This window comes from Acidovorax sp. FG48, from assembly GCF_057809085.1.
The window spans coordinates 1-55,887 of record NZ_JBMDJH010000001.1 but is presented as its reverse complement, the minus strand read 5'-3'; the positions used below and the strand labels follow the sequence as shown (position 1 = coordinate 55,887).

The 55,887-nt window shown below is 66.2% G+C and carries 52 protein-coding genes (1 of these 52 only partly in view); 37 read left to right on the top strand and 15 right to left on the bottom strand.

The genetic code is table 11. The features are described 5' to 3' along the window. The 3 genes from ACODSU_RS00260 to pyk form a co-directional block, all read left to right on the top strand. Window positions 1-464 carry the 3' end of an aminopeptidase P N-terminal domain-containing protein gene (locus ACODSU_RS00260; RefSeq protein ID WP_488839196.1) on the top strand. It extends 934 nt beyond the left edge of the window, so the window shows 464 of its 1,398 coding nt (coding positions 935-1,398); its start codon lies beyond the left edge, outside the window; it ends in the stop codon at window positions 462-464. A 14-nt stretch (window positions 465-478) separates the two neighbouring features. Further along, entirely contained in the window at window positions 479-1,264 is a 786-nt protein-coding gene (locus ACODSU_RS00255; protein WP_488839194.1) for a CPBP family glutamic-type intramembrane protease, read from the top strand. 107 nt (window positions 1,265-1,371) lie between these two features. Next, window positions 1,372-2,808 (top strand): pyruvate kinase, encoded by a 1,437-nt coding sequence (gene pyk / locus ACODSU_RS00250; RefSeq protein ID WP_110960957.1) that lies wholly within the window; start codon window positions 1,372-1,374, stop codon window positions 2,806-2,808. A gap of 64 nt (window positions 2,809-2,872) precedes the next feature. On the opposite strand, the gene ACODSU_RS00245 is transcribed toward pyk, so the two are convergent. Next, a complete protein-coding gene (locus ACODSU_RS00245) occupies window positions 2,873-3,436 on the bottom strand; it encodes a phosphatase PAP2 family protein (RefSeq protein ID WP_209816918.1) in 564 nt (187 codons plus the stop codon). Next, complete coding sequence (locus ACODSU_RS00240) at window positions 3,429-4,181, bottom strand: phosphatase PAP2 family protein (RefSeq protein WP_488839192.1); 753 nt, start codon at window positions 4,179-4,181, stop codon at window positions 3,429-3,431. The genes ACODSU_RS00245 and ACODSU_RS00240 overlap by 8 nt, the downstream gene beginning before the upstream one ends. Before the next feature lie 92 nt (window positions 4,182-4,273). Between ACODSU_RS00240 and ACODSU_RS00235 the strand changes: the two genes are divergently transcribed. From ACODSU_RS00235 to ACODSU_RS00200, 8 genes are all read left to right on the top strand, one after another. Next, window positions 4,274-4,978 carry a response regulator transcription factor gene (locus tag ACODSU_RS00235; RefSeq protein ID WP_476018046.1) on the top strand — a complete coding sequence of 235 codons (705 nt, stop codon included), beginning with the start codon at window positions 4,274-4,276 and terminating at the stop codon, window positions 4,976-4,978. Then, window positions 4,975-6,366: a histidine kinase dimerization/phospho-acceptor domain-containing protein gene (locus tag ACODSU_RS00230; RefSeq protein ID WP_488839189.1), complete on the top strand. Its 1,392-nt coding sequence runs from the start codon at window positions 4,975-4,977 to the stop codon at window positions 6,364-6,366. The genes ACODSU_RS00235 and ACODSU_RS00230 overlap by 4 nt, the downstream gene beginning before the upstream one ends. A 91-nt stretch (window positions 6,367-6,457) precedes the next feature. Continuing rightward, a complete protein-coding gene (gene fba / locus ACODSU_RS00225) occupies window positions 6,458-7,522 on the top strand; it encodes a class II fructose-bisphosphate aldolase (RefSeq protein ID WP_015016154.1) in 1,065 nt (354 codons plus the stop codon). A gap of 317 nt (window positions 7,523-7,839) precedes the next feature. Further along, window positions 7,840-8,574, top strand: coding sequence for a hypothetical protein (locus tag ACODSU_RS00220; protein WP_488839187.1), 735 nt, complete (start codon window positions 7,840-7,842; stop codon window positions 8,572-8,574). Between the two features lie 62 nt (window positions 8,575-8,636). Continuing rightward, entirely contained in the window at window positions 8,637-10,241 is a 1,605-nt protein-coding gene (locus ACODSU_RS00215; protein WP_295937069.1) for a Re/Si-specific NAD(P)(+) transhydrogenase subunit alpha, read from the top strand. Between the two features lie 35 nt (window positions 10,242-10,276). After that, the gene (gene pntB / locus ACODSU_RS00210; protein WP_488839185.1) at window positions 10,277-11,689 is read left to right on the top strand and encodes a Re/Si-specific NAD(P)(+) transhydrogenase subunit beta; all 1,413 of its coding nucleotides are present in this window, start codon (window positions 10,277-10,279) and stop codon (window positions 11,687-11,689) included. Window positions 11,690-11,782: 93 nt separating this feature from the next. Further along, the gene (locus ACODSU_RS00205) at window positions 11,783-13,462 is read left to right on the top strand and encodes a long-chain-fatty-acid--CoA ligase (RefSeq protein ID WP_488839183.1); all 1,680 of its coding nucleotides are present in this window, start codon (window positions 11,783-11,785) and stop codon (window positions 13,460-13,462) included. Between the two features lie 118 nt (window positions 13,463-13,580). Then, the gene (locus ACODSU_RS00200; RefSeq protein WP_488839181.1) at window positions 13,581-14,333 is read left to right on the top strand and encodes a 5'-methylthioadenosine/adenosylhomocysteine nucleosidase; all 753 of its coding nucleotides are present in this window, start codon (window positions 13,581-13,583) and stop codon (window positions 14,331-14,333) included. 203 nt (window positions 14,334-14,536) lie between these two features. Here the strand turns inward: ACODSU_RS00200 and corA are convergent, their stop codons facing one another. The 5 genes from corA to ACODSU_RS00175 form a co-directional block, all read right to left on the bottom strand. Next, window positions 14,537-15,523: a magnesium/cobalt transporter CorA gene (gene corA / locus ACODSU_RS00195; protein WP_015016148.1), complete on the bottom strand. Its 987-nt coding sequence runs from the start codon at window positions 15,521-15,523 to the stop codon at window positions 14,537-14,539. Between the two features lie 221 nt (window positions 15,524-15,744). After that, the gene (locus ACODSU_RS00190; protein WP_488804212.1) at window positions 15,745-16,539 is read right to left on the bottom strand and encodes a uracil-DNA glycosylase family protein; all 795 of its coding nucleotides are present in this window, start codon (window positions 16,537-16,539) and stop codon (window positions 15,745-15,747) included. A gap of 53 nt (window positions 16,540-16,592) precedes the next feature. Next, complete coding sequence (rimI, locus tag ACODSU_RS00185; protein ID WP_015016146.1) at window positions 16,593-17,093, bottom strand: ribosomal protein S18-alanine N-acetyltransferase; 501 nt, start codon at window positions 17,091-17,093, stop codon at window positions 16,593-16,595. A 21-nt stretch (window positions 17,094-17,114) separates the two neighbouring features. Beyond that, window positions 17,115-17,828 carry a tRNA (adenosine(37)-N6)-threonylcarbamoyltransferase complex dimerization subunit type 1 TsaB gene (gene tsaB / locus ACODSU_RS00180; protein WP_488839179.1) on the bottom strand — a complete coding sequence of 238 codons (714 nt, stop codon included), beginning with the start codon at window positions 17,826-17,828 and terminating at the stop codon, window positions 17,115-17,117. Window positions 17,829-17,874: 46 nt separating this feature from the next. Further along, window positions 17,875-18,855 carry a DMT family transporter gene (locus ACODSU_RS00175; protein WP_488839177.1) on the bottom strand — a complete coding sequence of 327 codons (981 nt, stop codon included), beginning with the start codon at window positions 18,853-18,855 and terminating at the stop codon, window positions 17,875-17,877. Window positions 18,856-18,945: 90 nt separating this feature from the next. Here ACODSU_RS00175 and dacB point away from each other — a divergent pair, with 90 nt between their 5' ends. The 5 genes from dacB to ACODSU_RS00150 all read left to right on the top strand — a co-directional run bounded on the left by dacB (window position 18,946) and on the right by ACODSU_RS00150 (window position 24,173). Then, the gene (gene dacB / locus ACODSU_RS00170) at window positions 18,946-20,421 is read left to right on the top strand and encodes a D-alanyl-D-alanine carboxypeptidase/D-alanyl-D-alanine endopeptidase (RefSeq protein ID WP_488839175.1); all 1,476 of its coding nucleotides are present in this window, start codon (window positions 18,946-18,948) and stop codon (window positions 20,419-20,421) included. Between the two features lie 31 nt (window positions 20,422-20,452). Then, window positions 20,453-20,722, top strand: coding sequence for a SemiSWEET transporter (locus ACODSU_RS00165; RefSeq protein WP_015016142.1), 270 nt, complete (start codon window positions 20,453-20,455; stop codon window positions 20,720-20,722). A 133-nt stretch (window positions 20,723-20,855) separates the two neighbouring features. Next, the gene (locus tag ACODSU_RS00160) at window positions 20,856-22,154 is read left to right on the top strand and encodes a lipase family protein (protein WP_015016141.1); all 1,299 of its coding nucleotides are present in this window, start codon (window positions 20,856-20,858) and stop codon (window positions 22,152-22,154) included. A 164-nt stretch (window positions 22,155-22,318) separates the two neighbouring features. Further along, a complete protein-coding gene (locus ACODSU_RS00155; protein ID WP_110960887.1) occupies window positions 22,319-23,461 on the top strand; it encodes an SGNH/GDSL hydrolase family protein in 1,143 nt (380 codons plus the stop codon). A 25-nt stretch (window positions 23,462-23,486) separates the two neighbouring features. Beyond that, on the top strand, window positions 23,487-24,173 hold the full coding sequence (locus ACODSU_RS00150) for an OmpW/AlkL family protein (RefSeq protein WP_488839173.1): 687 nt from the start codon (window positions 23,487-23,489) through the stop codon (window positions 24,171-24,173). 90 nt (window positions 24,174-24,263) lie between these two features. Here ACODSU_RS00150 and ACODSU_RS00145 read toward each other — a convergent pair whose 3' ends face one another. From ACODSU_RS00145 to purE, 4 genes are all read right to left on the bottom strand, one after another. Next, window positions 24,264-25,217, bottom strand: coding sequence for an SGNH/GDSL hydrolase family protein (locus ACODSU_RS00145; protein ID WP_060986234.1), 954 nt, complete (start codon window positions 25,215-25,217; stop codon window positions 24,264-24,266). Between the two features lie 75 nt (window positions 25,218-25,292). After that, a complete protein-coding gene (locus ACODSU_RS00140) occupies window positions 25,293-26,309 on the bottom strand; it encodes an L-threonylcarbamoyladenylate synthase (RefSeq protein ID WP_488839170.1) in 1,017 nt (338 codons plus the stop codon). Between the two features lie 14 nt (window positions 26,310-26,323). Further along, window positions 26,324-27,496 carry a 5-(carboxyamino)imidazole ribonucleotide synthase gene (locus ACODSU_RS00135; RefSeq protein WP_488839168.1) on the bottom strand — a complete coding sequence of 391 codons (1,173 nt, stop codon included), beginning with the start codon at window positions 27,494-27,496 and terminating at the stop codon, window positions 26,324-26,326. Beyond that, a complete protein-coding gene (gene purE / locus ACODSU_RS00130; protein WP_488839166.1) occupies window positions 27,493-27,987 on the bottom strand; it encodes a 5-(carboxyamino)imidazole ribonucleotide mutase in 495 nt (164 codons plus the stop codon). Before purE ends, ACODSU_RS00135 begins: the two co-directional genes overlap by 4 nt. Before the next feature lie 151 nt (window positions 27,988-28,138). Here purE and trxA point away from each other — a divergent pair, with 151 nt between their 5' ends. Next, complete coding sequence (gene trxA / locus ACODSU_RS00125) at window positions 28,139-29,047, top strand: thioredoxin (protein WP_488839164.1); 909 nt, start codon at window positions 28,139-28,141, stop codon at window positions 29,045-29,047. Between the two features lie 117 nt (window positions 29,048-29,164). Continuing rightward, window positions 29,165-29,932 (top strand): YbaY family lipoprotein, encoded by a 768-nt coding sequence (locus ACODSU_RS00120; RefSeq protein WP_488839162.1) that lies wholly within the window; start codon window positions 29,165-29,167, stop codon window positions 29,930-29,932. Between the two features lie 46 nt (window positions 29,933-29,978). Here ACODSU_RS00120 and ACODSU_RS00115 read toward each other — a convergent pair whose 3' ends face one another. Beyond that, window positions 29,979-30,902 carry a phosphoribosylaminoimidazolesuccinocarboxamide synthase gene (locus ACODSU_RS00115; RefSeq protein ID WP_488839160.1) on the bottom strand — a complete coding sequence of 308 codons (924 nt, stop codon included), beginning with the start codon at window positions 30,900-30,902 and terminating at the stop codon, window positions 29,979-29,981. Between the two features lie 223 nt (window positions 30,903-31,125). Here ACODSU_RS00115 and ACODSU_RS00110 point away from each other — a divergent pair, with 223 nt between their 5' ends. From ACODSU_RS00110 to hprK, 4 genes are all read left to right on the top strand, one after another. Further along, on the top strand, window positions 31,126-32,355 hold the full coding sequence (locus tag ACODSU_RS00110; RefSeq protein ID WP_488839158.1) for an MFS transporter: 1,230 nt from the start codon (window positions 31,126-31,128) through the stop codon (window positions 32,353-32,355). A gap of 242 nt (window positions 32,356-32,597) precedes the next feature. Further along, complete coding sequence (gene hpf, locus ACODSU_RS00105) at window positions 32,598-32,933, top strand: ribosome hibernation-promoting factor, HPF/YfiA family (protein ID WP_015016131.1); 336 nt, start codon at window positions 32,598-32,600, stop codon at window positions 32,931-32,933. Between the two features lie 114 nt (window positions 32,934-33,047). Then, window positions 33,048-33,515: a PTS sugar transporter subunit IIA gene (locus ACODSU_RS00100; protein WP_015016130.1), complete on the top strand. Its 468-nt coding sequence runs from the start codon at window positions 33,048-33,050 to the stop codon at window positions 33,513-33,515. A 49-nt stretch (window positions 33,516-33,564) separates the two neighbouring features. Next, the gene (gene hprK, locus ACODSU_RS00095; protein WP_015016129.1) at window positions 33,565-34,521 is read left to right on the top strand and encodes an HPr(Ser) kinase/phosphatase; all 957 of its coding nucleotides are present in this window, start codon (window positions 33,565-33,567) and stop codon (window positions 34,519-34,521) included. Window positions 34,522-34,581: 60 nt separating this feature from the next. Here the strand turns inward: hprK and fur are convergent, their stop codons facing one another. Next, window positions 34,582-35,001 carry a ferric iron uptake transcriptional regulator gene (gene fur, locus ACODSU_RS00090; RefSeq protein ID WP_488839156.1) on the bottom strand — a complete coding sequence of 140 codons (420 nt, stop codon included), beginning with the start codon at window positions 34,999-35,001 and terminating at the stop codon, window positions 34,582-34,584. Between the two features lie 89 nt (window positions 35,002-35,090). Between fur and ACODSU_RS00085 the strand changes: the two genes are divergently transcribed. The 6 genes from ACODSU_RS00085 (at window position 35,091) to ACODSU_RS00060 (ending at window position 41,102) form a co-directional block, all read left to right on the top strand. Next, entirely contained in the window at window positions 35,091-35,654 is a 564-nt protein-coding gene (locus tag ACODSU_RS00085) for an outer membrane protein assembly factor BamE (protein ID WP_295937113.1), read from the top strand. Between the two features lie 63 nt (window positions 35,655-35,717). Further along, the gene (dapB, locus tag ACODSU_RS00080; RefSeq protein ID WP_488839154.1) at window positions 35,718-36,557 is read left to right on the top strand and encodes a 4-hydroxy-tetrahydrodipicolinate reductase; all 840 of its coding nucleotides are present in this window, start codon (window positions 35,718-35,720) and stop codon (window positions 36,555-36,557) included. A gap of 12 nt (window positions 36,558-36,569) precedes the next feature. Next, window positions 36,570-37,358 (top strand): MotA/TolQ/ExbB proton channel family protein, encoded by a 789-nt coding sequence (locus ACODSU_RS00075; protein ID WP_209816939.1) that lies wholly within the window; start codon window positions 36,570-36,572, stop codon window positions 37,356-37,358. Next, a complete protein-coding gene (locus ACODSU_RS00070; RefSeq protein WP_488839151.1) occupies window positions 37,355-37,807 on the top strand; it encodes an ExbD/TolR family protein in 453 nt (150 codons plus the stop codon). Before ACODSU_RS00075 ends, ACODSU_RS00070 begins: the two co-directional genes overlap by 4 nt. A 99-nt stretch (window positions 37,808-37,906) precedes the next feature. Continuing rightward, window positions 37,907-40,600, top strand: coding sequence for a leucine--tRNA ligase (gene leuS, locus ACODSU_RS00065; protein ID WP_488839149.1), 2,694 nt, complete (start codon window positions 37,907-37,909; stop codon window positions 40,598-40,600). A 4-nt stretch (window positions 40,601-40,604) separates the two neighbouring features. After that, window positions 40,605-41,102: an LPS-assembly lipoprotein LptE gene (locus ACODSU_RS00060; protein WP_015016122.1), complete on the top strand. Its 498-nt coding sequence runs from the start codon at window positions 40,605-40,607 to the stop codon at window positions 41,100-41,102. 135 nt (window positions 41,103-41,237) lie between these two features. Here the strand turns inward: ACODSU_RS00060 and rocF are convergent, their stop codons facing one another. Beyond that, window positions 41,238-42,215 carry an arginase gene (gene rocF / locus ACODSU_RS00055; protein ID WP_488839147.1) on the bottom strand — a complete coding sequence of 326 codons (978 nt, stop codon included), beginning with the start codon at window positions 42,213-42,215 and terminating at the stop codon, window positions 41,238-41,240. Between the two features lie 188 nt (window positions 42,216-42,403). On the opposite strand from rocF, the gene holA reads away from it, so the two are divergent. Together holA and ACODSU_RS00045 are read left to right on the top strand one after the other, a co-directional pair. Next, window positions 42,404-43,459: a DNA polymerase III subunit delta gene (gene holA, locus ACODSU_RS00050; RefSeq protein WP_488839145.1), complete on the top strand. Its 1,056-nt coding sequence runs from the start codon at window positions 42,404-42,406 to the stop codon at window positions 43,457-43,459. Continuing rightward, complete coding sequence (locus ACODSU_RS00045; RefSeq protein WP_488839143.1) at window positions 43,432-44,805, top strand: NAD(P)/FAD-dependent oxidoreductase; 1,374 nt, start codon at window positions 43,432-43,434, stop codon at window positions 44,803-44,805. The genes holA and ACODSU_RS00045 overlap by 28 nt, the downstream gene beginning before the upstream one ends. Before the next feature lie 407 nt (window positions 44,806-45,212). On the opposite strand, the gene ACODSU_RS00040 is transcribed toward ACODSU_RS00045, so the two are convergent. Continuing rightward, complete coding sequence (locus ACODSU_RS00040; protein ID WP_488839141.1) at window positions 45,213-45,551, bottom strand: hypothetical protein; 339 nt, start codon at window positions 45,549-45,551, stop codon at window positions 45,213-45,215. 46 nt (window positions 45,552-45,597) lie between these two features. On the opposite strand from ACODSU_RS00040, the gene ACODSU_RS00035 reads away from it, so the two are divergent. The 7 genes from ACODSU_RS00035 (at window position 45,598) to gshB (ending at window position 55,775) form a co-directional block, all read left to right on the top strand. Continuing rightward, entirely contained in the window at window positions 45,598-46,878 is a 1,281-nt protein-coding gene (locus ACODSU_RS00035; protein WP_488839139.1) for a glutamate-5-semialdehyde dehydrogenase, read from the top strand. A 60-nt stretch (window positions 46,879-46,938) separates the two neighbouring features. Continuing rightward, window positions 46,939-48,402: a Trk system potassium transporter TrkA gene (gene trkA / locus ACODSU_RS00030; protein ID WP_488839138.1), complete on the top strand. Its 1,464-nt coding sequence runs from the start codon at window positions 46,939-46,941 to the stop codon at window positions 48,400-48,402. A gap of 27 nt (window positions 48,403-48,429) precedes the next feature. Further along, window positions 48,430-49,896, top strand: coding sequence for a TrkH family potassium uptake protein (locus ACODSU_RS00025; protein ID WP_295937147.1), 1,467 nt, complete (start codon window positions 48,430-48,432; stop codon window positions 49,894-49,896). 96 nt (window positions 49,897-49,992) lie between these two features. Beyond that, on the top strand, window positions 49,993-51,288 hold the full coding sequence (gene gshA, locus ACODSU_RS00020) for a glutamate--cysteine ligase (RefSeq protein ID WP_015016114.1): 1,296 nt from the start codon (window positions 49,993-49,995) through the stop codon (window positions 51,286-51,288). A gap of 257 nt (window positions 51,289-51,545) precedes the next feature. Continuing rightward, window positions 51,546-53,414 (top strand): potassium transporter Kup, encoded by a 1,869-nt coding sequence (locus ACODSU_RS00015; RefSeq protein ID WP_291441942.1) that lies wholly within the window; start codon window positions 51,546-51,548, stop codon window positions 53,412-53,414. Window positions 53,415-53,579: 165 nt separating this feature from the next. Next, window positions 53,580-54,767 carry a benzoate/H(+) symporter BenE family transporter gene (locus tag ACODSU_RS00010; protein ID WP_488839135.1) on the top strand — a complete coding sequence of 396 codons (1,188 nt, stop codon included), beginning with the start codon at window positions 53,580-53,582 and terminating at the stop codon, window positions 54,765-54,767. A 51-nt stretch (window positions 54,768-54,818) separates the two neighbouring features. Next, window positions 54,819-55,775, top strand: coding sequence for a glutathione synthase (gshB, locus tag ACODSU_RS00005; protein WP_488839133.1), 957 nt, complete (start codon window positions 54,819-54,821; stop codon window positions 55,773-55,775). Window positions 55,776-55,887: the final 112 nt, after the last annotated feature.

Genomic DNA, 55,887 nt, shown 5'->3' with positions numbered 1-55,887 from the left:
CACGTTTCAACGACCCGCACGACGCCACGGTGGCCGTGCTGGCCCAGGGCATGCTGGACCTGGGCTTGCTCGACAAGAACAAGCTGGGCACCGCACAGGACGTGATCGACCAACGTGCCTACTTCCAGTTCTACATGCACCGCACCAGCCACTGGCTGGGCATGGACGTGCACGACTGCGGCAGCTATGTGGAGCCCGGCGAGGTGGGCCAGACCAGCGAACGCAAAGACCCGCTGTCGGGCGAAACCATCACCAACCGCCCCAGCCGCATCCTGCGGCCCGGCATGGTGCTGACCATCGAGCCCGGCATCTACGTGCGCCCCGCCGAAGGGGTGCCCGAGCAGTTCCACCACATCGGCATCCGTATCGAAGACGATGCCATCGTCACCGAGACGGGTTGTGAGCTGATCACGCGCGGCGTGCCGGTGAAGGCCGACGAGATCGAAGCGCTGATGCGCGCCTGAGCGTGGGCAAAACCATGGCCGTGGACACCGCTGCCGGAGCCGATGCGGCGCATGCTCCGGCTCAGCCCGGCAAGTGGCGGCTGGGCGGCGCGCTGTGGCTGCTGGGCATGCCCGGCGTGGTGGCGGTGGTCTGGACGCTGCTTCCCACCTTGAAGGCCAACGAAGCCCTGCTGCCGCTGGCGCCAGAGGTTGTGCTGTTGCTCAGCGGGTTGCAGACGGCGGCGCTCCTGGCGCTGGCCGTGGCGCTGGGGGTGTGGCTGGCACCCCGCGTGGGTTTGCAGGCGCCTGCAGTTTCTGCCTGGCTGGCCGGCCGACCCGCAGGGCCTGCGCTGCGGGCCCAACTGCTGCCCGGCATCGTGGGCGGTGCGGCGGGCGCGGCGTGGCTGTGGGTGCTGTCCCGGCTGGCTCCCACGGCGCTCCAGCCCTCCGATCCTGCCAGTGCCATGCCGCTGGTGGTCAAGCTGCTGTACGGCGGCATTACCGAAGAGCTGATGGTGCGCTGGGGTGTGATGACCCTGCTGCTGTGGCTGGGCTGGCGCCTGTTGCAGCGTGGTCAGGGCAGACCTGGCAAGGGGCTGGTGGCTGCGGTGGTGCTATTGAGCGCTGTGTTGTTTGCCGTGGGGCACCTGCCTGCCGCGCAGGCGCTGGCCGGGGTGTTGACCGTGCCCGTGGTGGCGTTCGTCCTGGTGGGCAACACGGTTTTTGGCTTAGTCGCGGGCTGGCTCTTTGCCCGCCACGGCCTGGAAGCCGCGATCATTGCGCATGTGCTGGCGCATTGGTGGTCATCCCCGCTGCTCTGACGCGCTGAGCCCTGTTGCTGCGGAACGGGTAACTCGCATGTAACCGCTTCGTGTGAGAATTGAAACTCGATTACATCCCCAACGACCGAGAGAAAAGAGACATGTCCATGCCTACCCGCCGCGCCACCAAGATTGTTGCCACCCTGGGTCCTGCGTCGAGCGACCCGGCGCTGCTGGAGGCGATGATCCGAGCGGGGGTGAACGTGGTGCGGCTGAACTTCAGCCACGGCAAGGCGCAGGACCACATCGACCGCGCCGCCACCGTGCGCGCTGCCGCCCAGCGCGCAGGCCGCGAGGTGGCCATCATGGCCGACCTGCAGGGCCCCAAGATCCGCGTGGGCAAGTTTGCCGAGGGCAAGGTGCAGCTGGAGCCGGGGGCCAAGTTCGTGCTGGATGCCTCGCGCACCGAGCTGGGCGACATCGATGGCGTGGGGCTGGACTACAAGGAGCTGCCGCGCGACGTGAAGGCGGGCGACCTGTTGCTGCTCAACGATGGCCTGATCGTGCTCACCGTGGATGCGGTGCGCGGCGAAGAAGTGCACACCACCGTCAAGGTGGGTGGCGAGCTGTCCAACAACAAGGGCATCAACAAGAAGGGCGGCGGCCTCACGGCGCCAGCCCTTACGGCCAAGGACATGGAAGACATCCGCACGGCGATGAGCTTCCAGGCCGACTATGTGGCCGTGAGCTTCCCCAAGAACGCGACCGACATGGAAATGGCCCGCCAGCTGTGCAACGTGGCAGCCTCCGAGTTCCGCCACAAGCCCGGCCTGATCGCCAAGATCGAACGCGCCGAGGCCATCCCGCACCTGGAGGCCATCCTGCGCGTCTCTGACGGCATCATGGTGGCGCGTGGCGACCTGGCAGTGGAAGTGGGCAACGCAGCCGTGCCTGCCCTGCAAAAGAAGATGATCCGCATGGCGCGAGACCTGGACAAGGTCGTCATCACCGCCACGCAGATGATGGAAAGCATGATCACCAACCCCGTGCCCACGCGCGCCGAGGTGAGTGACGTGGCCAATGCCGTGCTGGACGGCACCGACGCCGTGATGCTGAGTGCCGAAACTGCCGCTGGCCGCTACCCGCTCGAAACCGTGGAAGAGATGGCCACCATCTGCGCTGCGGCCGAGGCGGCGGAAGACCACCAGCTGGATGCTGACTTCACCGGCCAGACCTTTGGCCGCATCGACCAGTCCATCGCCATGGGCGCGCTGTTCACCGCCCACCACCTGGGCGCCAAGGCCATCGTGGCCATGACCGACAGTGGCGCTACGGCGCTGTGGATGAGCCGGCACAGCATCCGCATCCCTATCTACGCGCTCACCCCCAAGGTGGCCACACAACGCAAGATGGCCATGTACCGCAACGTGCGTCCCTTGCTCATGGACACCAGCGCCGACCGTGACACTGCGCTGGACCAGGCCGAGCGCCACCTCAAGAGCCGCAACATCGTGCAAAAGGGCGATGTGTACGCCATCACCTGTGGCGAGCCCATGGGCGCACCCGGCGGCACGAATATGCTGAAGATCTGCGTGGCCAGCTGACTGGCAGAGGGGTCGCTCCCTCACCTCTGCGCTACGCCCTCAAGGCGATAGCGCCGGACGGCGGTCAGTGTGCGTTGCCCTGTGGCGACTTGTGCAGCAGGGCTGCCTGCCAGCGGGGTGCCCGCGCGGCCAGGGCATGAATGGCCGCTGCGGCCAGCCCCCCGGTGAGCAGGCCCGCCAGCACATCGGACGGAAAGTGCACGCCCAGGCAGACGCGGCTCCACACCATCGCAGCCGTGACCGCAGCGGCCAGCCAGGTCAGCCCGCGGACCGGCCGCAGTGCGAGGCTGGCCGCCAGTGCGGCGGCGCCTGCCACATGCATGCTGGGAAAGCCTGCGCGCGCCGCGTGCTCGATCCACTGCACGCCAATGCCCAGTTGCGCAGGTCGCGGCGCCGGTACGGCCAGCCGCAGCAATTGCACTCCCAGCCAGGCGAGGGCCATCGACGCGAGCGCCAGGGCCAGGGCGCGCCGCTGCGCCGCGTTGCCCAGCACTAAGCTGCCGAGCAGCAGGCCGCCCATGGCGGTGGGCAGTTGCTGCGACACCCACCGTGCCACCGCTACCACGGCAGGCAAGGTGGCGGCGTCGGCATTGAGGGCCTGAAACAGGACCAGATCGATTTCAAGCATGGGAGCCGTCCGCTGGCGTGGTGGTGTTGGCGAAATGCGGAAAGCGGGGCCGCAATGCGGTGGCGGCCAGGTCGCAGAGCCAGCCGGTGGTCCAGCACAGCCAGCCTGTCCACAGCGTATGGCTCATGAAATGGGCGCCGCGCACCTGCTGGGCGGCACCCAATACAAACCCGGCCAGCAATGCGCCCGCCAGCCACCAGCGCGCGGCCGTCGGCGCCTTGTGGCGCAGCGCGAAGTAGCCGCCCAGAAAGGCGAATCCCGCCGATGCATGGCCCGCCGGAAAGCAGCGGCCGCTGCCGCCATCGAGCACGCCCAGCGCCCAGTGCGACACATGGCGCGCCACGCCGCCAAACTGCGCCAGGTCCCAGGGGCAACTGGTGGCGCTGAGGTTCTTGGTGATGCTGACCACGGCCAGCGAGAGCAGGGCGCTCACGGCCATTTGCAGGCGCTCGCTGGCGTCCAGCTTGCGCAAAAAGCCGCGCGGCCACCACACGCTCAACGCCAGCAGCAGCACCAGCAGCCATCCCAGGCGGCGGGCGCCTTCATGCAGCACCTGCACAAAAAACCACTGGTCCCGCATCGGAAACCCGTTAGAGGACCCGAACACCTGCGCAAAGGCCAGGTCCTGGCCCGCCGCATCCCAAGCCACGACACAGGCCAGCGCCCCCAGGGTCCAGAAAAGCAGTGTGTGGCGGTGTAAGGGGGCGTGGGGCGCGATGGACGGCGGGACGGACGAAGGCTGCATGCGCCGGAAGATAGGCGGCCGTACTTAACGCCGTCTTAAAGTTGGCATCGCCACTGTCACTCCCCTGTCTGATGGGCTGCGACAATGCCCGCATGCGAATACTCGTGGTCGAAGACGATGCGGGCATAGCCAGTGGCCTGCGCAGCAACCTGCAGCAGCGCGGCTATGCGGTGGATGTCAGTGATGGCGTCGCCAGCGCCTGGAGCGCCCTGCGCGCCGAGCGTTTTGACGCGGTGCTACTGGATCTGGGGCTGGTGGACGGTGACGGCAGCGAACTGCTCAGGCGCCTGCGCCTGAGTCCACCCGCCACCGGCGCCGCATCAGCAACCTTGCCGGACCCCGCCACGCCCGTCCTCATCGTCACCGCGCGCGACCAGGTGCACCAGCGCATTGCGGGGCTGGACCAGGGGGCCGACGACTATCTGACCAAGCCGTTTGATGTGGATGAGCTGGACGCGCGCCTGCGCGCCCTGTTGCGGCGCGCGGCGGGGCGGGCGTCGCCCACCATCCGCCTGGGAGACATCGAGCTGGACCCTGCGACCCGCACGGTGCGCCAGCAAGGCAAGCCGGTGGAAATGTCTCCGCGCGAGTTTTCGGTGCTGCTGGTGCTGCTGGAGGCGCGCGGCCGGGTGCTGTCGCGCCAGCAGATCGAGGAGCGCCTGTACAGCTGGGACGCTGCCGTGGAGAGCAATGCGGTCGAGGTGCACATCCACCACCTGCGCCGCAAGCTGGGCAGCGCCGCCATCCAGACCATGCGCGGAGTGGGCTATTTCATGCCGCAGGAAAAGCCTGCATGAACGCGCCCCCTGTTTCTCGTCCCGCGTCGGGGCGCCGCCCCTCGCTCACCCGGCAGCTGTTGCTGTGGTCCCTGGGGGCGCTGGTCATTGTCTGGGGCAGCTTCGTCTTCATTGGCTACCAGACCGGTGTGCATGAAGCTGACGAGCTGACCGACGGGCACCTGGCCAGCGTGGCCGCGCTGCTGCTTAACCTGCGGGCCACCGAGGCTATGGAGGGCCCGCAGCGGACCGAGCGCACCCCCACGCCCTGGCTCAAGTCGCATGACTACCAGCAGACCATCAGCGTGGTGCAGTGGGATGCGCAGGGGCGGGTGCTGTCCATCACAGGCTCGGTGCCCGAGCCGCCTTTCAGCGATGCCGAGGGGTTTGCCGACCTCACGCTGGGCCCCGACAAGGTGGCCTGGCGCAGCTTTTCGCAATGGGATGCGGGGCGCACCCGCAAGATCATGGTGATGCTGGAGCTGCGCGAGCGGGACGAGCTGGCGGATGACATCGCGGGGCAGCTGATCGAGCCCGGTCTGTGGTTGCTGCCGGTGGTGTCTTTGGCCCTGGGGCTCGCGCTGTGGCGCGGCTTGCGGCCGTTGTATGCGCTGTCGGCCGATGTGGCGGCACTGGACCCCACCAGCGCCCAGCGCCTGGCATCGCGCCATGCCTGGAGCGAGTTCGAGTCGGTGGTAGCGTCGATCAACACCTTGCTGGACCGCCAGCAGGTCGCCATGGTGCGCGAGCGCCGGCTGGCCAACGAGGTGGCGCACGAGCTGCGCACACCGCTGTCTTCCATCGCCCTGCAGGCCAGTGCCCTGGCGGGGGAGCTGACGGAAGAGGCCCGGGCCCAGGCGCTGGCGCGCATCGGCCAGGACGCCCTGCGCGCAGGGCATGTGCTCAACCAGCTGCTGGCCCTGGCCCGCGCCAGCCGGGCAGAGCTGCACGAAGCCAAGGCGCCCGTGGACCTGAGCGCCCTGGCGCGGTCGGTGTGCGCCGACTATGCCCAGGCAGCGTGGAAGCGGGGCGACGACCTGGGCCTGTCGGCGCCGACCGCGCTGACCCTGCCCGGCCATACGGTGCTGCTGGACATTGCGGTGCGCAATCTGGTGGAAAACGCGCTCAAGCACACGCCCGAAGGCACCCAGATCGCCGTCCAGCTGGGCTCGGCGGACGCTGGTGGCGCGTGGCTGCAGGTGTGTGACGACGGGGCGCGTCCGCAGGCCGGCGGCGCGCCGGGCCGCGCGGCGGCGGTGCCGGTGGACAGCCTGCATCTGGGGCATGAAATCCTGCGCCGCGTGGCGGACATTCACGGGGGGCACTTTGGCGCAGCCCCTGCGCCCGCGCCCTTTACCACCTGCTATCGGTTGGATTTGCCATCGCCCTCCGCACCGGCCGCCGGTTAAAATTGCGAGTTACCAAGCGGTTACCACCGCATTGCCGGGCGCTACAGCGCCTCGCCCCTTCCTTCATCAACCCACCACGGACCCCACGACCATGCCCCTCGTTTCGATGCGCGAACTGCTCGACCATGCCGCTGCCAACAGCTATGGCATCCCTGCCTTCAACGTCAACAACCTGGAGCAGGTGCAGGCCGTGATGGCGGCTGCCGACGAAGTGGGCGCTCCCGTCATCCTGCAGGCCAGCGCTGGAGCGCGCAAGTACGCGGGCGAGCCGTTCATCAAGCACCTGATCCAGGCGGCGGTCGAGGCCTTCCCCCACATTCCCCTCGTCATGCACCAGGACCACGGCACTTCGCCCAAGGTCTGCCAGGGCGCCATCGACCTGGGCTTTGGCTCGGTGATGATGGACGGCTCGTTGATGGAAGACGGCAAGACCCCGTCGTCGTTCGACTACAACGTCGAGGTGACGCGCAAGGTGGTGGACATGGCGCACAAGGTGGGCGTGACGGTCGAAGGCGAACTGGGCTGCCTGGGCAACCTCGAAACCGGGGATGCGGGCGAAGAAGACGGTATTGGTGCCGTCGGCAAGCTCGACCACAGCCAGATGCTGACCGACCCCGAAGAAGCCGCCACCTTCGTGAAGGCCACCCAGCTGGACGCCCTGGCCATCGCCATCGGCACCAGCCACGGCGCCTACAAGTTCAGCCGCAAGCCCACGGGCGACATCCTGGCGATCAGCCGCGTGAAGGAAATCCACAAGCGCATTCCCAACACCCACCTGGTGATGCACGGCTCGTCGTCGGTGCCTGCCGAACTGCTGGCCATCATCAACCAGTACGGCGGCAAGATGAAGGAAACCTACGGCGTGCCCGTCGAGGAAATCCAGGAAGCCATCAAGCACGGCGTGCGCAAGATCAACATCGACACCGACATTCGCCTGGCCATGACGGGCGCGGTGCGCAAGTTCCTGTTTGAGAACCCCGACAAGTTCGACGCCCGCGAATGGCTCAAGCCCGCCCGCGAAGCGGCCAAGCAGGTCTGCAAGCAGCGCTACCTGGAGTTCGGCTGCGAAGGCCAGGGCAGCAAGATCAAGGGCCTGAGCCTGCAGGCTGTGGCGGCCCAGTACGCCTCGGGTGCGCTGGCGCAAGTGGTGAACTGATCGTTGGCACCAGGCCCTCAGGGGCCGCTGCCCAGCCTGGCTGCGTTGTGCTGCCAGGCTTTTTTTTGCCTATGCGCTGGTGGAGACTGGGGAGTTCTCTCTACAGCAGACAAAGGCGACAGCCCAAAGATTTTCTTCATGTAAGCTCGCGGTCAGCTTGCCCACCGGCAGCGCCGCAAGAAGTGTCCGATACCAGGGCGCTTTCAACACATTTTTCACCAGCGACACCGAGCTGGTTGTTGCATGGCAGGAGCCGTCGAAGGACGGACTCGGGTGCCGTGGGATGATTGAAGGCGAATTCGTATGAACCTTTCTCTATGACTCTGACCATTTCAAAGTTCCGGCGGCTGCTGCCTCTCTTGCCCGTGTTGGCTGTGACGGTGTTCACGGCGGCCTGCGCGCCCCTCACTGTTCCTCCCCAATCCGAATACCCCGTGGGCCGCGGCCGCCTGGTGTTGCCACCGGGGGCGTGGCAGGACCTGGGTACTTCCGGGGAAGCTGTTACAGGCTCCGGAGGACGTACCTCGCTTCAAACTCGCGACGTAGCGCTGCGTGGTGCGCAAGGTGAATGGCTGGCTGTGCTGCGCGTGCAGACCAACGTCACCAGCGACCTGCGCGGGTCTCCGCAAGGGGTGGGGTACTGCCCGGCTCAACAGGACGTCATGGTGAAGGACGCTGCTGATGGCAGCCCCGTGCGTGCCGATTGCCTGCGGTTCAAGCTTTGGGCGAGCAGCCCCAGGTGGCTCGAAAAGAACCGGCCCGACCTCGTTCAATGGATGTCCAGCCGCCAGATCGCACTAAGAGCTCCCTATTCGCATGTGGGGTATCGCTACGTCACCGAAGCGGGTGTCTGGGTGGTGGTGGATGCCTTGGTAGATCAGCGGCTGTTGAGCATACGGCCGCGCAACAACGAAGAATTCCTGGTGGCGGGCCGACCCGCGCAGCAATGGGCCTATGACCTGGCCCAGGCCGTGCGCCTGAGCGCCGGCATGGTGGACGGTCACCTTGCCATTCCGCCCTTCCCTTTCCCAACACCCACCTCTAGGCCCTAGCCCGCAAGCCCTCCCTGTCTGGCGGCCTGGCATAACGATTACGAAACTTGAGGAGACCTCTGATGCAGACAAGCCCCGTCCCGCAGCCGCAGCGTATCGGCGTGCCCAGGGAAACATTCCCTGGCGAAAAGCGCGTGGCCACCGTGCCCGATGTGGTGGAGAAGCTGATCAAGCTGGGCTTTGCCGTCACGGTCGAGTCCGGGGCTGGGGATGCCGCCAACTTCAGTGACGATGCCTACCGCGCTGCAGGCGCCGAGATCGTCAGCGACGCTGCGGCACTGTGGGCGGCATCCGACATCGTCTTCAAGGTGCGCCCGCCCAGCAGCGATGAAGTGGCGCGGATGCGCGAGGGCACCACCCTCATCGACTTCATCTGGCCCGCCCAGAACCCCGATCTGATGCAGCAGCTGGCCGCCAAGAAGGCCACGGTGCTGGCTATCGACTGCCTGCCCCGCACCCTGTCACGCGCCCAGAAGATGGACGCGCTCACCTCCACCGCCGGGGTCAGCGGCTACCGTGCCGTGATCGAAGCCGCCAACGCTTTCGGCCGCTTCTTCAACGGCCAGATCACGGCCGCAGGCAAAGTGCCGCCCGCCAAGGTGTTCATTGCGGGCGCTGGCGTGGCAGGCCTTGCCGCCATTGGCACCGCTGCCAACCTCGGCGCCATCGTGCGCGCCAATGACACGCGCGCCGAGGTGGCCGACCAGGTCAAGTCGCTGGGCGGCGAGTTCGTCAAGGTGGACTACGAAGAAGAAGGATCGGGCGGCGGCGGCTATGCCAAGGTCATGAGCGAAGGCTTCCAGGCCGCGCAGCGCAAGATGTACGCCGAGCAGGCCAAGGACGCGGACATCATCATCACCACCGCGCTGATCCCCGGCAAACCCGCGCCCAAGCTCATCACCGCCGAGATGGTGCAGAGCATGAAGCCCGGCAGCGTGATCGTGGACATGGCCGCCGAGCAAGGCGGCAACTGCGAGCTCACCGTGCCCGGCGAGGCCGTGGTGCGCCATGGCGTGACCATCGTGGGCTACACCGATCTGGCCTCGCGCCTGGCCAAGCAGTCGTCCACGCTGTACGCCACCAACCTGCTGCGTCTGACCGAAGAGCTGTGCAAGGCCAAGGACGGCGTGGCGGTGGTCAACATGGAAGACGACGCGATCCGGGGCCTCACCGTGGTCAAGGACGGCGCCATCACCTGGCCCGCCCCGCCGCTCAAACAAGCACCGGCGCCCGCACCCAAGGCAGCGGCCCCGGTGGTCGAGAAGAAATCGGGCCATGGCCATGGCACGGGCGCGCCCATGTCCGCCAAGACGCTGACCATCGTTTTTGCCGTGATGGCCGTGCTGTTCTGGGCCGTCGGTGCCTACGCGCCCGTGGCCTTCCTGGGACACTTCACCGTGTTCGTGCTGGCCTGCTTCATCGGCTACATGGTGGTGTGGAACGTGACGCCCGCGCTGCACACGCCGCTGATGAGCGTGACCAACGCCATCTCCAGCATCATCGCCATCGGTGCGCTGGTGCAGATCGCGCCGCCCGATGCGGGTGTGAACGGTCGGCCTGACGGGCTCATCCTGTGGCTCGCCTTTGCCGCCCTGGTGCTCACGGCCATCAACATGTTTGGCGGCTTTGCGGTCACGCGCCGCATGCTGGCCATGTTCCGCAAGTAATCCGATAACGACAAGAACAACGAGGAGCAAAGAACATGTCCCAAAGTCTCGCTACCGTCGCCTACCTGGGCGCGGCCATTTTGTTCATCCTGAGCCTGGGTGGGCTTTCCAATCCTGAAACCTCCCGCCGGGGTAACCTGTTCGGCATGGTCGGCATGGCGCTGGCCGTGCTGGCCACCGTGTTTGGCCCCCGCGTCAGCCCGGCGGGCGTGGCCTGGATCATCGGCGCGCTGGTCATTGGCGGCGGCATTGGCCTCTATGCGGCCAAGGTCGTCAAGATGACGCAGATGCCCGAGCTGGTTGCGCTCATGCACAGCCTGGTGGGCTTGGCGGCCTGCCTGGTGGGGTTTGCCAGCTATGTCGATACCTCCATCCAGCTGCAGGGCGCGGAAAAGATCATCCACGAGGTGGAGATCTATGTCGGCATCCTGATCGGGGCGGTCACCTTCAGTGGCTCGCTGATTGCCTTTGGCAAGCTCAACGGCAAAATCGGCGGCAAGCCGCTGTTGCTGCCCGGCCGCCACTGGCTCAACCTGGTGGCGCTGCTGGTGGTGATCTGGTTTGGCCGCGAGTTCCTGCGCGCCGAGACCGTCGAGCAAGGCATGGTGCCTCTGATGGTGATGACGCTGATTGCGCTGCTGTTCGGCATCCACATGGTCATGGCCATTGGCGGGGCCGACATGCCGGTGGTGGTGTCCATGCTCAACAGCTACTCGGGCTGGGCGGCGGCGGCCACGGGTTTCATGCTGTCCAACGACCTGCTGATTGTGACCGGTGCGCTCGTGGGCTCCTCGGGCGCCATCCTGTCCTACATCATGTGCAACGCGATGAACCGCAACTTCATCAGCGTGATTGCCGGGGGTTTTGGCTCCGGTGCTGGCGCGCCCGCCAAGAAAGGCGACGTCGCCGAGCCGCAGGGCGAAGTGGTGCCCGTGGCTGCCGCCGAGACCGCCGAGCTGCTGCGCGATGCCAAAAGCGTGATCATCGTTCCCGGCTATGGCATGGCCGTGGCCCAGGCACAGCACACGGTCAACGACATCGTGAAGACCTTGCGCGACAAGGGCGTGCAGGTGCGCTTTGCCATCCACCCGGTGGCAGGCCGCATGCCCGGCCACATGAACGTGCTGCTGGCCGAAGCCAAGGTGCCCTACGACATCGTGATGGAGATGGACGAGATCAACGAGGACTTCCCGGACACCGACGTGGCCATAGTCATCGGCGCCAATGACATCGTGAACCCCGCCGCGCAAGACGACCCCACCAGCCCCATTGCCGGCATGCCGGTGCTGGAGGTGTGGAAGGCCAAGACCTCCATCGTGATGAAGCGTTCGATGGCCTCGGGCTACGCGGGGGTGGACAACCCCTTGTTCTACAAGGACAACAACCGCATGCTGTTTGGCGATGCCAAGAAAATGCTGGACGAGGTACTGACCGCGCTCAAGAGCTGACGGGCATAATTCCTCCACAATAAAAGCACGACCGTGCTGAAAACATCGGCGTGCTTGCAGGACCCCCATAAAACCTACCAGGAGACAACCCCAATGACCGACCGCCCGTGGCTGGCCGCCTATCCACAAGGTGTTCCCGCAGACATCGACACCACGCAGTACAGCTCCCTTGTGGCGCTGATGGACGAGGCGTTCAAGAAGTACGCCAACCGCGTGGCCTACAGCTTCATGGGCAAGGACGTGACCTACGCCCAGACCGATTCGCTCTCCAGCGCGTTTGCGGCCTATCTGCAGGGCCTGGGGCTGGTCAAGGGCGACCGCGTGGCCATCATGATGCCCAACGTGCCCCAGTACCCGGTGACCGTGGCGGCCGTGCTGCGCGCGGGCTTTGTGGTCGTCAACGTGAACCCGCTGTACACGCCGCGCGAGCTGGAGCATCAGCTCAAGGATTCGGGCGCCAAGGCCATCGTCATCATCGAGAACTTTGCCACCACGCTGGAGCAGTGCATTGCGCACACGCCCGTCAAGCACGTGGTGCTGTGCGCCATGGGTGACCAGCTCGGTCTGCTCAAAGGGACCCTGGTCAACTACGTGGTGCGCAACGTCAAGAAGATGGTGCCTGCCTACAACCTGCCGGGTGCGGTGCGCTTCAACGACGCCGTGGCGCAGGGCACGCGCGGGACGCTCAAGAAGCCTGACATCAAGCCCGACGACATCGCGCTGCTGCAGTACACCGGCGGCACCACAGGCGTGAGCAAGGGCGCGGTGCTGCTGCACCGTAACGTGATTGCCAACGTGCTGCAGTCCGAGGCCTGGAACGAGCCTGTGATGAAGAAGGTGCCGGCGGGTGAGCAGCCCACCAGCATCTGTGCGCTGCCGCTGTATCACATCTTCGCGTTCACCGTGAACATGATGTTGAGCATGCGCACGGGCGGAAAGACCATCCTGATCCCCAATCCGCGCGACCTGCCTGCGGTGCTGAAGGAGCTGTCCAAGCACACCTTCCACAGCTTCCCGGCCGTGAACACACTGTTCAACGGCCTGGCCAACCACCCGGACTTCAACACCGTCAACTGGAAGAACCTCAAGGTCTCGGTGGGTGGTGGCATGGCGGTGCAGGGTGCCGTGGCCAAGCTCTGGCTCGAAAAGACGGGTTGCCCCATCTGCGAAGGCTATGGCCTGTCGGAGACCAGCCCTTCGGCCAGCTGCAACCCCACCACCAGCACCGAATACACCGGCACCATCGGCGTGCCGCTGCCCAGTACCTCCATGAAGCTGCTGGACGATGAGGGCCGCGAGGTCACCACGCTGGGCGAGCCCGGCGAAATCGCCATCAAGGGCCCGCAGGTGATGGCTGGCTACTGGCAGCGCCCCGATGAAACCGCCAAGGTCATGACCGAGGACGGCTACTTCAAGTCGGGCGACATCGGCGTGATGGATGCGCGCGGCTTCTTCAAGATCGTGGACCGCAAGAAGGACATGGTGCTGGTCAGCGGCTTCAACGTGTACCCCAACGAGGTCGAAGAAGTGGTGGCCAACTGCCCGGGCGTGCTCGAATGCGCCGTGGTGGGCGTGCCCGACGAAAAGACCGGCGAGGCCGTGAAGCTCGTGATCGTGAAGAAGGACCCGGCGCTCACCGAAGCGCAGGTCAAGGAGTTCTGCCGCCACGAGCTCACGGGTTACAAGCAGCCCAGGGTGATCGAGTTCCGCACCGAGCTGCCCAAGACCCCCGTGGGCAAGATCCTGCGCCGCGAACTGCGCGACAAGAAGTGACGCGGCCTGCTGGCACGTCACAATCCCCAGGCGGCTTCGGCCGCCTTTTTTGCGACCGCGCGGCCCCTGGTGGCGCGGGTGTTTTGTGGCCCCATGATATGACCCCAAGGACTTTTGCATGAGCACTGCCATCCTGAGTGCGCTGCCCGAAGAACAAAGCTCGCTGGTACAACAGCTGGCGCACCCACAGCGGCTGATGCATGCTGGCCGCGCGTTCTGGCGCGGAGAGCTGCACGACCGCCCGGTGGTGCTGGCGCTGTCGGGCATCGGCAAGGTGGCCGCTGCCACCACGGCCACGGCCTTGATCGAACATTTTGGCGTGGCGCGCATCGTCTTCACGGGCGTCGCGGGTGGGGTCGGCGATGGGGTGCACCGGGGGGATGTGGTGGTGGCGCAAGACTATGTGCAGCACGACATGGATGCCTCGCCGCTGTTCCCTCGGTGGGAGCTGCCGGGCTACGCGCGCACCCGGCTGGCGTGTGATCCGGTGCTGACAGCTATGCTTTTGGAAGCTGCCAGCCTATGCGTCACTAGCGCAAGCAGCCTCTGGGGCTTGAAAACCATCCATGGAGGTGCCCACCGGGCGCACCAGGGCCTGGTGGCCAGCGGCGACCGTTTTGTCTCCACCGCCCAAGAGTCCGAGCGCCTGCGCTCCGCCCTGCGCGCGGCCGGGCACGACGTGCTGGCGGTGGAAATGGAGGGCGCTGCCGTCGCCCAGGTGTGCCATGACTACGGCATGCCCTTTGCCGCCGTGCGCACCATCTCCGACCGCGCCGACGATGCCGCCCATGGCGACTTTGCCCAGTTCGTGCAGACCGTGGCCAGCCGGTACGCCGAGCACATGGTGCTGTCGTTTCTGCAGAGGCTATGAAATTGATAGCGGCTAGGGCATATTGCACCAGCGCCTGCGGCAGATTTCTCTCTAAAGAGGACTCCGCCGCATCCCATTAGCCGTTCGCCACGCTGCGCTGCAACCGGCGCTATGTATCTACCAGCGCCACTGCGGAACCGGCTTTGCCGGGCCGTTGGAGGCGTCCCCCCAGGGGGAAGGCGCGCAGCGCCACAGGGGGAAGCCTATTTCAACCAGCCGCGCTTGCGGAAGTACCACATGGGCCCGAGCGCGCTGGCCAGCATCAGCCCCAGCGCATACGGGTAGCCCAGCGACCAGTCCAGTTCGGGCATGAACTTGAAATTCATGCCGTACACGCTGGCGATCAGTGTGGGCGGCAGCAAGGCGACGCTGGCCACCGAGAAGATCTTGATGATCTTGTTCTGGTTGATGTTGATGAAACCGACCGTGGCGTCCATCAGGAAGTTGATCTTGTCGAACAGGAACGCCGTGTGGTTGTCCAGCGACTCGATGTCGCGCAGGATCTGGCGGGCTTCCTCGAACTGCTCGGAGTTGAGCATCTTGGAGCGCATCATGAAGCTCACGGCGCGGCGCGTGTCCATCACGTTGCGGCGGATGCGGCCGTTCAAGTCTTCCTGGCGGGCGATGGCGGCCAGTACCTCGCCAGCGCGGGTGTCGGTCACGTCGCCGGCCAGCACCTGCTTGCTCACTGCCTCCAGCTCGTCGTAGATGTTCTCCAGCGTGTCGGCCGAGTATTCGGCGTCGGCGTCGAACAGCTTGAGCAGCACTTCCTTGGCGTCTTCAATCAGCCCGGGCGCGCGGCGCGCGCGCATGCGCAGCAGGCGGAACACGGGCACGTCTTCGTCGTGGATGGAGAACAGCACACCCCGGCTCTTGAGGTTGGTGTTGTGCTGGTTCAGGATGAAGGCCACGCGCACCGAACGGGGGTCTTCGTCGTCATCGATCAAGAAGTCGCTGCGGATGTGCAGCTCGCCGTTGTCTTCCTCGTAGAAGCGGGCGGATTCCTCGATGTCCTCGTCCATCGCATCCTCGGGGATGGACAGGCCGTAGTGCTGCTTGATCCAGCGCTTTTCTTCGAGCGTGGGGGCTTCCAGGTCCACCCAGATCGGCTGGAACTTGGTCAGCTCTTCCAGGGACTCGATTTCTTCCTGGAACAGCCGGCCATTGGCGAGCGTAAAGATGTTGAGCATGGGCTCACTCCCTTGTTTTTTGGCGTCTGCGGTGTGGGGGTAGGGGTGCTTTCAACCCCACAGCAGTCAAATGCGCCGGGAGCTGAAAGCTACCAACTCGGGTAGGTTTCCAAGGAGCTGTCTCCGTAAAAATTAGGCAAGCGGCGGATTATGGCACCGGGCGACGGTCTCGCCGGTCCGGCGGGGGGCATGGAAGGGGCTCGGACCCTGCCAACAGGCTCTCAGCACTCGGCCTCGGCACTGCGCACCATGGCCAGCGCACGGCACAGGTCGGCCCAGGCGGCGGCCTTGTTGTCTTGCGAGCGCAGCAAAAAGGCAGGGTCGTAGGTCACCACCGCCGGGCAACCGGCCAGCGCATGCGGTCCCGCGCGCAGGCGGCCCAGGGGCTCGGTGCGGCCCAGCGCCGCGCGTGCTGCCACATGGCCCAGCACCAGCACCATGGCGGGCTGCAGCTGGGCCACGGCGTCGGCCAGGGTGGCCGGGATGTCGGCGCTGGCTTCCGTGCCGGGCGCAGACCGTTCCAGTGCCGCCAGGAACACGCGCGGGTGCCGGTGCAGTTGCATGGCCCGCAGCATGTTGTCGAGCAGGCGGCCCGCATCGCCTCCCAGGGGATCGGTGGGCGTCATGCTTTCGGCCACGATGAGCCAGCCCCGGCCCAGCCCGGAGGGCGTTTGTGCCGGGTCAGCGGCGGGGTAGAGCGCCTGTGCCGGGTGCAGGCGCAGGGCGGGCGTGGCCGTGCCTGTGGTGGCCGGTGCAGGAGCGGGCGGTGCGCTGCGGCTGGTGGTGTGGGCTGGGGGCGCTGGGGGGCGCTCGGCAGGCGCAGGAGACGGCGCGGGAGAGGGCGCGTGGGGTTGCGCACGCGGAGGCGCGACGGTAGGTGCCGCCACGGCCGCAGGGGCTGAAGGTGCTCTTGCCGCGGGCTGCGCCGTGGCCTCCTGGGCGGGGGAGGGGCCCCACACGGTGACGCCCATTTCTTGCAGCATGGCGCGCTGTCGCGCATCGAGGTGGAGGCTCATACAGAAAGAAAACAGGCCATCGGTGGTTCAGCAGGGTCGGGTGCGGCGTGGGGTCAGAGCGCCAGGCTCATGACCACAGCGTCTTCGCGTTGGCCGTGCGCGGCGGGGTAGTAGCGCTTGCGGTCCCCCACGCGGCGGAATCCGTGGGTCTGGTAGATCTGCTGGGCGCGCAGGTTGCTCGCCCGCACCTCCAGCCACAGCCATTGTGCCCCGCGCCCGCGTGACCACAGGGCCAGGGCGTCCAGCAGCACGCGGGCCCAGCCCTGGCGCTGGTATTCGGGGGTGACGGTGATGTTGAGCAGGTGCACTTCATCCACCCCCATCATGGCCACAAAGTAGCCCAGCAGGTGGTCGTCCGCCATCAGCAGCTGCGCCTCGTAGCCGGATGCCAGCGCGTCGGTGAAGTTGCCACGGGTCCAGGGGTGCGAATAGGCGCGCTGTTCCACCGCCAGCACGGCATCCAGCCGAGCCAGGGTCAGTGTCTCGAAGCGCGCCTCGGGGCGGGCGGTGCTGGCGCCGGGCGGCAATGCAGAAGAAGTAGGCAGTGCGCTCATGGGGGATTCATTCACCACATCTCAGGGAGTGGCCGTCGCCTGGGCGGCGCGCAGCGCGGCCCGTTCGGCGGTGGTTTGCGCCACTTTATCGCGGATGTAGCGCGGCAGGGCATCGCCCGCTGCCACGGCTTGGCCCGCAGCGATCAGGGCGGGGGCCAGGCGCAGCAGGGCCGTGGCGGTGGGCAGGGCCGTGATGTGTGGCGCGCTGGGCGCCAACCGGTCGCCATAGGGCGCGCGGGCGTTGCCTGCCACCGTCCAGCCTGTGGGGGGCTGCACTGACTCGGGGGCGCCCAAGCCGAAGTCCTCGTCTGCCTGCCAGCAGGCTTCTCCCGGCAACCATTCGCAGCGCGCGTGGTAGACCTCGTCCATGCGTGCATCCAGCACCGCCACCACCTGGGTGCAGCCGTTTTGCAGGCGGGCCTCCTCGGCAACGGCCAGCAGGGTGTCCACCGGCAGCACGGGCACTCCTTGCCCGCCCTTGGCACCAAAGGCCAGGCCCTGGGCCACGGCGCAGGCGGTGCGCAGCCCGGTGAACGAGCCGGGGCCGCGACCGAACACCACCGCGTCCAAGGTGTCGAACGTCAGGCCCGCCTGCGCCATCAGCGCGCGCACCGCAGGGATCAGCGCCGCCGAGGCCTGCGCGCCCCCGGGCCCCTGGTGCTGCCAGACTCCCTCGCCATTCTGCACAGCGATGGAGAGGGTGCCGGTACTGGTGTCAAAGGCAAGCAGATTCATGGGCAGGGTTAGGAGGTATGGGGTGGCGCGGCGGTGACAAATGCGCTCAGGACGCCGCTTTGGCAGCGGCTGCGGGGGCCTGGCTTTTGCGCAGCACCCCCACAAGGATACCGGCGGTGACCAGCAGCAGGCCGGCCACCAGGTTCCAGTGCATCGGCTCATCCAGAAAAACAACTGCGCCTACGGCCGACAGGCCGGGCACCAAGGCCGTGATCATGGTGGAGCGCACGGGGCCATAGTGCTGGATCATGCGCGTGAAGCCAATGCCCGAGACCACCACGGAGCCCCCGCCCTGGAACAGCATCTGGAACGCGATCTCGCTCCACGGCGCCTGGGCCAGATGGCTGGTGACTGCACCCAGCCAGACCAGCAGCGCATAGCTGGGCAGGTACACCATGCAGGCAAACGCGGTGATGGCGATGGTGGCCTGTACCGCATCGACCGCGTGGCGCCGCGCCAGCACGCTGTAGGTGGCCCAGGACGATGCGGCCAGCATGAACAGCAGGTCGCCCTTCCACACGTCCCCGCCCGAAAACGCCGCCAGCAGGCTGCGTCCACCCACCAGCAGGTCGCCCGCCACGATCAGCGCCAGGCCGGTGGCGCGCAGCGGCGTGATGTGGTCGCGCAGCAACCAGGCGGCCAGCAGCGCCGTCCACAGCGGCAGGCTGCCCGGCATGAGCACCGCCGCATGGGTGGCCGGTGCATGGAAGAACCCTGAATAGGCCAGCAGCGCGTACAGCAGCCCGCCAAAGCTGCCCAGCAGCGCCGTGGTGCGCAAGGGCAGGGGCGAGATGCCCGCCAGGCTGGACGCCGGCGCCGAGGCCCCCAGCGCCGCCTGGCGCCGTCGCACCATCCACCAGCCCCAGGGCAGCAACACCAGGCTGGCGCCCACGATGCGCAGCAGCGCAATGTCGAACGGGGTGAGCGTGCGCTGGGCTGAGGCGCGGGCGATGATGATGAAGCCCGTCCAGATGGTGACGGTGACCACGGCCGCCAGCAGGCCGATGGTGCGGGGAGAAAAACGCATCGGGCGATTATCGGCGCCCACCGCAGGCCGTGCTGGCGCTGGGTGCAAAGCGGCGCTTGGTGCAGGTGCGCGGGCGATAGACTCCCCGCCATGTTGTCTGTTTCTGCTCTTTGGCGCCGCCGTGTGCTGCGTGGTGTGGTGGGTTGGGGTGCTGCGTGGCTGGTGGCTGCGGGCGGGGTGGGCTCAGCGGGGGCGCAGACGGCGGCGCCCGCCGCAGGCACTCTGCCGCCCGAGGTGGAGGCCGCCCTGGCGCGCGCCAAGCTGCCGCGCGAGTCGCTGTCGGTGATGGTGGTGGACGTGCAAGCTGCCGGCAAGGCCAGCCCGCGCCTTGCGCACCGTGCCCAGGTGCCGGTGAACCCCGCGTCGGTGATGAAGCTGGTGACCACCTATGCAGCGCTGGAGCAACTGGGCCCCGCCTATGTCTGGAACACGCCGGTGTATGTGCAAGGCACGGTACAGGACGGCAGCCTGCGCGGCAATGTGTACATCCAGGGCCAGGGCGATCCCAAGCTGGTCATGGAGCGGCTGTGGCTGCTGATGCGGCGGCTGCAGGGCCAGGGCATCCAGGTCATCGTGGGCGACATCGTGCTGGACCGCACGGCGTTCGACGTGCCCGACCAGGACCCGGCGCGGTTTGATGGCGAGCCGCTGCGGCCCTACAACGCGTCGCCCGACGCGCTGCTGTTGAACTACAAATCGTCGGTGATGACCTTTGTGCCCGATGCAGCCGCTGGCCTGGCCCGCATCCAGTATGACCCGCCACTGGCCAGAGTGCAGCGCCAGCCCACCGTGGCGCTGGCGGCGCCGGGTGCGGATTGTGGCGACTGGCGTACCGCCCTGCGTGCGGAGTTGTCGGACCCCTCGAAGGTGTCGTTCCAGGGTGTGTACCCCGCCGCCTGTGGCGAACGCCTGTGGCCGGTGGCGGCGGCCGACCCGCGTGGCTTTGCGGCGCGGGCGGTGGAGGGCATGTGGCGCGAACTGGGCGGCAAGCTCACGGGCAGCGTGCGCGACGGTAAGGTGCCCCCGGGCCTCAAGCCCGCGTTTGTGGTCACATCCCCCGCACTGTCCGAGGTGGTGCGCGACGTGAACAAGTACAGCAACAACGTGATGGCGCAGCAGGTGTTTCTGACCCTGGCGCTGCAAAAAAATGGCGTGGCCACATTCGACGGCGCGCGCGAGGTGCTGCGCCAGTGGTGGCAGGCCCGCATGGGCGATGCCGACCTGCCGCAGGTGGACAACGGCGCCGGGCTCAGCCGCGACGCACGCCTGACCGCACAGGCCCTGGCCCGCATGCTGCAGGTGGCCTGGGTATCGCCCGTGATGCCCGAGCTGGTGGCGTCGCTGCCGATCACGGGCGTGGACGGCACGCTGCGCCGCAGCCAGAGCCGTGCTGGCACCGCCCACCTCAAGACGGGCAGCCTGCGCGATGTGATGGCCGTTGCAGGCTATGTGCATGCCGCCAGCGGGCGCCGCTATGTGCTGGTGGCGGTGGTCAACCACGCCAATGCAGGGGCAGCGCGGCCCGTGCTCGACAGCCTCATCGACTGGACGGCACGTGAGCAGTGAATAATCGCTGCTGCCCTGCGTTTTCCCCACCATGCAACTCCATGAACTGATCGGCTATCTGGCCGCCTGCCTGACCACCTGCAGCTTTGTGCCACAGGCCCTGCACACCTTTCGCACGCGGGACGTGAGCGGTATCTCGCTGGGCATGTACAGCGTTTTCACGGTGGGGGTGGCACTGTGGCTGGCCTACGGCCTGGCGCTGGCAGCCTGGCCCATCGTGGTGGCCAATGCCATCACCCTGGCCCTCGCGGGCACCATCCTGGGCATGAAGGTTTTGTACGGCGTGCGCCGTCCCGACTGACTGGTCTAACAGGCATGCGCGCGCTGTCGCCTAGGTGTCTGGCGGCACCCGTCCTCCCGCGTTATCCCCTATGGATGCTGCAGCGCAGGTGCGCGCACGATGCGTCGTTCTTCACTGACCGAGGTATCCATCCATGACCTATTTCCGCCTTACCTGTGTGGCCGCTGCGGCGGTCCTGCTTGTCGCCTGCGGTGGCTCTGACGACCCGGCGCGCGGCGCACTGATCGACCCCCCTGCCACGCTCACCACGCTCACCGTGGCGCAGATCGACGCGGCCACGGCCAGCAGCGGCCTGCAGGCGATCAGCGGCAAGGCCAAGTGCGATGTGAAGGTGGTGTCGCTGAACTATGCGACCGTGGGTGCCAAGAGCGGCGAAAACACCAACGCCTCGGGCGTGATGCTGGTGCCGGCCGGCAGCTGCACCACCGCAGCCCCGCTGGTGGCCTATGCCAAGGGCACCGATGTGCAAAAGCCCCGCACCCTGGCCAACCCGCAGGACAGCGAAACCTTCCTGCTGGCGGCCATGTACGCCGCGCAGGGCTATGCCGTGGTGGCCACCGACTACCTGGGCTTTGCCAAGTCGGGCTACAGCTACCACCCCTACCTGCATGCGGATTCAGAAGCCACATCGGTCATCGACTCGGTGCGCGCGGCACGCAATGCGGCAGGCACGGTGGGGGCCACGCTGTCGGGCAAGGTGATGTTCACCGGTTACTCGCAAGGCGGCCACTCGTCCATGGCAGCGCAGCGCGCGGCCGAGCGGGACTACGGCAACGAATTCAACGTGGTCGCGGGCGCGCACCTGGCCGGCCCCTACAACCTGTCGGGTTCGCTGCGCATTCCGGACGCGATCGCGGGCGTGCAGTTCTTTGTGCCCTACCTCGTCACCGCCTGGCAGAAGGTCTATGGCAACGTCTACACCGACGTGAAGGACGTGTTCAAGGCGCCGTACTCGGGCTACATCGAGAACCTGCTGCCCAACCCCACGCTCAACTACACCACCCTGGTGACCACGGGCACGCTGCCCTCGGGCACACCCAACCAGGCGCGTGACGCGCTGTTCCAGTCGGCGTTCATCACCGGCTCGCAGACCAGCACTACCCACCCGCTGTACCTGGCCGCCAAAAAGAACGACTTGCTGGGCTGGACCCCCAAGGCGCGCGTGATGCTGTGCGGCGGCGCGGGCGACCCCACGGTGCCCCCGGCGGTCCACATGGCCGTCATGAAAGCCGACTTTGACAGCCGGGGCGTGACAAACGTCAGCACAGTCGACGTGGACGCCGCCATCCAGGCCACCTACGGCCCCGGCGGCAAGGCTCCCACCGACCCCACCTCGGCAGCTTTTGCCACCTACTACGGCAGCTACCACGGCACCTACGAGCCACCTTTCTGCCACGCGCAGGCCAAGGCGGTGTTCGATACCGTCAAGTGACGGCCGTGATGCCTGCGTGAGGCCCCCAAAGGGTTCGCGGGCTTTTAGAACCCCACCCCTAAGCCCCACCGGTGTTTACCCGGTGGGGCTTTTTTGCGTTGGCGAATATGATTTGCTAGGAATAGCACGGTCGTTCTATTTTTACGATAACAGGAGTGATACCGATGGTTTTTCAGCGCAAGGCTTTGTGGGTTTCTCTGGCGGCAGCGTCGCTGCTGGTGGCATGCGGGGGCGGCGGTGCCGACACCTCGCCGGTGGCGCCCATCAAGACCGTCAAGGTCATGGGTGACAGCATCGCCGACAGCGGCACGTTCGGCTTCAAGTTCACGGTGCAAGGCAGCGCCCCCACAGGCCCGGCGTCCACGCCCATCTGGCCCGAACTGGTGGCCAGCAACTACGGCAGCACGCTCTGCCCCCGCTATGTGTCCACCGGCAGCGCTTTCAACAACGCGGCGGGCTGCACCAACTACGCCATTGGTGGCGGTCGCATCAACAATTTCACGGCGCCTGCATCGCCTGTTTCCATCGTCAAGCAACTGACCGACGCAGGGGCTGACGGCTTCAGCGCGGGGGACCTGTTGCTGATCGACGGCGGCGGCAACGACGCTGCAGACCTCATCGGTGCCTACCTGTCGGCCTCCAAGGATGGCGGCAAGGCCTTCGGCGCGCTGCTCTCCACCCTGCTGCCTGCGGCCACGGTGAACGCCGGCCTTGCGGGCGGTGCCACGGGCCAGGCCCAGGTGGGAGGTGCCTACATGGTGGCGCTGGCCGACAAGTTCCACGACGCGATCGAGGCCAATGCCTTGAGCAAGGGCGCGCAGCGTGTGGCGGTGCTGAACATGCCCGCCATCGACAAGACGCCGCGCCTGCAGCAGGTGCTCGGCGGCATCACGGCGTCCGCGGGCGCTGCCGCAAGCGCGCAGGTGCAGGGCCTGCTCAAGGCCTGGCTCGAAGCCTTCAACGCCCAGCTGGCCAAACGTTTTGCGGGCAACAGCAAGGTGGTGGTGGTGGACTTCTACACCTCGTTCAACGACCAGGTGGCCAACCCGGCGCAGTTCGGGCTGACCAACGCCAAGAACACCGCATGCCCCATCACCGGCCTGGGTGCTGACGGCCTGCCCAGCTATACCTTCCCCACCTGCACGGCCGCCGCCCTGTCGGCGCAGACACCCCCTGCCGGCGCCACGGGGGGCGCGGACTGGTGGAAGACCTATGCGTTCTCCGACAGCTTCCACCCCACGCCGTATGGCCACCAGCTGGTCAGCCAGCTGGTATCGCGTTCGCTGGCCCGCGCGGGCTGGCTGTAATCGGCAGTTGAAGGGTTCATACACCATGCAAAACAAAACCATCACCCCTTCCCTGGCTGGCGCTGTGGCTGCACTGGCGCTCACCCTGTCGGGCGGCGCGCAGGCCCAGACCGCTGGCAGCTGGCTGGTGCGCGCGGGCGCCACGCAAATCGCGCCCCAGGTCACCAGTGGCGATCTGTCCGCGCCCAGCTTCACGGGCACCAAGGTGGACGTGCATGCCGACACCCAGCTGGCCGGCGGTATCACCTACATGCTCACCGACCACTGGGCGGTGGACGTGCCCCTGGCACTGCCTTTCAAGCACAACATCATGGGCGCCGGAGCCATCGCCGGCGTGGGCAAGATCGGCGAGGTCAAGGTGCTGCCCATGACCGTGTTCGCGCAGTACCGCTTTCTGGAGGCCAATGCGCGGGTGCGCCCCTACGTGGGCCTGGGCGTAACCTACGCCAAGTTCTTCAAGGAGCGCGGCACCGCAGCGCTGACAGGGCTCACCGGCGGCAACCCCTCGCGCCCCACCACGCTGAGCGCTGAATCCCGGTTTGGCCTCACGCCGCAGGTGGGTGTGAGCATTGCGCTCAACGACCAGTGGTCGCTGGACGTGGCGTACTACAAGACCTTCGTGAAGACCCGCAACACCCTGTCCACGGGCCAGACCATCGACGTCAAGCTCAACCCCAACGTGGTGACATTGGGTGTGGTGTATCGGTTCTGATTCACCCAAGGCGGCAGACCAGCCGCCTGACCGACAAAAAAGCCGCCCAGTGGGCGGCTTTTTGCTGGGCGGAGCGCGGAGCGCGCCGGCTTACCAGCGTGCGCGCAGGCGGTCGTAGGCGTAGGTGCCAAACTGGCGCTGGGCCGATGGTGTGAGGTACACGCTGTCGGCAAACACGAACGAGGTGGCGTTCGCGCCCGACAGCAGCGTGGACGACGTGCACAGGGCCGAATTGACCTGGCCCGCGCCGATGCCGATACCGTTGTTCGCGTCCACCGACGTGCACACTGCAGCCGTGGAGTTGTTGAAGCCATAGTTGCCCGGTACGCTGGTATACAGGTTCACGTAGTAGGCCGAGTCCACGTACAGCACGTTGGCGCCCAGGTCCACGATGCCGACCAGCAGGCCTTCGTTGAAGCGGCTGCTGGCGTTGCTCAGCAGGGCTTCGCGGCCGATGGTCTTGGCCCATGGGGTCTTGCTCAGGTCGTAGGTGCCGGTCACCACCACGTACTTGGCGCCCGCCGTCACCAGGCGGCGCACCTGGGCCGCGAGGTCCTCACCGGCCTTGCGGGCGGCGGCCACCATGGCGTCCTGGGTCAGGGTGCCTGCGTTCACAGCGGCCATGCCGGCGATCACGTCGCTGACACCGCCGCTCACCATCACCACATCAGTGGCTGCAAAGCTACCGCTGGCCAGGAAGGCGTCGATCTGTTCGGTGACGGTGCGGGTGCTGGCGTTGCCGGCCGCATCGGGCTTGGCGCTGACGCGGGCATTGCCGGTGGCGTAGCTCAGGCCGCCTGCAGAGACCGGGGTGAGCGACTTGCCGTAGTTGGCCACCACCTGCAGGGTCCAGTTGTTGACGCTGCCGTCATTGACGGTGTAGCGCGAGCCGTTTTGCCCCACATCGTTCATGGCGTCGCCGAACGCAATGAAGCGCTGGGGCGTGATGGCCGATTCGGTGGTGCTGGAACCGCAGGCCGCGAGCAACGCGGCCGACGCACATGCGGCGACCATGAGGGTGCGGCGCATCCAATTTGCTGCCATGTATTTCTCCAGAAAAGTGGGGGGTAGTTTAACGACGCAAAGTCAACGGATGTAAAGCGGCGCCATCGCGCAGGCTCAGGCGGCGGCTGCGCGCTGCAGGCGGTCGCGCACGCCTTCCCACTCGGGGCTGGCGGGCGGGGTCTCGATCCAGATCAGCTTCACGCCTTCGTCGTCAAAACTGCGCAGCACGGCGAAGAGCTGCTGTGCCGTGGCCGCTGCGTCATCGGGCATGCGCCGCATGACCAGCTTGGACGACTGGGTGCGCAAGGCGGTGCGGGCGTAGACCGCGATGTGAGCCGCATCGGCGCCGAGCACATCCAGGCTGGTCTGCAGCGCCTTGGCATCCATCAGCCGAACCTTCGCACTGGGCGCGTAGTGGGCCTCGAGCGTGCCCGAGGCGCGGGGCGTGGCCGTGGGCAGGTCTTCCTTGGACAGGGGGGCGATGCCGCAGGCCGCTGCAATCTGCGCCCGAGTGATGGCGCCGGGCCGCAGCAGCACTGGCACACCGCGCGTGCAGTCCACGATGGTGCTTTCAATGCCCACGTCGCAGGGCCCGCCGTCCAGCACCAGCAGGTCGTCGCCCAGCTCGTCCTGCACATGCTGGGCGGTGGTGGGGCTCACGCGGCCAAAACGGTTGGCGCTGGGGGCCGCCACGCCCCAGACGGGCGGGCCACCGGCTTCGTCGCCATCGCCCACGGCTGCGCAGGCCAGCAGCAGGGCGTGGGCTACGGGGTGTGCGGGGCAGCGCAGCCCCACGCTGTCCTGCCCGCCGGTGGCGGCGGTGGCCACACCGGGAAGGCGCGGCAGGATGAGCGTGAGCGGGCCGGGCCAGAAGGCATCGACCAGCTTTTGTGCAAAGTCGGGCACTTGGCTGGCGAAGTGCGCAATGCCCTCGGTACTGGCCACATGCACGATCAGCGGGTGGTCGCTGGGCCGCCCCTTGGCGGCAAAGATCTGCGCCACGGCGGCATCACTGCTGGCATCGGCCGCGAGGCCATACACCGTTTCGGTGGGCAGGCCGAGCAAGGCGCCGCTGCGCACCGCGCGTGCCGCAGCAGCGATGGCCTGGGGGTCGTTGCCGTCAAGGATCATGGAAACAGCCCGGCTCAGAAGGGCTCGATGCCCAGCACCGCTGCGGCCTGCAGGGCCGTGGCGCGCGCCGCCTCAGGGGTGGCAGCGGTGATGTTCAGGTGCCCCATCTTGCGGCCGCGCTTGGCGTCGCGCTTGCCGTACAGGTGCAGGTGGGTGCCGGGCAGGGCCAGTACCTGGGCCCAGGGCGGGGTCTGCGCCGCCTCGCCGTGGGCAAACCACAAGTCCCCCAGCAGATTCAGCATGACGGCGGGGCTGTGCTGGCGCGGCTGCACGAGCGGCAGGCGGGCCATGGTGCGCACCTGCAGCTCGAACTGCGACACGTCGCAGGCGTTCTGGCTGTAGTGCCCGCTGTTGTGCGGGCGCGGGGCGATCTCGTTGACCACGAGGCTGCCGTCCTGCAGCACAAAGAACTCCACGCACAGCACACCTACATATTGCAGCCCTTCTGCTACAGATTTCGCAGCGGCTACCGCTTGATCCACTAGCGCTTGCGGCAGATTTCCTTCATAAACCTCGGTCACGGCCAGGATCCCGTCGCGGTGCAGGTTGCGCTGCACGGGCAGGTGCACCATCGCCCCATCGGCACCGCGCGCCACGATCACGGAGCATTCCAGCTGCAGCGGCAGCATCTTCTCCAGCACGCAAGGCACTTTGCCGACAGACTCCCACGCGGCGGCCAGCTCGGCGGGCGTCTTCACGCGCACCTGGCCCTTGCCGTCGTAGCCCATGCGGGCCGTTTTCAGAATCCCGGGCAGCAGGTCGGGCGATACAGCGGCCAGTTGTTCTGCCGTTTCGATCACCGCATACGGCGCGCAAGGCACGCCGCAGGCCACAAAGTGCGCCTTCTCGCGCGCACGGTCTTGCGCCACCGACACAGCGCGGGCGGCGGGCGACACGGGGCGTTGAGCGGCCAGAGCGGCCAGTGCAGCGGCTGGGACGTTCTCGAACTCGGTGGTCACCGCATCCGACAGGCGGGCCAGCTCAGCCAGGCCCTGCGGGTCTTCGTAGCCCGTCTGGATGTGGTGGTGGCTCACCAGTCCGGCGGGGCTGGTCGGGTCGGCATCGAGCACGGCGGTGAAGTAGCCCATGGCCTGGGCCTGGTGCACGAACATGCGGCCCAGCTGGCCGCCACCCAGCACGCCCAGGGTCGCACCAGGGAGCAAAGGCTTCAGGTCACTGGCGGTCATGCGGCGGGCGGCAGGGTCATGTTGCGGGCCACTTCCGTCTGCTCGGCGCGGAAGGCTTCCAGGCGCTGGCGCAGGTCGGAACTTTCGTTGGCCAGCAGGGCCACGGCAAACAGGGCCGCGTTGGCCGCACCAGCGGTGCCAATGGCAAACGTCGCCACCGGGATCCCCTTGGGCATCTGCACGATGGAGTGCAGCGAATCCACACCCTGCAGGTGGCGGCTGGCCACGGGCACGCCCAGCACGGGCACAGGGGTCTTGGCGGCAATCATGCCGGGCAGGTGGGCGGCGCCGCCAGCCCCGGCGATGATGGCCTTCAGCCCCCGGCTGGCGGCGGCCTCGGCGTAGGCAAACATGTCATCGGGCATGCGGTGTGCCGACACGACGCGGGCCTCGTGCGCGATGCCGAACTGTTCAAGGATTTGCACTGCATGCTGCATGGTGTCCCAGTCGCTGCTGGAACCCATGACCACGCCGATCTGGATGGGTTTCATGGTGTGGAAGGTGCTGGCGGGCAGGCTTTGTCTGCCCAGCCGCTGTAGGTGGAACCCGCGATTTTACTTTTTGCGCCCCCCTGGCAGGTGTGGGGCTGTTTCGATGGGACAAAATAGCGCGCAAACCGCTCCACTCTAAGCCCCACACATCATGATTGACGTCACCGTAGAGAACTTTGAAGCCGAGGTGGTTGCCGCCTCGATGAATGTGCCCGTGCTGGTGGACTTCTGGGCGCCCTGGTGTGGCCCCTGCAAGTCCCTGGGGCCGGTGCTGGAGAAACTGGAGACGGAATACGCGGGCCGCTTCAAGCTCGCCAAGATCGACTCCGACCAGGAGCAGCAGCTGGCCGGGATGTTCGGCATCCGCAGCATTCCCACCTGCGTGCTGCTGATGAACGGCCAGCCTGTGGACGGCTTCATGGGCGCTCTGCCCGAAGGCCAGGTGCGCGCCTTCCTCGACAAGCATGTGCCGACCGCCGAAGAAATGGTGGCCGAGGCCGAGGAAGAAGAGGCGCAGGAAGCCCTGGCAGAAGGCGACACCAGCACTGCGCTGGAGAAACTGCAGCATGCCGTTGTGACCGACCCCGCCAACGATGACGCGCGCTTTGACTACGTCAAGCTGCTGCTGCAGCTGGGGCGCGAGGACGATGCCAAGGTGGCGTTTGCGCCCGTGATCGCCAAGGCCGCCATGTCGCGCAAGCTGGGCGCCCTCAAGGCCTGGATGGATGCTCTGGATTTTGTAGCGTCTGGCGCATATGACGCCTCCGCCGAAGCCGGATTCGAGGCAAAAATCGCAGCTAACAAACGGGATTTCGACACCCGCTATGCCCGCGCCCGCTGGCTCATCACCCAGCAGCGCTGGACCGACGCCATGGACGAGTTGCTCGAAATCCTCATGCGCGACAAGGCCTGGAGCGAAGAGATCGCCCGCAAGACCTATGTCGCCATCCTCGAACTGATCGAGGCCCCCAAGCCCAAGGTCGCCGAGGGCCAGATCCCGCCCGAAGACCCGGTGGTGGCCACGTACCGCCGACGGTTGTCGAGTGTGGTGCTGAGCTGAGGGCTGCCAAGGGTTGAAGTGGTGAACTGCGAGACGCAGGCGCCCTCCATTCGACTACCGCCCCGGCGCAATGGGCCCCGTTTCGGCCACCTGCGCTGCGGGCTCTACTGCGGCGTCATGGTTGGGATACTGAGTGTGGCTGGCTGCGTGACGCGCCCCCCTGAACCAGATGCCGTGGTCACGGGTGTGGCGTTGTCGAGAGAGCGCGTGATGCTGCCGCCGGAGGCTGTTTTTGAGGCCACTTTGCTGGATGTGACCCAGCCAGATCAGCCACCCATCGTTTTGGGGCGCCAGCGTCGCCAACCGCCGGGTCAGCCCCCTTACGCGCTGTGGATCCCTTACCCCTCTGCGCGGTTTGCGCCCAAGGGGCGCTATGAGGTGCGAACCAAAGTCACCTTGGAGGGGCGGTTGCTGCTGGCCAGCGACAAACGCTATCCCGTGCCGCAGGACGCAGCCTACCGCCATGTTGACGTTCAAATGCAGCGGTTGCTGCCGCTGGCCGCCACCTTAGAAGCGTCCGTGCCGCTGCTGCTGACCCATTGGCGGCTCGTCGAAATGGCGGGGGAGGCTCTGTCCCGCACTGCCGATGGTGCGGCGGTGCCCCATCTCGTCTTCCAGGCGGAAGAGGCTCGGGTGACAGGCTCGGGCGGCTGCAACCGCTTTCTCGCTGACTACGACTGGCAACCGCAGAGCGGACGCCTGCGCATGGCGCAGCTCGTTTCCAATATCAGCTTGTGCCTGCAAAGCAGCGGATTGGAGGCCCAGTATTTTGAGTCGCTGCTGGCGGTACGGGGCTTTCGCCAGGTCGGCACGCAGCTCTTGCTGCAGGGGGCCGAAGGCGAGCCCTTGCTGCGTTTCGAAGCCATTGAGACGCCGCTGAGCTAGGCATCCGGCGGGCTTTTGGCGGGAGGGCTCTCCAGTCCGCAGGGTTTTATGCGGATGTCAGCCGCTCCAGCGCTTCGCGGTACTTGGCGGCTGTCTTCTCGATCACTGCCTGGGGCAGGCGGGGCGAGGGCGCTGTCTTGTCCCAGGGCTTGCCGTTGACCTGGGCCTGCTCCAGCCAGTCACGCACAAACTGCTTGTCGTAGCTGGGGGGGTTCTCGCCCTTGGCCAGGGCTTCGGCATAACCTTCCACCGGCCAGTAGCGGGAGCTGTCGGGCGTAAGCACTTCGTCCATCAGCACCAGCGTGCCGTCAGGAGCCAGGCCGAATTCAAATTTGGTGTCGGCAATGATCATGCCCTTGGCCAGGGCGATCTCGGCAGCCGCTTTGTAGATGGCAATGCTCAGGTCGCGGATGCGCGTGGCCAGGTCCAGGCCAATCATCTCCACGGTGCGCTCGAACGTGATGTTCTCGTCGTGCTCGCCCATGGCGGCCTTGGCGGCGGGCGTGTAGATGGGCTCGGGCAGCTTGGCGGCGTTGGTCAGGCCTTCGGGCAGGGGCACGCCGCAGACCGAGCGAGACTCCTGGTACTCCTTCCATCCGCTGCCGGCCAGGTAGCCGCGCACCACGGCTTCGACCGGGATGGGCTGCAGGCGCTTCACGAGCATCGAGCGGCCACGGATCTGGGGGGCTTCTTCGGGGCTCACCACGCTCTCGGGGGCGTCGCCGGTGAGGTGGTTGGGGCAGATGTGGCCGAGCTTGTCGAACCAGAACAGGGCCATCTGGGTGAGCAACTCGCCCTTGCCAGGAATGGGTTCGCCCATGATCACGTCGAAGGCCGACAGGCGGTCGCTGGCCACCATCAGGATGCGGTCGTCGCCCACGGCGTAGTTGTCGCGCACCTTGCCGCGTGCCAGCAGGGGCAGCGAAGTCAGGGCCGAAGTGTGCAGGGCGGTGGAGCTGGGCTGGATCATGGTGTCGGTGTGGGCGGTGGGTGTCCGCTGCGGGCAATCCGAAGAACGTGGGGGGAGGTGCATGCGGCAGGCAGGGCCTAGGCGCAGCCGATAGATTTTACGCGCCGGTCTGGGGCGCGGCGGTTTTCGTGGGCCCACACTGAGGAGTTGGTCACGCGCCCCACGCAGGCTTGCGGCACACTGGGCGGCCCTGAACCTGACCAGGCCTTAATGGCCGCTTGCTGTGTCTTCCTCTACCCCTGAGCTTTCTCCCCGCCGTGAACTGTGGCTGCTGCTGACGCTGGCCGGCATCCAGTTCACACACATCCTGGACTTCATGATCATGATGCCGCTGGGCCCGCAGCTCACGCAGCTGTTTGCGATCACGGACGCGCAGTTTGGCTTGCTGGTGTCGGCCTACACGCTGTCGGCGGGGGCATCGGGCCTGCTGGCTTCGACCTACATCGATCGCTTCGGGCGCAAGCGGCTGCTGCTGGTGCTTTATGGCCTGTTTGGTCTGGCGACGCTGGCCTGCGGCCTTGCTCCCACTTACGGCACGCTGATGGTGGCGCGCATTCTTGCGGGCACTTTTGGCGGCGTGCTGTCGGCTCTGTCGCAGACCATCGTGGCGGACGTGGTGCCCTTTGAGCGGCGCGGGCGTGCCATGGGCATCGTGATGACGTCGTTTTCCGTGTCCACGGTGGCGGGCGTCCCCTTGGGGCTGATTCTGGCGCAGTACGGGGGCTGGCACCTGCCGTTCATCGGCATTGCCGCCATGGTGGGGGTGCTGGCGGTGCAGGCGGCCCGCACGCTGCCGACCATGGCGGGGCATGTTCAGGCCGCCAGCGGGCGGTCAGTGCTGGGCGGTATCCGGCAGGTGCTGGCGGACACCAACCACCGGTGGGCGTTCCTTTTCTCGGCGTTGCTGATGTTTACGGGTTTTACCGTCATCCCTTACATCACCATCTACATGCAGACCAATGCCGGTGTGCGTGCCGATCAGGTGCCGCTGGTGTACCTGTGCGGTGGGGTGGTGACCTTGTTCACGGCGCGCCTGTTCGGGCGCATGACCGACCGGCATGGCAAGGTGCCCACCTTCCGGTGGCTGGCCCTCGCGGGGCTGCCGTGCATTCTGGCCATCACGCTGGTGCAGGGCTTGCCGCTGTGGGGCGTGTTGGTGGTGTCCACCCTGATGTTCACCTTTGTCAGTGGCCGCATGATCCCTGGCATGGCCATCATCGCCTCAGCGGCACATGCGCCCTTGCGGGGAACCTTCATGACGCTGAACGCATCGGTGCAGTCGGCGGCGATGGGCGTGGCGTCTTTTGTGGGTGGGGTCCTCATCAGCCGCGATGCGCAGGGGCTGGTGCAGAACTACTGGGTGGCTGCGCTGGTGGGCATCAGTGCCAGCCTGCTGTCGATGCTGGTGGTGGGGCGTCTCACGCTGCATGGCGCGACACCGTCGGCTCGGTGAAGAGGGTGGTGCTTACGCTCACGTTGGCCTGCCCCTTCAATCCGCCCATTGTGCGCGCTTTTCGGGCGCTTGGCACCTTGCCGGGCATAACCCAGCGGCCTGCGGCGGTATGGGATTGCATTTCGGGGAGGGCGGGGGCATAGTGAACCCACGACGTCAACAACAGATGCATCCAAGTTCGCCGAGCCGCTCCTCTGATCCAGGACGGCGTTTTTCCACCGAGAGCCACAGGAGACTTATTTATGAACTTGACGATCAGCGGTCACCACCTCGAAGTTACTCCCGCCTTGCGCAACTACGTCACCACCAAGCTGGACCGGATCACCCGCCATTTTGACCAAGTTGTCGATGTCAAGGTACTGCTGACGGTAGAGAAGCAAAAGGAAAAGGAAAAGAGACAGCGAGCGGAATGCAACATTCACGTCAAGGGCAGCGACCTGTTTGCCGAAAGCTCCCACGCCGACCTGTACGCCGCCGTGGACGAACTGGTCGACAAGATGGACCGTCAGGTTGTGCGCCACAAGGACCGTTTGCAAGACCATCACCACGAAGCCGCCAAGCGCGAACTGCACGCTTGATGCGCCAGCCCTGAGCCTGGCACAGCAGCCGCCCCTACCCGGGCGGTTTTTTTGTTGCCTGACGCGCCGTGCTCAGGGTTTTCGCCAATATGTGCATAATTGTTACCCTTGACCATGAACCGACTCGCCTCCATCCTGCCCTCCGCTCAAGTGCTTGTGAGCGTGGACGCCACCAGCAAGAAGCGTGCTTTTGAAGAAGCGGGTCTGCTGTTCGAGAGCCAGCACGGCCTCTCCCGGGCGCTGATCACCGACAGTCTGTTTGCCCGTGAACGCCTGGGCTCCACTGGGCTCGGCCATGGCGTGGCCATTCCCCACGGACGCATCAAGGGCCTCAAGGCGCCGATGGCGGCTGTGTTCCAGCTGCTCAACCCCATCGGATTCGATGCGCCGGACGAGCTGCCGGTGGGCCTGCTGATCTTTCTGCTGGTGCCCGAGGCGGCCACCCAGAAGCACCTGGAAATCCTGTCCGAAATCGCCGAGCTGCTCAGTGACTCGGCCTTGCGCGAGAAGCTCAAGGCCTGCACCGACGCCACGGAACTGCACGGCATGATTGCAGGCTGGCAGTCCACGCAGGCTGCCTGAGCCCTGGCACACACATTCCCCACGCCGCCTTTGCACTGACTGAACCGCCGTGAAGCCCAATGTTGTCAGTGCCGACGTCCTTTTCGAAGAATTTCGTGGCCTGCTGAAGTGGGAGTGGGTGGCGGGCCTGGGGGCCTCCGAGCGCCGCTTCGATGAAGTGGCCGTGCGTTCCGCGCGTTCCGGCGCCGACCTGGTCGGCTACCTCAACTACATCCACCCCTACCGGGTCCAGATCCTGGGCGAGCGCGAGATTGCGTACTTGAGCAACGCATCCCCCGACGATTGCAAGCGCCGCATTGCCCGCATCGTGACGCTGGAACCACCGGTGCTTGTGCTGGCCGACAACCAGACCGCACCCGATGCGCTGGTATCGATGTGCGAGCGCGCGCAGATACCGATGTTCTCCACGCACGAGTCGTCGGCGTTTGTCATCGACGTGCTGCGCGCTTACCTGTCCAAGCACTTTGCCGACCGCACCACCATGCACGGCGTGTTCATGGATATTCTGGGCCTGGGCGTGATGATCACCGGCGAGTCGGGCCTGGGCAAGAGCGAGCTGGGCCTGGAGCTGATCTCGCGCGGTAACGGCCTGGTGGCTGACGATGCGGTGGACCTGTTCCGCATCAACCAGACCACCATTGAGGGCAAGTGCCCCGAGTTGCTGCAGAACCTGCTGGAAGTGCGCGGCATCGGTCTGCTCGATATCCGCGCCATCTTTGGCGAGACGGCGGTGCGCCGCAAGATGCGCCTCAAGCTCATCGTGCACCTGGTGCGCAAGGAGACGCTGGAGCGCGACTACGAGCGTCTCCCCTACGAGCCGCTCACGCAGGACGTGCTCGGCGTGCCAGTGCTCAAGGTGGTGATCCAGGTGGTCGCCGGCCGCAACATCGCCGTGCTGGTCGAGGCCGCCGTGCGCAACACCATCTTGCAACTGCGCGGTATCGACACCTACCAAGAGTTTGTCGAACGCCATCGCCGCGCCATGGAGCGTGACACAGGCGGCTAGTCCGCTCTGTATTTGATAGCTGTTTGCGCTTGAAGGACGGGCGCAAAGCGCTTCCGGTGGTTACCCTTTTTTGGCGCAGTCTGCGCACTGACCATACAGCGCCATGGTGTGGTCCTGCACCAGCCAGCCCTTGGCCTTGGCCACGGCATGCTGCCGCTTCTCGATCTCGGAGTCGTAAAACTCTTCCACCTTGCCACACGAAGTGCAGATGAAGTGGTCATGGTGCTGCCCTTCATTGAGCTCGTACACCGCCTTGCCGCTCTCGAAGTTGCTGCGGATCAGGATGCCGGCCTGCTCGAACTGCGTGAGCACCCGGTACACGGTGGCTAGGCCGATGTCCGACCGCTCTTCCAGCAGCACACGGAACACGTCTTCGGCCGTCATGTGGCGCTGCGCGCCCTTCTGGAAAATCTCCAGAATCTTCAGGCGGGGCAGTGTGGCCTTGAGTCCCGTGCTTTTGAGTTCGTCGATATTGGTCATGGCTGGCTCTTTCGGGGGCGGGCAACCGGCCCAGGGTCTGGAGGGGCTGCCGCTACAATGGGACGATCATATCCTTTGGCCTTTTACCCATGCCCGTCCAAGCCCGTTACAGCGCCCGTCTGGGCCTGGTTGTGTTGATCGGTGCCAGCATGGCCGCCCTGACCGGTTGCGGCAGTCTGGATGGCGCCAGCAGTCGCATCGCCAACATCGTCAAACCCTACCGGGTGGACGTGGTGCAGGGCAATTTCGTGTCCCGCGAACAGGTGGAAGCCCTGCAGCCCGGTATGAGCCGCCAGCAGGTGCGCGAGATTCTCGGGACGCCGCTGGTCACCAGCCTGTTCCATGCAGACCGCTGGGAGTACGTGTTCACACTTAAACGTCCCGGCGAAGAGGTCCAGACCCGCAAGCTTACCGTGTTCTTCAAGGGTGATGCCCTGGAGCGCTCCGAAGGCGATGAAATGCCGACCGAGACCGAATTCGTCGCCACTCTGGGTGCGCGCGACAACGCCAAGGGCAAGGTGCCGGTGCTGGAGGCCACACCAGAGCAACTGGCGAAGTACCCGGTCAAGGAGCGCCCGGCGCCCGCAGCGGCCGCGACCCCGGCATTGCCCGCCACCACCAGTTACCCGCCGCTCGAAGCGCCTGCGCGCTGACCCTTGCGGCTCTGGCAGTGAGCCCGGTGCGCTGGCTGCCCTTTCATTGAACAGGACTTCTTCATGACCGCGACTTCCTCGCCTGCGGCTCCCGCGGCATCTCCCCTTCGTGTAGCCGTTGCCGGGGCTTCAGGCCGCATGGGCCGCATGCTGATCGAAGCCATCCGCGCCAGCGACGACTGCGTGCTGGCTGGTGCGCTGGACGTGGCAGCCAGCCCGGCCGTTGGCTCGGACGCCACCGCCTTTCTGGGCTACGCCAGCGGCGTGGCCATCACGGCCGATGTGACGGCAGGCCTCAAGAACGCCGAGGTGCTCATCGACTTCACCCGCCCCGAAGGCACGCTGGCCCACCTGGCCGTGTGCAGCCGGCTGGGCGTGAAGGCCGTCATCGGCACCACCGGCTTCACCGATGCGCAAAAGGCCGAACTCGACGCCTACGCACAGCGCACCGCCATCATGTTCTCGCCCAACATGAGCGTGGGCGTGAACGTCACGCTCAAGCTGCTGCAAATGGCCGCCAAGGCCATGGCCACGGGGTACGACATCGAAATCATCGAAGCCCACCACCGCCACAAGGTCGATGCACCCTCGGGCACTGCGCTTAAGATGGGTGAGGTGATTGCCGAAGCCTTGGGCCGCGACCTCAAGGACTGCGCTGTGTACGCCCGCGAAGGCGTGACGGGCGAGCGCGACCCCTCCAGCATCGGTTTTGCGGCCATCCGGGGTGGCGACATCGTGGGCGACCACACCGTGCTGTTTGCCGGCATCGGCGAGCGTATCGAGATCACGCACAAGTCCTCCAGCCGCGCCACATATGCGCAGGGCGCCTTGCGCGCCGTGCGTTTTCTGGCGACCCACAAGACTGGCATGTTCGACATGTTCGACGTGCTGGGCTTGCACTGATCCGCCGACCCCATGGACGCGCTCCACTGGTGGCGCCAGGGCGATGCCGTCACGCAAAGTGCGGCACTGGTCTTGCTGGCCATGTCGGTGGCGAGCTGGGTGGTCATTGTGTGGAAGCTGCGGCTCATGCGGCGTGCCAGTGCCGACGTGGCCCGCTGCACGGCCGCGTTCTGGCAGGCGCCCTCGCTGGCCCTGGCGCAGGAGCGTTTGCGGTCTTTTGACCGGGATGCGCTAGTGCTTCCTTTGGTGGTTGCTGCAAATTCAATAGCAAATCACGACAACGTTACCCCGCCCACGCTGGCCACGGCCGGCAGCCTGTCACAGCGGCTCACGCGGGTGCTGCGCGATGCCCTGCACGATGTACTGGGGCGCTTGCAGTTTGGCCAGGTGCTGCTGGCCACGGTGGGCTCCACGGCGCCGTTCGTAGGGCTGCTGGGCACCGTGTGGGGCATCTACCATGCGCTCACCGCCATGGCAGGCGCGGGGCAGATCACCATTGACCGCGTCTCCGGTCCCGTGGGCGAGGCCCTGGTCATGACGGCGGCCGGGCTGGCCGTGGCGATCCCTGCCGTGTTGGCCTACAACGTGTTTGGCCGCCTGCTCGGGCGCATTGAGGCGGACCTGGAAGGGTTTGCGCGCGATCTGCGGGAGCTGCTCATAGACACGGCGCCCGTCCACAGTGTGACTGGCACCACAGCAGGCCTGAGCAATGCGAGTCGACCCGCCGCCGGGCCGCCCCAAGGCGGGTCAGCCCCCCTGGGGGGCAGCGAACCACCCGCAGCGGGGAGCGTGGGGGCATGAGTTTCGGAAGACTCGAACGCACCACCGGGCCGCAGCCCATGAGCGACATCAACATGACGCCGCTGGTGGACGTGATGCTGGTGCTGGTGGTGATCTTCATCCTCACGGCGCCCCTGCTGGCCAGCTCCATCCGGCTAGACCTGCCGCGCACCGAAGGCGCCACGCCCGGCACAGCGCCGCAATTCGTCACCCTGGTGGTCAATGCCTCGGGCCAGGCCTTTCTGGATGACCAACCCCTGTCGCAAACCGCGCTGGCCGAGCGCCTGCGCCGCATTGGCGCCGAGCGCCCCGAAACCGAGGTGCAACTGCGCGCCGACGCTGCCGTGCCCTATGGCCGCGTGGTCGAAGTCATGGGCGCGGCCCACCTGGCCGGGCTGCAGCGCATCGGATTTGTGGCTGAACCCGCGGCGAACGCGGTGTCGCCTGCACCCCTCGCTCCGTCCCGCTGACGCGCCCGGACGGCTGGGCCGCCAGCGCGAGCCCCTGACCGCCTAAAATCCCTGCAGCGCGGCCCTGCGGCTGCACTCTTCTCTCACCCCCGAGCCCCCATGCAAGACAAATACTCTCCCCAAGACGTCGAACGCGCGGCGCACGACCACTGGACCGGCACCGACGCTTACCGCGTGACGGAAGACACGAGCAAGAAGAAGTTTTACGCCTGCTCCATGCTGCCCTACCCCAGCGGCAAGCTGCACATGGGCCACGTGCGCAACTACACCATCAACGACATGCTCACGCGCTATCTGCGCATGAACGGCTACAACGTGTTGATGCCCATGGGCTGGGACGCCTTCGGCCTGCCCGCCGAAAACGCGGCGCTGAAAAACGGCGTGCCACCGGCCAAGTGGACGTACGAAAACATCGCGTACATGAAAAAGCAGATGCAGGCCATGGGCCTGGCCATCGACTGGAGCCGCGAAGTCGCCACCTGCGACCCTGAGTACTACAAGTGGAACCAGTGGCTGTTTTTGAAGATGCTGGAAAAGGGCATCGCCTACCGCAAGACCCAGGTGGTGAACTGGGACCCGGTGGACCAGACCGTGCTGGCCAACGAGCAGGTTATTGACGGCAAGGGCTGGCGCACCGGTGCGGTGGTCGAGAAGCGTGAGATCCCCGGCTACTACCTCAAGATCACCGACTACGCCGAAGAGCTGCTGGGCTTTGTGACCGGCGACAAGCTGCCCGGCTGGCCCGAGCGCGTCAAGCTGATGCAGGAAAACTGGATCGGCAAGAGCGAAGGCGTGCGCTTTGCGTTCACGCACGACATCGCTGGCGAAGACGGCGCACTGATCGGCGATGGCAAGATGTACGTGTTCACCACGCGCGCCGACACCATCATGGGCGTGACCTTCTGTGCCGTGGCGCCCGAGCACCCGCTGGCCGCCCATGCCGCCAAGAGCAACCCGGCGCTGGCAGCCTTCATTGAAGAATGCAAGACCGGCGGTACCACAGAGGCTGAGCTGGCCACGCAAGAGAAGAAGGGCGTGCCCACAGGCCTGTACGTGACCCATCCGCTCACCGACGAAAAGGTGCAGGTGTGGGTCGGCAATTACGTGCTGATGGGCTATGGCGACGGCGCCGTGATGGGCGTGCCCGCGCACGACGAGCGCGACTTTGCGTTTGCACTGAAGTACGGCATCGAGATCAAGCAGGTGGTGCTGGTGGACGGCGAAACGTTCAACTACCACCAGTGGCAGGACTGGTACGGCGACAAGCAGCGCGGCGTGACCATCAACTCCGACAGCTTCAGCGGCCTGTCGTACAAGGAAGCCGTGAACGCCGTGGCCCATGCGCTGGAGCAAAAGGGCCTGGGTGAGAAGAAGACCACCTGGCGCCTGCGCGACTGGGGTGTGAGCCGCCAGCGCTACTGGGGCACACCGATTCCGATCATCCACTGCGACGAGCACGGCGCCGTGCCCGTGCCCGAAAAGGACTTGCCCGTGGTGCTGCCGCAAGACTGCATCCCCGACGGCTCGGGCAACCCGCTGCACAAGCACGAAGGCTTCCACGCGGGCGTGACTTGCCCCGTCTGCGGCAAGCCTGCCCGCCGCGAGACGGACACCATGGACACCTTCGTGGACAGCTCGTGGTACTTCATGCGGTACTGCGACCCCAAGAACGCCGACGCCATGGTGGCCGGCGGTGCGGATTACTGGATGCCGATGGACCAGTACATCGGCGGCATTGAACACGCCATCCTGCACCTGCTGTACGCCCGCTTCTGGACCAAGGTCATGCGCGACCTGGGCCTGGTCAAGGTCAATGAGCCCTTCACCAAGCTGCTCACGCAGGGCATGGTGCTCAACCACATCTACAGCCGTCGCACCGCCAAGGGTGGCAAGGACTACTTCTGGCCGCACGATGTGGAGCATGTGCTCGACGAAGGCGGCAAGATCATCGGCGCCAAGCTGAAGAACGAAGCCACCAGCGGCGACGGCATGCTGCCCGTGGGCACGCCCATCGATTACGAGGGCGTGGGCACCATGTCCAAGTCCAAGAACAACGGCGTGGACCCGCAGGACCTGATCGAGAAGTACGGCGCCGACACGGCCCGCCTGTACACGATGTTCACCGCCCCGCCCGAAGCCACGCTGGAGTGGAACGACGCGGCGGTGGAAGGCAGCTACCGCTTCCTGCGCCGTGTGTGGAACTTCGGCGTCAAGCTCTCGGCCATCGACCGCGATGCCGCCATGGCCAGCGTCGCGGGCGCCAGCAGCCTGCAGGACGTGCAATTTGGCAAAGAGGCCAAGGCCCTGCGCCTGGAAATCCACAACGTGCTCAAGCAGGTGGACTACGACTACCAGCGCATGCAGTACAACACCGTGGTCTCCGGCGCGATGAAGATGATCAACGCGCTCGAAGACTTCAAGGCCATGGACTCTGCCGGTGCCCAGGTGGCGCTGATCGAAGGCTTTGGCATTTTGCTGCGCTGCCTGTACCCCGCCACGCCCCACATCGCCCACAGCCTGTGGACGGGCCTGGGCTACGCCGGTGCGCTGGGCGACTTGCTGGATGCGCCCTGGCCGCAGGTGGATGCCGGCGCCCTGGTGCAGGACGAGATCGAACTCATGCTGCAGGTCAACGGCAAGCTGCGCGGCTCCATCCACGTACCCGCCCAGGCCGACAAGGCCGAGATCGAACGCATTGCGCTGGCCAGCGAGGCCTTCGTGGCCCAGGCCGCCGGTGCGGCGCCGAAGCGCGTGATCGTGGTGCCGGGCCGCCTGGTCAATGTGGTGGTCTGACCCCATGAACAAGCGCACCCTGCTCAGCCTGGCCCCCGTGGCCCTGTTGTCGGCCTGCGGATTCCGGCTGCGTGGCGTGCCGGAGTTCGGGTTTGGCTCGCTGTACATCGTGGCCCCAGCCAGTTCGCCGCTTGCGCGGGAGCTGCAGCGCACGCTCGATGGGTCGGGCAGCCAGCTCAAGGTGCTGCGCGACCCGGCCAGCATGCCGACGGCAGAGGCCATTTTCGACCTGCTGCAGGAGCAGCAAGAGCGCGTGGTGGTGGGCCTCAACGCGTCGGGCCAGGTGCGCGAGCTGCAGCTGCGCCTGCGCATCAAGTTCCGCCTGCGCACGCCCACGGGCGTGGAGCTGATTCCCGACACTGAGCTGCTGCAGCAGCGCGACATCAGCTACAACGAAACCATTGCGCTGGCCAAGGAGGCAGAAGAGGCGCTGCTCTACCGCGACATGCGGACGGATCTGGTGCAGCAGCTCATGCGCCGTCTGGCCGCTGCCAAGCGCTAAGAGCAGCTCACAGAACTCCCCTGGCGTCGTTGTCTCGCCTTGTCGTACTGGTCGTACTGTCTGCGGCGAAACGCCTAGCCATGGCCGCTTCGCTGAGTTTTGTGCGCTGCTCTAAGAATGTGCGCGCTCAGGCGCTCAGGCGCTCAGCGTTGGCCCCTGGCCGTGCGAGGGCACGCGCATCAGCGTGCTCTTGCCAAACAGTGACTCCACCAGGTCCACCGCCAGCACGGCGGTGCGATTGCGCACATCCAGTGCGGGGTTGAGCTCCACAATGTCCAGCGAGGCCAGGCGCCCGCTGTCGGCAATCATCTCCATGCACAGCTGCGCTTCGCGGTAGGTGGGGCCGCCGGGCACCGTGGTGCCCACGCCGGGCGCAATGTCGGGGTCCAGAAAATCCACATCAAAGCTCACATGCAGGTGGGTGTGTGCATCCAGCCCGGCCAGCGCCTGCTGCATGGTCTGGCGCATGCCCACCTCGTCGATGTAGCGCATGTCGAACACCTCCAGGCCCTGCTCGTGCACAAAGCGCTTTTCGCCTGCGTCCACGCTGCGGATGCCAATCTGCCGGATCTGCGCCGGGTGCAGCGCCGGGCCGCCACCCGGCATGCGGGCCAGCCCGGTCAGCGCCTCGGGGCCAAACCCGCACAGGCAGGCCACGGGCATGCCATGCACATTGCCGCTGGGCGTCAGTGCACTGGTATTGAAGTCAGCATGGGCATCCAGCCATAGCACCCGCAGCTTTTTGCCCACCTCCGCGCAATGGCGGGCCACGGCGCTGATGCTGCCCAGGCCCAGGCAGTGGTCGCCGCCCAGCAGAATGGGCAGGTGGCCCAGCTGCAGCTCGGCATACACCGCGTCGAACACACGCTGGTTCCACTCCCCCACCTCGGGCAGGTGGCGGTAGCCATCCACCGGCGGCTGCCACGGGTTGGCCGGGCCGCTCAGGTTGCCCCGGTCAAACACCTGCAGCCCGTGGGACTCCAGCGCTGCCTGCAGGCCTGCCACACGCAAGGCCTCGGGCCCCATGGAGGCGCCACGCGCACCCGCGCCGATGTCGGTAGGGGCGCCGATCAGGCTGGTGGGCTGGGCGCTGCGCAGGGCGGTGGGGGGCATGGCGGTCTGACTTTCTGGGGTGTGGCAGTGAGCGGGAAGGGCGCGGGCGCCCGGGGGAATTCTCAGGGCTTTGGGCGCCAATGAACAGCGCCGCAGCTGATCGGTTCGTGGCCTCCCTTGTGCACTGTGAGGGCATCCGCTGGCAATTTGCGCAATGCCGGGTCTGCCCAGGCGATAAACTTTGCCGCATGCAAGTCGCCCTGGCCCAACTCTCTCAGCATCTTCAACGGGGCCTGTCGCCGCTTTATGTTTTGCATGGCGACGAGCCCTTGCTGCAGCAGGAGGCGGCCGACGCCATCCGCGCCACAGCCCGTGCCCAGGGCTACACCGAACGCAGCAGCTACACCGTGGCGGGCGCCCACTTTGACTGGAGCGCCGTACTCGCCGCAGGCGGCAGCTTGAGCCTGTTTGCCGACAAGCAGATCGTCGAGATCCGCATCCCCTCCGGCAAGCCCGGCAAGGACGGCAGCGTGGCGTTGCAGCAGATCGCTGAATCAGCCCGGGGCAACGACAGCACGCTCACCATGGTGATGCTCCCGCGCCTCGATAAAGCCACCAAGACCGGCGCCTGGTTTGCCGCGCTGGAGGGCAACGGCGTCTCCATCCAGATCGACCCCATCGAACGCGGCCAGCTGCCGCAGTGGATTGCCCAGCGACTGGCCCAGCAAGGCCAGCGCGTGGTGGCGGGCGAAGAAGGCCAGCGCACCCTGCAGTTTTTTGCCGACCGCGTGGAAGGCAACCTGCTGGCCGCGCACCAAGAGATTCAAAAGCTCGCGCTGCTGCACCCGGCGGGTGAATTGACGCAAGCCCAGGTCGAAGCCGCCGTCCTCAACGTGGCGCGCTACGACGTGTTCAAGCTGTCCGAATCCGTGCTGGCCGGGCAGACGGCCCGCGTGCAGCGCATGCTCGACGGCCTGCAGGCCGAGGGCGAGGCCGAAGTGCTGGTGCACTGGGCGCTGGCCGAAGACATCCGCGCCCTCAAGCGCGTAAAGGATGCGATGAACGCCGGCCGCCCTCTGCCCATGGCCCTGCGCGAGAACCGCATCTGGGGCCCCAAGGAGCGGCTGTTTGAACGCATCCTGCCCAAGGCCAGCGACGCCGCCCTGGCGCGCCTGCTGCAGTCGGCGCACACGGTGGATGGCATCGTCAAAGGCCTCAAGCAGCCCGACTGGCCGCAAGACGGCTGGCAGGCGCTGCAGCGCCTGGCGCTGCAACTGTGCCGCTTGACCAGCGCGGCCCGGTGATGGCGGCCGCTGCGGCCCCGCTGCCTTTGCGCCTGCCCCACGACGACGCCACCAACGGCTGGTCCGCCATCCTGCCCCCACGCACGCCGCGCCCCGCGCTGCAGGGCGATGTGCAGGCCGACTGGCTGGTGCTGGGCGCGGGCTTTGCGGGCCTGGCCGCTGCGCGCCGCCTGGCCGAGCTGCGCCCGCACGCCCACATCGTGGTGGTGGACGCAGGCACCGTGGGCAACAACGCCTCGGGCCGCAACTCGGGCTTTGCCATCGATGTGCCGCACAACATTGGCAGCTCGCTCGAAGAACTGCGCCAGGCCGCGCACTACCAGGCCCTGCTCACGGCGGGCATGAACGACCTGGAGGGGCTGGTGGCGCAGCACCGCATCGACTGCCAGTGGCGCCGCGCAGGCAAGTACCACTGCGCCGTCTCGCCCGCCGCCGAGCGCACGCTGCAGCACCATGTGGACGAGCTGCGCGCCCTGGGTGCTCCGCACGCGCTGCTGGACCGCAATGCTCTGGCCGCCCGCCTGGGCACCCGCTACTTTGCCGCCGGGCTCTACACGCCGGGCACCGTGCTGCTCAACCCCGCCGCGCTGTGCCGGGGCCTGGCCGACGCGCTGCCTGCCAACGTGACCTTGCATGAGCAAACGCCGGTGCAACGGCTGGATTTTTCGGGCGGCAAGGTCGTGGCCCACACCCCGCAAGGCTGCGTGCGTGCGCCGCAGTTGCTGCTGGCGGCCAATGGCTTTGCGCAGCAGCTGGGCTTGTTCGGCAGTGCCTGGGGCGCGGAGACGTTTCCGCTGGTCACCTTCGGCTCGCTCACCGCGCCGCTCACGCCCGAGCAGCGCAGCCGCCTGGGCGCGCCCGAGGGCTGGGGCGTGACGCCTGCGAGTGCTGTGACCGGGGCCACGCTGCGCTACACGGACGACCACCGCATTCTGGTGCGCCAGGGCTTTGAATATGCGCCGCATTTCCGCGTCAGCCCTGCGGTGCGCGAGCGGGTGCGACGCGAGCACGCTGCCGTGTTTGCCGCGCGTTTTCCGCAGCTGAGTGATGTGGCGCTGGAGCATTTCTGGGAAGGCTCGATTGCCATCACCCGCAATGGTGCGCCGCGCTGGGGGCGGCTGGCGCCGCAGGTGCATGGGGTGGCGGGGTGCAATGGGGCGGGGGTGGTGAAGTTCACGGCACTGGGGGCGTTGGCGGCGGATTTGGCACTGGGGCAGGACCATCCGTTGCTCGCGCATGCGTTGGCGTTGGGTGGGCCGACGCGGATGCCGCCACAGCCGTTCATGGGGCTGGGGGTGCGGGCTTATATTGCGCGGGAGAAGTGGTTGGGGCGGGCGGAGGTTTGAGTGTTTCTGGCGTCTAGCGCTTTGTGGACTTGCGCTAGTAGCTATGAAATTTGGAGTTAGTGCCTTGGCCTAGGGCAGGAGCCGGGTTATCGCCCCGGCGGGCGACTCACTTTCTTTTGCTTCGCCAAAAGAAAGTAAGCAAAGAAAAGGCGACCCCCAGTCTGCGACCCCCACGCGCTGCGTGGGGGCAAACCTGCAGCGGTGCGGCTGCGGGGTGCGCCGTGGAACTCGCTTTGCGCTGCGCGCGCCGCTCGGACAGCCACGGCGAGCCAGTTCACGAAGCATGGGCGCTTCGACGCCCATGCCACCCCCCAGCCGCCCCGCCGCAGGCGCAGCCAGCAGGGGGGCCGAACATCCAAACAGCCAACAGCCCTTCGGGCCATCGCTGCGCTCGGCCCTCGGGCGTGTCAGCGGGCGTTCAATGTGCCTCGTGCTTTTTCAGCCCACATCGTCAAGTTCGCCACCAGGTCCTTCTGGCTGAACGAGCAGCTTTCTTCCGAAAACAGCGCGCTCGATTCCAGTCGGTCCAGCAGGTTCAGCAGCACCTCGCTGTAGCGCGGGGGCAGGGCGGCGAGCAGGGTGGTTTGCTGGCGGGTCAGGGTGCTGAGGGTGGCGGCGGTGTGGTCGCCGCGTTCAAAGGCTTGCAGGGCCTGGGTGAAGGTGGTGAGCTGGGTGTGGGCGGTGTCGGTCATGGCGTAGCCGGGCGGATCGATGGTGGGTGACAGGCCCGAGGGTAAAGCAGCCATGGGCCCGCGCCCACCGGGCCGATACCAAGTGCGGCAAAATCGCTGGATGAACGCCCTCAACGTCGCTGAATACACGCACTCTCTCGGTCTCCAGGCAAAAACGGCCTCTGCGCTGATGGCCAAAGCGCCGGCAGCTATCAAAAACAAAGCGCTCAAGGCGCTCGCCCGGTTGCTGCGCGAGAACGTGGCCCAGCTCCAGATCGACAACGCCAAAGACTTGGAGCGCGCCGTGGCCAATGGGCTGGCGGGCCCGATGGTGGACCGGCTCAAGCTCACCCCCAAGGTGCTGGAGACTTGTGCCGAGGGCTGCGAGCAGCTGGCCGCCATGCCCGACATCATTGGCGAGATCCTGGGCATGAAACAGCAGCCCAGCGGCATTCGCGTGGGCCAGATGCGGGTGCCGATTGGCGTGTTCGGCATGATTTACGAGAGCCGTCCCAACGTCACCATCGAAGCCGCGTCGTTGTCGATCAAGAGCGGCAACGCCTGCATCCTGCGTGGCGGCTCCGAGGCGATTGATTCAAACAAGGCACTGGCCAAGATCGTGCAGCAGGCGCTGGCTGAGGCCGGACTGCCGCAAGACGCGGTGCAACTGGTGCAGACCACCGACCGCGAGGCCGTGGGCCAGCTCATCACGATGCCGCAGTTTGTGGACGTGATCATCCCGCGCGGCGGCAAGGGCCTGATCGAGCGCATCAGCCGCGATGCCAAGGTGCCGGTGATCAAACACCTGGACGGCAACTGCCACACCTATGTGGACGACCCCTGCGACATCGCCATGGCCGTCAAGGTGGCCGACAACGCCAAGACCAACAAGTACAGCCCCTGCAACGCGAGCGAAGGCCTGCTGGTGGCGCGCGGCGTGGCGGCAGAGTTCTTGCCCCAAATCGGCGCGGTGTATGCAGCCAAGGGGGTGGAGATGCGCGGTTGCCCCGAGTCGCTGGCGATCCTGAACAGCGTGGCGGGTGCCAAGCTGGTGCCGGCGACCGAACAGGACTGGAGCGAGGAATACCTGGCTCCGATCATCAGCGTGAAGATCGTGGCGGGGGTGGATGAGGCCATTGCGCACATCAACCGCTACAGCAGCCACCACACCGACGCCATCCTGACGCGCGACCACATGCATGCCCAGCAGTTCCTGCGCGAGGTGGATTCGGCCAGCGTGATGGTGAACGCCAGCACGCGGTTTGCCGACGGTTTCGAGTACGGCCTGGGCGCCGAAATCGGCATCAGCACCGACAAGTTCCATGCGCGGGGCCCGGTGGGCATCGAAGGCCTCACTTCGCTCAAGTACGTGGTGCTGGGTGAGGGCGAGGTGCGGGCCTGATGCGCTCCTGAAACGATAGCTGCTGGCGCATGTTCGACTGGCGCTTGCGGCCTATTTCATATGAAAATCATCATCCTCGGCGCCGGCCGCGTGGGCCAGAGCGTGGCAGACAGCCTGGTGTCCGAGCGCAACGACATCACCGTCATCGACACCGATGCCGCACGTCTGCGCGACCTGGAGTCGCGGTTTGACCTGCGCGGGGTGGTGGGCAACGGCATCGAGCCCGCCGTGCTGGCCGAGGCGGGGGCCGAGGACACCGACCTGCTGATCGCCTGCGCCGCGCAGGACGAGACCAACCTGGTGTGCTGCAAGATCGCGCAGCTGCTGTTCAACATCCCCAAGCGCATCGCGCGGGTGCGGTCTACAGGCTTCGAGACCCATGAACGGCTGGTCGGCCCCGAGGGGTTTGCGGTGGACCGCATCATCTGCCCCGAAGAATCGCTGACCCGCTACATTGGCAAGCTCATCGAGTACCCCGAGGCCATGCAGGTGCGCGAATTTGCCGGGGGGCGCGCTTGCCTGGTGTCGGTGCGGGCGCGGGTGGGGGCTCCCATGGTCGGGCACTCCATCGGCGCGCTGCGCGAAAGTGCGCCAGAGCTGGCGATGCGCATGGTGGCGATCTACCGGCGCTTCCCGGACGAGCCTGACCGTTTCATCGCCTGCGACGGCAGCACGCGCATCGAGCCGGGGGACGAAGTGTTCGTGCTGGCCGCGCACGAGCACATTGCCAACGTGCTGGCCGCCCTGCACCGCCCAGCCTCCCAACAGCCCCAGCCCGTGCGCCGCATCATGATTGCGGGCGGTGGCCGTGTGGGCCTGCGGCTGGCGCGGCAGCTCAGCCAGGCGGGCGGGCGCTTTCACATCAAGATCATCGAGGACCATGCGGACCGCTGCGTGGAGCTGGCGTCGGCCCTGCCGCCCGAGGTGCTGGTGCTGCAGGGCGACACCACCGACGAAGACCTGCTGGGTGACGAAGGCATCGAGGAGGTGGACCTGTTCCTCGCGCTCACCGACGACGATGAGGACAACATCATGTCGTGCCTGCTGGCCAAACGCATGGGCGCGAGCCGTGTGCTGGCCCTCATCAACCGGCGCAGCTATGCCGACCTGATGCACGGCACGCAGATCGACATCGCGCTGTCGCCCGCACAGGCGATGCTGGGCGAGCTGCTGGCCTATGTGCGCCAGGGCGACGTGCAGGCCGTGCACAGCCTGCGCCGGGGCGTGGCCGAGGCGCTGGAGATTGTGGCGCGCGGCGACCGCAAAAGCTCGCGCGTAGTCGGCCGCAAGGTCAGCGACCTGCAGCTGCCGCGCGATGTGCACATCGGCCTGATCGTGCGCGGTCTGCCAGACGCGTCGGAAACGGCGGAGGCAGCCGCTGCCGATCTGCGCGAGCCCGAGGTCATCATTCCGCGCAGCGCCACGGTGATCGAGAGCAACGACCATGTGGTGTTTTTCCTGCCCAACAAGCGGCTGGTGCGCGACGTGGAAAAGCTCTTCCGCGTGAGCGCAACTTTTTTCTGACCCGGCACCGAGCTGCGCGAGACCTCCATGACGGACATGTTTCCCGTTCTGCGTGTGCTGGGCATTCTGTTGATGATCTTCTCGCTGTCCATGGGCCTGCCGCTGGCGGTGTCGCTGTGGACGCGTGATGGCGTCTGGTTTGTGTACCCGCTGTCCATCGCAGCCACGATGCTGGCCGGCGCGTGGCTGTGGTGGCGGCTGCGGCTCTTTCGGCAGGAGCTGCAACCGCGCCATGGCGTGATGCTGGTCTCGCTGGTGTGGGCGCTGTTGCCCCTGTCGGCCGCGCTGCCGCTGATGCTGGCCGGGCACCACACCGGGCACCCGCTGTCGTTCACGCATGCCTACTTCGAGGCGGTGTCGGGCCTGACGACCACGGGCTCCACCGTGCTGGCGGGCCTGGATGCACTGCCTGTGTCGGTGAATGTGTGGCGCACCTTTTTGCAGTGGATGGGCGGCATGGGCATCCTGATCCTGGCCGTGGCTGTGTTGCCGCTGCTGGGCGTGGGCGGCAGCCAGCTGTTCAAGGCCGAGGCGGCGGGGCCGCTGAAGGACACCAAGCTCACGCCGCGCATGACCGGCACGGCCAAGGGGCTGTGGGGGGTGTATGCGCTGTTTTCCACGCTGTGTGGCCTGGCCTACTGGGCCGGGGGCATGGCGCCGCTCGATGCGTTGATGCACATGTTCACCACCGTGAGCCTGGGCGGGCTGTCATCGCACGACCTGAGCTTTGGCTACTTCCAGTCGCCGCTGCTGGAGGCGATTTGTATCTTCTTCATGCTGGTGGCCAGCTGCAATTTTGCGCTGTACTTCGTCGCCATTCGCAAGGGCCAGTGGGGCGGATTCTGGCGCGACCCGGAGCTGCGGGCCACGCTGGTGACGCTGATTGGCGGCGGTCTGCTGGTGGCGCTGCTGCTGTGGGCCAAGGGCGTGTATGGGCCGCTGGACGCGCTGCGCCATGGCATGTTCAATCTGGTGTCGCTGGCCACCACCACCGGCTTTGCCACGGTGGACTACCTGGCCTGGCCCGTGTTTGCGCCGGTGTTCATGCTGCTGCTGTCGGGTGTGGCCACCAGCGCCGGATCGACGGGCGGGGGCATCAAGATGGTCCGCATGCTCATCCTCGTCAAGCAGGCGCGCCGCGAGATGAACCGCCTGGTGCACCCACGCGCCGTGCAGCCGGTGCAGCTGGGCGATGCCGTGGTGGACAACCGGGTGATCTTCTCGGTGCTGGCCTTCATGCTGGTCTATGGCGGCACGGTCTTTGGGCTGAGCATGGTCATGCTGCTGACGGACCTGGACCCGGTGACGGCGTTCTCGGTGGTGCTGGCCAGCGTCAACTGTGCGGGCCCGGGCCTGGGCAGCGTGGGGCCAGCGTCCAACTATGCGGTGCTGACCGATTTCCAGATCTGGGTGTGCACGCTGGCCATGCTGCTGGGCCGGCTGGAGATATTGAGCTTTATGGCCTTGCTGACCCCGGCGTTCTGGCGCCGGTAGGGCGCAGGGCCGTGGCACCAACAAGGGGTGGCTTGCGAAAACCCGGCCTGACCCCACATCCTACAATTCACTGCAATCGCTTCCCGAGGGCTTTCCATGGTTCCGCATCTCATCACGGCCCTCACCGGGCCGATCAACGAACTCGAACAGCGCATTCTCGACTCGATGCCCGCCATCGAACGCTGGTTCCGGCTGGAGTGGATGGAGCACACGCCGCCGTTCTATACGTCGGTAGACATCCGCAATGCAGGCTTCAAGCTGGCGCCGGTCGATACCAACCTCTTCCCGGGCGGCTGGAACAACCTGACCAAAGAGATGCTGCCGCTGGCCGTGCAGGCTGCGATGGCCGCCATCGAGAAGATCTGCCCCGAAGCGCGCAACCTGCTGATCATTCCGGAGAACCACACGCGCAACACGTTCTACCTGTCCAACGTGGTGCAGCTGCAGCGCATCTTTAACATGGCGGGCCTGAACGTGCGCGTGGGCTCCATCAGCCCCGAGATCAAGAAGTCCACGCTGATCGAGCTGCCCAACGGCGACACCGTGACCCTGGAGCCCGTGGTGCGCACCAAGCGCCGGCTGGGGCTCAAGGACTTTGACCCCTGCACCATCCTGCTGAACAACGACCTCACCGCAGGCGCCCCCGGCATTCTGGAAGACATCCACGAGCAGTACCTGCTGCCCCCGCTGCACGCCGGCTGGAGCGTGCGCAAGAAGAGCACCCACTTCAAGAACTACGAAGAGGTGGCCAAGCGCTTTGGCAAGATGCTCGGCATTGACCCCTGGCTGGTCAACCCCATGTACAGCCAGTGCGGCGAGGTGGACTTTGCCGAGGGCACGGGCATGGACCAGCTTCAGACCAGCGTGGACGCACTCCTGACCAAGGTGCGCCGCAAGTACAAGGAATACGGCATCAACGAAAAGCCCTTCGTGATCGTCAAGGCCAACAACGGCACCTACGGCATGGGCATCATGACCGTGCGCGACGCCAAGGAGCTGGACGCGGTCAACCGCAAGACGCGCAACAAGATGGCCGTGATCAAGGACGGCCAGCCGGTGAGCGAGGTCATCATCCAGGAAGGCGTGCTGACGCAGGAGCGCGTGAACGATGCCGTGGCCGAGCCCGTGGTCTACATGATGGACCGCTACGTGGTGGGGGGCTTCTACCGCATGCACGCCGAGCGCGGTGTGGATGAAAACCTCAACGCCCCCGGCGCGAGCTTTGTGCCCCTGGCCTTTGAACACAGCACCCACATGCCCCAGCCTGGCGTGCGCCCGGGTGTGAGCGCACCCAACCGCTTCTATATGTACGGCGTGGTGGCCCGGCTGGCGATGCTGGCGGCCAGCTATGAGCTGGAGGCCACCAACCCGGACGCCGAGGTGTACGACTAAAAGCCAGGGTCTTTGGGGCCCTTTGCGGGCCCGGAGGCATCGGGTTTCAGCGCCTTTGCCGCCTGGGCAGAGGCTGTACAGCAGGCGGATGGGGGAGGGCGGCCGCCCCGCATGCCATGCCCGCGCCCGGTTGCCAAGGGCGAGTTGCTGCATTGCAACATGGGGTTTCGCCTCCAATCGCTTGATCTGGCTCAGGCGCACAATAGCGTTCCCAAAAGTAACGGAACCCCGTCTGGCCGAGCGCCCGGGGGTGGTCAGTGCAAAGCTCCAAGTCATCGCTCGCAGCGCTCACGCTGGGCGCCATCGGTGTTGTGTATGGCGATATCGGCACCAGCGTGCTGTATGCCGTCAAGGAGGTGTTCGGGTCCGGCCATGTGCCTTTCACGCCCACGAACGTCTACGGCATCCTCTCCATCTTTTTCTGGACCCTCACGGTCATCGTCTCCCTGAAGTACGTGGTGCTGGTGCTGCGCGCCGACAACCACGGCGAGGGCGGCCTCATCGCCATGCTGGCCCTGGCCTCCCAGGCCGTCAAAGACAAGCCCCAGTTGCGCAGCGTGCTGCTGGGCGTGGGTATTTTTGGCACCTCGCTGTTCTATGGCGATGGCGTCATCACCCCGGCCATCTCAGTGCTGTCGGCGGTGGAGGGGCTGGAGGTGGTGTCCGAGCACTTCAAGCACTACGTGATTCCGATCACGCTGGTGGTGCTGTTTTGCCTGTTTGCCGTGCAAAAGCGCGGCACAGGCGGCATTGGCAAGTTTTTTGGCCCCATCACGCTGGTGTGGTTCGTCACCATCGCGTTGCTGGGCGTGTCGCACATCGTGGGGCACCCGGAGATCTTGTGGGCGCTGAGCCCGCACCACGCGCTGGGCTTCATGTGGGCCAACCCGGGCACCAGCTTCATCATTCTGGGCGCGGTGGTGCTGTGCGTGACGGGCGCCGAGGCCTTGTATGCCGACCTGGGCCACTTTGGCAAGCGCCCGATCCGCATGGCCTGGTTTGGTGTGGCCATGCCCTCCCTCACCCTCAATTATTTTGGCCAAGGCGCGCTGCTGCTGGCCGAGCCCGAGGCCGTCAAGAACCCCTTCTATCTGATGGCTCCCGACTGGGCGCTGGTGCCTTTGGTGATCCTGGCCACCATGGCCACCGTGATTGCTTCGCAGGCGCTGATCACCGGCGCGTTCAGCGTGACCAAGCAGGTCATCCAGCTAGGCTACCTGCCGCGCCTGAACATCCAGCACACCAGCGTGCGCGATACGGGCCAGATCTACATGCCGCTGGTCAACTGGGGGCTGTTCGTGGCCATCGTGCTGGCGGTGGTGATGTTCCGCTCGTCGAGCAACCTCGCGGCAGCCTACGGCATCGCGGTGACGCTGGACATGCTGATCACCACCACGCTGACCTTCTTCGTCATCCGCTACGGCTGGCGGTATCCGCTGGCGCTGTGCATTGCGGCCACGGGCTGCTTCTTTGTGGTGGACCTGGCGTTCTTCGCCTCCAACCTGCTCAAGCTGTTCCAGGGCGGCTGGTTCCCGTTGATGATCGGCGGCATCGTGTTCTCGCTCATGATGACCTGGAAGGAAGGACGCCGCTTGCTGAACGACAAGCTGCGCGCCGATGCCATCGACCTCAAGGACTTTCTGGAGTCGATCTTCATCAGCCCCCCCACCCGGGTGGATGGCACGGCCGTCTTCCTGACGGCCGAAACCGGCGCGGTGCCCAATGCCTTGCTGCACAACCTCAAGCACAACAAGGTGCTGCACCAGCAGAACCTGTTTGTCACCGTGCACAACCATGAGACACCCTGGATTGGCCTGGACAAGCGGCTGCAGGTCGAGTCGCTGGGGCACGACTGCTGGCAGGTGGTGGTGCACTATGGCTTCAAGAACGACCCCGACCTGCCCCGTGCGCTGGAACTGCTGCGCGGGCGAGGCTGTGAGCTGGAGCCCATGACCACCAGCTATTTCCTGTCGCGCGACACTGTGATCCCCACCATCGGCAGCGGCATGGCGCCCTGGCGCGAAAAGCTGTTCGCCCAGATGCACCACAACGCCAGCGGCGCGGCCGACTTCCTGCACCTGCCCAATAACGCGGTGGTCGAGCTGGGCTCCAAGATCGAGATCTGACCGCAGGGCTCTCCAGGCCCCCTGCAGGTACTGCGAGGCAGTTTGAGGCGGTTTTGCTTGGTGGCGCTAGTGCTAATTGTCTGGAGTGCTATCAATAATGTAGTAATCGGGGCGATCCGCCCGTCTGTCTCATTGCCCGATGCGCGCGGTGACAGAATCGCGCCCATGCAATTTTTCAAAGACCTGAGCCTTTCCACGGCAGTGGCGGGCTTCGTGGCGGTGCTGGTGGGCTTTACCAGTTCGGTGGCCATCGTGTTTCAGGCTGCCCAGGCGTTTGGCGCCACGCCTGCGCAGATCACGTCCTGGATGTGGGCGCTGGGTCTGGGCATGGGGCTGTGTTCGCTGGTGCCCTCGTTGATCCTGCGCCAGCCCGTCATGGTGGCCTGGTCCACACCGGGCGCCGCCGTGCTGGCCACGGCAGGGTTGGCGGGCGGCTTCAGCATGGGCGAGGCGATCGGCGCCTTCATGCTCAGCGCGTTGCTCGTCACCCTGGCGGGCGTCACCGGCTGGTTTGAGCGCGTGATGAACCGCATCCCCATGGAAATCGCCGCAGCCCTGCTGGCCGGCGTGCTGGCCCGCTTTGGCCTACAGGCGTTTGCGGCCGCCCAGACGGCGCTGCCCTTGGTGCTGCTGATGTTGATGGTCTATCTGGTGAGCCGCCGTCTGGCTGCGCGGTATGCGGTGGTCATCACCCTCGCAGCGGCCGTGGTGTTTGTGGCCGGCCAAGGGCAGATGGCCTGGTCGGCGGTGCAGCTGGAGTTGGCCCTGCCGGTTTTCACCGCGCCCCAGTTCAGCGTGGCTGCCGCCGTCAGCCTGGCGATTCCTTTGTTTGTGGTGACCATGGCTTCGCAAAACCTACCCGGTGTGGCGGTCATCCGAGCGTCGGGCTACGACCTGCCCATTTCGCGGCTCATCACGCTCACGGGTCTGGCCACCCTGGTGCTGGCGCCTTTTGGCGCGTTTGCGCTCAACTTCAGTGCCATCACCGCTGCAATGTGCATGGGCCCCGAGGCGCACGCCGATCGCAGCCGGCGCTACACCGCCGCAGTGGCATGCGGCGCCATTTATGTGGCGATCGGCGTGTTTGGTGCGGTCATCACGGGGCTGCTCACCGCCTTTCCCAAGGAACTGGTGGTGGCCATCGCGGGTTTGGCCTTGCTGGGCACCATCGGCAACGGTCTGGCGGCGGCGCTGCGGGACGAGTCGCACCGTGAGGCGGCACTCATCACCTTCCTCGTCACCCTCAGCGGTGTGGTCATTGTTGGGGTGGGCTCGGCCTTCTGGGGAGTGGTGGCCGGCAGCATTGCGCTATTTGTGCAACAGTACAGGCGTTCGCAGGCCAACGGCGCGTAAGCCGCCTTGGCTGCCTGGGCCCATAGGCTCCCCCTTTCTTGACCCGACACCATGAAACTGCTCTTCATCGCCGACCCGCTGCAAAGCTTCAAGATCTACAAGGACACCACCTTCGCCATGATGCGCGAGGCACAGCGGCGTGGGCACACCCTCACGGTCTGCGAACCGCAGCACATCACCTGGCAGCGCGGCAGCAAGGTCACCGCGCGGGTGCAGGACATCCGGCTGACAGGCGATGCCACCCACTGGTACGAGGCCCAGTCGCAGCGCAGCGCAGCGTTGGCCGACTTTGACGCGGTGCTCATGCGCAAGGACCCGCCCTTCGACAGCGAGTACTTCTACGCGACCCACTTGCTGGAGCAGGCAGAGCGCGACGGCGCGCGCGTGTTCAACAAGCCCAGCGCCCTGCGGGACCACCCGGAAAAGCTGGCCATCATGGAGTTTCCGCAGTTCATCGGGCCTACGCTGGTCACCCGGGATGCGGAAGACATTCGCCGTTTCCATGCGGAGCACCAGGACATCATCCTCAAGCCCCTGGACGGCATGGGCGGCATGGGAATCTTCCGCGTGGGGCCTGATGGTCTCAACCTCGGCAGCATCACCGAAACCCTGAACCGCCACGGCGCACAGAGCGTGATGGTGCAAAAGTTTCTGCCCGAGATCGTCGATGGCGACAAGCGGGTTCTCATCATTGGCGGCAAGCCGGTGCCGTTCTGCCTAGCGCGCATTCCCCAAGGCAGCGAAGTGCGGGGCAATCTGGCCGCTGGCGGCAAGGGCGTGGCGCGCCCTCTGTCTGCACGAGATCGTGAGATTGGTGAAGCACTGGGGCCGGTGCTGCAATCCCGTGGTTTGCTGCTGGCTGGCGTGGATGTGATCGGCGACTGCGTCACGGAGATCAATGTCACCAGCCCGACCTGCTTCCAGGAAATCTTTGATCAGACAGGCTGCGACGTGGCCTTCCTGTTCATCGATGCGCTGGAGGCTGCTGTGGCGGGTGCGCGCAGCTGATCAGCAGAGCGGGTTTTTGCAAATTTCTTCGGGTTTTCCCTGCTCTGTGGTGTGAGGCGTGCTATAGTCGAGGGCTTCGCTACTGAGACCTGAGTGCAAAAGTGTTCAGGCT

What these genes read in the sequence shown, in the direction of transcription:
- ACODSU_RS00255 (WP_488839194.1), top strand. Translation starts at nt 479, where the DNA reads ATGGCCGTGGACACCGCTGCCGGAGCCGATGCGGCGCATGCTCCGGCT.
- pyk (WP_110960957.1), top strand. Translation starts at nt 1,372, where the DNA reads ATGCCTACCCGCCGCGCCACCAAGATTGTTGCCACCCTGGGTCCTGCG.
- ACODSU_RS00245 (WP_209816918.1), bottom strand. Translation starts at nt 3,436, where the DNA reads ATGCTTGAAATCGATCTGGTCCTGTTTCAGGCCCTCAATGCCGACGCC.
- ACODSU_RS00240 (WP_488839192.1), bottom strand. Translation starts at nt 4,181, where the DNA reads ATGCAGCCTTCGTCCGTCCCGCCGTCCATCGCGCCCCACGCCCCCTTA.
- ACODSU_RS00235 (WP_476018046.1), top strand. Translation starts at nt 4,274, where the DNA reads ATGCGAATACTCGTGGTCGAAGACGATGCGGGCATAGCCAGTGGCCTG.
- ACODSU_RS00230 (WP_488839189.1), top strand. Translation starts at nt 4,975, where the DNA reads ATGAACGCGCCCCCTGTTTCTCGTCCCGCGTCGGGGCGCCGCCCCTCG.
- fba (WP_015016154.1), top strand. Translation starts at nt 6,458, where the DNA reads ATGCCCCTCGTTTCGATGCGCGAACTGCTCGACCATGCCGCTGCCAAC.
- ACODSU_RS00220 (WP_488839187.1), top strand. Translation starts at nt 7,840, where the DNA reads ATGACTCTGACCATTTCAAAGTTCCGGCGGCTGCTGCCTCTCTTGCCC.
- ACODSU_RS00215 (WP_295937069.1), top strand. Translation starts at nt 8,637, where the DNA reads ATGCAGACAAGCCCCGTCCCGCAGCCGCAGCGTATCGGCGTGCCCAGG.
- pntB (WP_488839185.1), top strand. Translation starts at nt 10,277, where the DNA reads ATGTCCCAAAGTCTCGCTACCGTCGCCTACCTGGGCGCGGCCATTTTG.
- ACODSU_RS00205 (WP_488839183.1), top strand. Translation starts at nt 11,783, where the DNA reads ATGACCGACCGCCCGTGGCTGGCCGCCTATCCACAAGGTGTTCCCGCA.
- ACODSU_RS00200 (WP_488839181.1), top strand. Translation starts at nt 13,581, where the DNA reads ATGAGCACTGCCATCCTGAGTGCGCTGCCCGAAGAACAAAGCTCGCTG.
- corA (WP_015016148.1), bottom strand. Translation starts at nt 15,523, where the DNA reads ATGCTCAACATCTTTACGCTCGCCAATGGCCGGCTGTTCCAGGAAGAA.
- ACODSU_RS00190 (WP_488804212.1), bottom strand. Translation starts at nt 16,539, where the DNA reads ATGAGCCTCCACCTCGATGCGCGACAGCGCGCCATGCTGCAAGAAATG.
- rimI (WP_015016146.1), bottom strand. Translation starts at nt 17,093, where the DNA reads ATGAGCGCACTGCCTACTTCTTCTGCATTGCCGCCCGGCGCCAGCACC.
- tsaB (WP_488839179.1), bottom strand. Translation starts at nt 17,828, where the DNA reads ATGAATCTGCTTGCCTTTGACACCAGTACCGGCACCCTCTCCATCGCT.
- ACODSU_RS00175 (WP_488839177.1), bottom strand. Translation starts at nt 18,855, where the DNA reads ATGCGTTTTTCTCCCCGCACCATCGGCCTGCTGGCGGCCGTGGTCACC.
- dacB (WP_488839175.1), top strand. Translation starts at nt 18,946, where the DNA reads ATGTTGTCTGTTTCTGCTCTTTGGCGCCGCCGTGTGCTGCGTGGTGTG.
- ACODSU_RS00165 (WP_015016142.1), top strand. Translation starts at nt 20,453, where the DNA reads ATGCAACTCCATGAACTGATCGGCTATCTGGCCGCCTGCCTGACCACC.
- ACODSU_RS00160 (WP_015016141.1), top strand. Translation starts at nt 20,856, where the DNA reads ATGACCTATTTCCGCCTTACCTGTGTGGCCGCTGCGGCGGTCCTGCTT.
- ACODSU_RS00155 (WP_110960887.1), top strand. Translation starts at nt 22,319, where the DNA reads ATGGTTTTTCAGCGCAAGGCTTTGTGGGTTTCTCTGGCGGCAGCGTCG.
- ACODSU_RS00150 (WP_488839173.1), top strand. Translation starts at nt 23,487, where the DNA reads ATGCAAAACAAAACCATCACCCCTTCCCTGGCTGGCGCTGTGGCTGCA.
- ACODSU_RS00145 (WP_060986234.1), bottom strand. Translation starts at nt 25,217, where the DNA reads ATGGCAGCAAATTGGATGCGCCGCACCCTCATGGTCGCCGCATGTGCG.
- ACODSU_RS00140 (WP_488839170.1), bottom strand. Translation starts at nt 26,309, where the DNA reads ATGATCCTTGACGGCAACGACCCCCAGGCCATCGCTGCTGCGGCACGC.
- ACODSU_RS00135 (WP_488839168.1), bottom strand. Translation starts at nt 27,496, where the DNA reads ATGACCGCCAGTGACCTGAAGCCTTTGCTCCCTGGTGCGACCCTGGGC.
- purE (WP_488839166.1), bottom strand. Translation starts at nt 27,987, where the DNA reads ATGAAACCCATCCAGATCGGCGTGGTCATGGGTTCCAGCAGCGACTGG.
- trxA (WP_488839164.1), top strand. Translation starts at nt 28,139, where the DNA reads ATGATTGACGTCACCGTAGAGAACTTTGAAGCCGAGGTGGTTGCCGCC.
- ACODSU_RS00120 (WP_488839162.1), top strand. Translation starts at nt 29,165, where the DNA reads ATGGTTGGGATACTGAGTGTGGCTGGCTGCGTGACGCGCCCCCCTGAA.
- ACODSU_RS00115 (WP_488839160.1), bottom strand. Translation starts at nt 30,902, where the DNA reads ATGATCCAGCCCAGCTCCACCGCCCTGCACACTTCGGCCCTGACTTCG.
- hpf (WP_015016131.1), top strand. Translation starts at nt 32,598, where the DNA reads ATGAACTTGACGATCAGCGGTCACCACCTCGAAGTTACTCCCGCCTTG.
- ACODSU_RS00100 (WP_015016130.1), top strand. Translation starts at nt 33,048, where the DNA reads ATGAACCGACTCGCCTCCATCCTGCCCTCCGCTCAAGTGCTTGTGAGC.
- fur (WP_488839156.1), bottom strand. Translation starts at nt 35,001, where the DNA reads ATGACCAATATCGACGAACTCAAAAGCACGGGACTCAAGGCCACACTG.
- ACODSU_RS00085 (WP_295937113.1), top strand. Translation starts at nt 35,091, where the DNA reads ATGCCCGTCCAAGCCCGTTACAGCGCCCGTCTGGGCCTGGTTGTGTTG.
- dapB (WP_488839154.1), top strand. Translation starts at nt 35,718, where the DNA reads ATGACCGCGACTTCCTCGCCTGCGGCTCCCGCGGCATCTCCCCTTCGT.
- ACODSU_RS00075 (WP_209816939.1), top strand. Translation starts at nt 36,570, where the DNA reads ATGGACGCGCTCCACTGGTGGCGCCAGGGCGATGCCGTCACGCAAAGT.
- ACODSU_RS00070 (WP_488839151.1), top strand. Translation starts at nt 37,355, where the DNA reads ATGAGTTTCGGAAGACTCGAACGCACCACCGGGCCGCAGCCCATGAGC.
- leuS (WP_488839149.1), top strand. Translation starts at nt 37,907, where the DNA reads ATGCAAGACAAATACTCTCCCCAAGACGTCGAACGCGCGGCGCACGAC.
- ACODSU_RS00060 (WP_015016122.1), top strand. Translation starts at nt 40,605, where the DNA reads ATGAACAAGCGCACCCTGCTCAGCCTGGCCCCCGTGGCCCTGTTGTCG.
- rocF (WP_488839147.1), bottom strand. Translation starts at nt 42,215, where the DNA reads ATGCCCCCCACCGCCCTGCGCAGCGCCCAGCCCACCAGCCTGATCGGC.
- holA (WP_488839145.1), top strand. Translation starts at nt 42,404, where the DNA reads ATGCAAGTCGCCCTGGCCCAACTCTCTCAGCATCTTCAACGGGGCCTG.
- ACODSU_RS00040 (WP_488839141.1), bottom strand. Translation starts at nt 45,551, where the DNA reads ATGGCTGCTTTACCCTCGGGCCTGTCACCCACCATCGATCCGCCCGGC.
- ACODSU_RS00035 (WP_488839139.1), top strand. Translation starts at nt 45,598, where the DNA reads ATGAACGCCCTCAACGTCGCTGAATACACGCACTCTCTCGGTCTCCAG.
- trkA (WP_488839138.1), top strand. Translation starts at nt 46,939, where the DNA reads ATGAAAATCATCATCCTCGGCGCCGGCCGCGTGGGCCAGAGCGTGGCA.
- ACODSU_RS00025 (WP_295937147.1), top strand. Translation starts at nt 48,430, where the DNA reads ATGACGGACATGTTTCCCGTTCTGCGTGTGCTGGGCATTCTGTTGATG.
- gshA (WP_015016114.1), top strand. Translation starts at nt 49,993, where the DNA reads ATGGTTCCGCATCTCATCACGGCCCTCACCGGGCCGATCAACGAACTC.
- ACODSU_RS00010 (WP_488839135.1), top strand. Translation starts at nt 53,580, where the DNA reads ATGCAATTTTTCAAAGACCTGAGCCTTTCCACGGCAGTGGCGGGCTTC.
- gshB (WP_488839133.1), top strand. Translation starts at nt 54,819, where the DNA reads ATGAAACTGCTCTTCATCGCCGACCCGCTGCAAAGCTTCAAGATCTAC.